This is a genomic window from Lacticaseibacillus zhaodongensis (genome assembly GCF_009687905.1).
In the GTDB taxonomy this organism is placed as follows: Bacteria; Bacillota; Bacilli; order Lactobacillales; family Lactobacillaceae; genus Lacticaseibacillus; species Lacticaseibacillus zhaodongensis.
In genome coordinates, this window is sequence record NZ_BLBG01000005.1 from 115,344 (window position 1) to 173,014 (window position 57,671).

Consider the following 57,671-nt stretch of genomic DNA (forward strand, 5'->3'; position numbering starts at 1 on the left):
GCCAACGTAACCCAAGGTGGTGCAACTGCCGCAATCTTCTTCACGACTAAAGATAAGAAACAGAAGGCTTTGGCTTCATCTGCTAGTCTCTCAGCACTTCTTGGGATTACAGAACCAGCAATTTTCGGTGTTAACCTCAAGTTAAAATTCCCATTCGTCTGTGCAGCGATTGCGTCAGGTATAGGTAGTGCCTTCTTAGGGCTCTTCCACGTACTTTCTGTATCGATGGGCCCTGCAGGAATCATTGGGTTCATCTCAATTGCTGCAAAATCTATGGTTGCGTTCATGATTTGTATCGTAATTGGGTTTATCGCATCGTTCATTCTTACGTTTGCTTATGCCAAGTACAAGCTGCCTGCATCATCAGAAGATGAAGATGTTGAGCCAGATGTAACCCACGCGGATGCAGTCATCACGACTCCAGTCAGTGGTACACCAGAAGCAATTTCTAAAGTGAATGACAAAGTATTTTCAGCTGAAATTATGGGTAAGGGCATTGCGATTGTTCCAGATTCAGGACAAGTAGTCGCGCCGTTTGATGGAACTGTTGCTGTCAGTTACCCAACGCACCATGCGTATGGATTACGTGCTGATGATGGGGCGGAATTATTGATTCATATCGGAATTGATACGGTCGACCTGCAGGGCAAGTACTTCACTGGTAATGTTTCTCAGGGCGATCAGGTTAAGGCAGGGCAATTGCTCGGAACATTTGATGTGGACGCTATCAAGAAGGCCGGGTATGATCCTACCGTAATGGTTGTAGTGACAAATACTAAGCAATATGCTGATGTGGAACCAATTATGGGCGCACATGTCGGTACCGGGGACGGTATCTTGGCATTGACAGACCCAGAAGGCTCGTCCGCAGTAGCAACCACACTATAGGAAGGTTTTACGTATGAATAATCAATGGTGGCGCCAGGCGGTCATTTATCAGGTTTATCCCAAAAGCTTTCAGGACACTAATGGCGACGGTATTGGCGATTTGCAAGGAATCATTGAACATTTGCCGTACATTAAGCGTTTAGGTGCAGATGCTGTTTGGCTCAGCCCGGTCTACTGTTCGCCACAGGTTGATAATGGTTACGATATCGCGGACTATCGGCACGTTGACCCCATGTTTGGTTCAGATGCTGATATGGATGAGTTAATTAAGCAGGCACATCACCTTGGATTGAAAATTATCATGGACCTTGTTGCCAACCACACTTCAGATCAGCACGCTTGGTTCAAGCAAAGTCGGCAATCAAAGGATAATCCGTACTCGGATTACTACATTTGGCGCGATCCAGCACCAGATGGTGGAGTCCCGAATAATTGGGGATCGAGTTTTGGCGGCTCAGCATGGACATTTGATGATACACGTGGTCAGTACTACTTGCATTACTATTCTCCGCAACAGCCGGACTTAAACTGGGAGAATCCCAAGGTTAGACAGGCGGTATACGACATCATGCGCTACTGGGTTGTCAAAGGTGTTGATGGCTGGCGGCTTGATGTAATTACGTCAATCTCAAAAGATCAGCAATTCTGCGACCGGCCCAACCCTAAGCACCTGCCGTATGTATCCTCTGGCCAAAATAATGGACCCCGAATGCATGAGTTTATTGCTGAGATGAATCGGGAGGTATTTACGCCGCTCAATCAATTGAGCATTGGGGAGGCCCCAGATTCTTCCAGTGAAAATGTGCTTGCGTTGGTTGCACCTGATCAGCATGAGCTGAATATGGTCATCCCTTTTGAGCACATGAAGAGTGATGTTGTCCCAGGTGGTAACGGCCATTTTGACCTGCAGCCACTAGACGTTGTTTATCTGAAGGGTGTTTTGAGCCGTTGGCAAGAGACATTAGCCTCGGTAAATGCCGGTAGTGCGTTGTACTTCGAAAACCATGATCGGGCGCGAATTCCTTCTCGTTGGGGCGATGATGGGAAGTATCGGTATCAAAGTGCGACAGCATTTGCGACTGCTCTTCATGGGTTACGGGGGACCCCGTTCGTTTATCAAGGTGAAGAGATTGGTTTAACCAATACCAAACTGAAACTAGAGGATTATGAAGATGTTGAGACTAAAGGCGCATATCATAAGCTGGTTGAAGAACAGAAAGTAATGACTAAGTCTCAATTCGTTGAAGCTGCTAATAAGGTCAGTCGCGACCATGCACGAATGCCAATTCCGTGGAATGGTGGTGAGCAGGGTGGTTTTACTACCGGAAAACCGTGGTTTGCGCTGAACCCATCATTTCCGCAGATTAATGTTCGGAATGATTTGGAATCCAAACAGTCAGTGTTTGAATACTATCAGCGCTTGATCAAGCTACGGCATGAGTTGGGAGTGCTCACCGATGGGGCCTATGAATTGATTGCCCCTGAGGATCCGCATGTCTTTGGATATTGGCGGATCGACACTAATCAACGGTTACTTGTTATTGCAAACTTAAGTGCACATGAGCAATCAATCACGCCGTATTCGCAAGCTGCTGAAGAAACTTGCAAGATAATAATCACTAACTATGCGGATCGTCGGTCGCTCAAAGAACCATTGCGTCCATACGAAGCGATGATTGTTGGGGTTGCCAATCGTTCATCATCTCGCAATAGCTAAGAATCAATAGCAAAAGGTACGTCAGATGGCGTCCCTTTTGTTTATCTACATGGTTTTACACAAAAAATCCGGCCAGCTTCTCAATCAATACGAGAAGTTGGTCGGATCATTTTTTGGCTATTTTGAAATTCAGATTACCGTGCCCATACAAGGCGGTTAACGGTTTCGCTGAGGCAGGTCTGCAGAACGATCTGTTCACCCTGGTTAGGGTTAACAATCTGCTTGTAGACGGACGTCTTGGTACCGTTGATGTAGCCCTGGTCAGTAACGTTTTTGACTTCGGTAACGTGGTAAACACGAACCCGGCCGTTAACGTCGTGGACAGTAACTTTGGAGCCCTTCTTGAGGTTGACGATCTTACCGAATGAAGTGTTGTTGTGGCCAATCATGTGTGTTGATTGGTTATCAGTCGTGAAAAGAGTGGTCTGGCCGCCCCAGGTCTGCGCAACGTTTGCGTGAGGTGCTGATTTGACAGACATGTTGCCTTTAACAACTGGAACGGTCACACCGGCGAGGGAAATCGCGCTGCGAACTACTTTTTTGGAGAAAGCGGAAACGGTCCGAGTATCAGCTGCTAAGCGGTAGCTGGAACGATGAAGAAACCAAAATCCACAACAGCGGTTGATTTAGGGGGAGAGAGCGAACACTGCGGCACATGTTATAGTAGCAAGCGATAACTGCAAGCGAATTCTTTACCAAATGTTTATCGATTATCGATAAACATCCTGCTATACTCAAAGCATCAAAACGAAACGAGGTGCGCGTAATGCGTATACGAACACTGTTCCTGCAATTATGTTTGCTTGTTGCCGTCCTGATTGACCTGGCACTGGCCATCTTTGCTTTCTGGCCCCTGACTGGCAAAATGTACACGATCTACAAGAACCTGGCAACCGCCCTCCTGACCGGGGTGGGGCTGTACATCATCGTGGTGGCCTTTGCGTTTTCCTGTTTCATCGGCTGGCAGCTGTTGCGGACGATTGGGCAGCAGTTGGCCTTTTCGGAACGCGCGGTGCAGCTGCTTCGGCGGCTGAAGTGGGGCGTGGGCGTCATTGTTGCGGCCATGCTGCTGATGCTGCCGCAGGTGTACGTCATTGCCCAGAGTGAGGATGCACCGGGGACCATCTTCTTCTTCGGTATCTTCATGATGGTGCCCGCGGTGATCACCGTCTTCTTGGCAATTTTGCAGCGGCTCTGGCAGGCGGCGCTGGATTACAAGACCGACAGCGATTTGACCGTTTAGGAGGCCGTGATGATACAGGTAAACCTTGATGCGATTCTCAAAGACCGCGGAATGACGCTGACCCAGCTGGCCGACGCGGTGGGGATGACGCTCGCCAACTTGTCCATCCTCAAAACGGGCAAGGCGCGTGCCATCCGCTTCTCAACACTGGCTGAGATCTGTCAGGTGCTGGATTGCCAGCCGGGCGATTTGCTGGTGTACAAGGCGGACGTAGCGCAGTAAAGTGAAGTTACTGTTAGTCCGTTTTGCCTAGAGGAGATTGCATAATGCAAAAGAAGCGTGGGCAGCGTATTCGCGGCCGGCTGCTACGGATGGTTCTGATCATCGCAGTAGCTGCTGCTGTTATTCTGGGTATCCACCAGTTGACCGCGCGGCCGCCAATTCCAAACGAATTATTCGAGCAATCCTACATTGACCACCGCAGTGCGACGGGTCAGGCCCACGGTACGGCAACGCGGCCGTATTTGGGCGTGCGCGTGCAGTTCGAGAAGAACTACATCACCGTGCAGCGTAACGGTATTTATGGCGCGGAACAAACCGCCGGCAAGCCCCTGGCCTTCATTGCCAAGCGGGTGGGCAAAACGAACCCGTTGGCGGCGTGCGTGGCCAAAAGTCCGCGCGTGAATGTGCACGTCCGTTCCACCCGCCGCTTGGGTAAAAACAAGTATGAAATCAAACTGATGTCTGGCGCCACGCTGCATTTTGCCGGAACCAAGCACTTCACGGTGCGCGGAGTGCAGTACGATTTACTGCCATAGATTGTGATATTAGCTCACGGGAAACGTGGGCTTTTTTTATGCAAAGCGCTACAATTAACGGCAATAACTACATCTCTGAGGGGGAATCATTCATGGCATTGATCTACATGCGCTTGGCGCAAATGGAGGACTTGGACGCAATCTGGACGATCATTCAGGAGGCAAAGCAACTATTGGCTTCGGAAAACAGTCCGCAGTGGCAGGACGGCTACCCCACCAAGGCCAAAATGGAGGCGGATATCACGGCCGGCGTGGCCCACGTCCTGATTGTGGATGGTGAAATTGCCGGGACCGCCAGCGTGATCATTGGCAACGAGCCGACCTATGACGTGATTCATGATGGTGAGTGGGCGGAACCATTCGCTGATTACGCGACCATTCACCGCATCGCCATCGCCAGTGGGCACCGCGGCCAACACCTAGCTAAGTTCTTCTTCAGCAACATCATTAGCGAGCTCTACTTGCGCGGGATTCACAACGTGCGCCTGGACACGCACCGCATCAACAAGGCCATGCAGCACCTGGCCACCGAGTTTGGCTTCACCAAGCGCGGCATCATCATGATCGACCACGGTGAAGACCGGGAGCGGTTTGCCTACGAATTAAATATGTGAAACAAAGCCGTCTGTGGATAAGCAGGCGGCTTTTTGCACCCAATCATTAGTTTGTCCACAAGCACTTGTGGACAGTGGGCATAAGTCGCCTAAATAAGTGGCAAAAGTATGTTCGCTGTGGACATATGTGGATAAGTCCCCGTGAAACAGGACAAAATCTGGCTAAATCAGCGGAATTTTGCTGCTGAAATCAAAATTTGACCTTTTAGCTGCATGGTTGCCGTAATTTTGTGATATTACATCTATATGGAAACGCTTGCAATTAGATGGGGGCCGTTACATAATTTAGGCGGACAGGGAAGCAGAGTAAGTCCGTTTTGAGCGCCACCACACCGCAGCATTAGCCAATGCCTGAACCAAAGACCGTGTGGCAACGCCCCCAGGAGGAAAGATTATGAGCTACGCAGCAATGTTTTTGGGTTTGGCTTTAGTTATCATCGCGGTGTTTGAGTTCCGCAAGGCGTACAGTTATACACACATGTTGAACACTAATGGTGGCAGCGGTATGGCGATGTCTGCCAGCATGGAGAGTGTGTGCGGGTATGCGTGCGCGGCAATCATGCTGATCGGCGGCATCGCGGTCATGTCAATCGAGTTCATGAATAACCTGTAATGCACGATGAAGATTGACTAGGCAACGAACGACATGAATATCGGGTAGGCGTCCTCAGGGGGATGCCTATTTTTCTTGGGTCACGTCTCGCTAACTGCAAAATTTTAGTGGGTGTGCTGTAAGCCCGCGGGGAGGGGCGCCGCTGCTCCGCGTCGCAAATACTTTCGCGTGGAACAGCCCGGGGCCGGCTCCCGCCAAACTCCGTGCTTTGCACTCCGTGTGGCTCCCGCCTAATTTTGGGGCCGCCCTCACTTCGTTCAGTTGCGGTCCCAAAATCACCCCCAGTTGATAAGCAGAAGTCCGCTGCTTATCAACTGTTTGGGCTTTACGCGGTATTTGCTACGCTACGCAGCGGCGCCCCTCCCGGCTACATTGGTTTCCATGAGATAGGTAGCTTACAATGGAACGAATCGCACGCGCAACTGTGATCCAGCTTAATAGCTTTCGAAACTTTCCCGGAGCAATTTGAATTCAACAACTATCGCCAGTTACAACGTGCAAATCTATAAACTGTCATAACAGGCTTAGGACATATTTTTACAAACGCGCAATATGTCGCAAAAAGTCAAGCGGGACAAGGTGTCCAGCGATTGCTAAAAATATGGCTTGCTACAATGTTCACAAGTTCACCGAAATTACCGAACTATTCAGTATTTCGACTTAAACTACGATTCATATTTTGATTGTTCCTGTAAAGCCTGTTATATCAGCGGATTGGGCCGCTTTTGCGCATATTTGTAAATATGTCCTAAGCGAGTTTTCAGCTTATTGGTGCAGCCCTGTTTTGTGTCAGACTATTGATCGGCTGTTATAGCCGATGGTAATTCTGTAAGTAAGCTGTGTCGTTGTTAGTCGCCGCAATCTCATCTGTGTTGAGTTATGTGAGTGTCAAATGAGAGCATCTCTGTAGGGCGGCGAACGCCTTTTCCGGGAGCGGAACTGGCGGTAGTGACCATGCTGAAACGATAAAGAAGAACGGTATTCTTGCGGTCTATGCAAGGGTACCGTTCTTCTTTATCGGGGATAGTGGAGAGACCGCCTAGTAAGATTAATGTAGTGCTGAGAGTTTACCGATGGTGTTGCGAAAGCACGGGCGGGCTCGGAACTAAGGCGGAAGACTTGGCGCTTTTTGCCAAGCCTGGAGCCGTGCCCCAGCATGCCTGTCTGTCACTACCGCCAGTGAAGCGGACGGAAAATGCGCTCGTCGCCCGGAAGCAAACGTCAGCAGCTGCGCCCCTCCCGGCGGCCAGAACTATCCAAACGCAAAAAGTACCCTGATTCCACATACTGGAGTCAGGGCGCTTTGCTTTAACGGTCTAGGTTTAGCTACGAATAATGTTCCGCGTTGCTTCGATGATGCGCCCAGCCACTGTCGGGTTGTCCATCGTGTACAGGTGGATGCCATCAACGCCATGCGCCATCAAGTCGACAATCTGCTCGATGGCGTACGCAATCCCTGCATCGCGCAGGGCGTCGGGTTTGTCGGCGAACTTGTCGAGGATGTTCGACAGCTTGGCCGGCAGCTCCACACCGGACATCGCGCGCATGCGCTCCGCCTGCTTGGTGGACATGATCGGCATGATGCCGGCTTCGATCGGCACGTCGATGCCGGCGAAGCGGCAGCGGTCGACGAACTTGTAGAAGGCTTCGTTGTCGAAGAACAGCTGCGAGATGAGCTCGCTGGTGCCGGCGTCGACCTTGGTCTTCAGGTGGCGGATGTCACTGAGGGCGTCCGGGGATTCTGGATGGCCTTCGGGGTAGCAGGCACCCAAAATGTTGAAGTCGCCGTGCTGCTTGATGTAGGCCACCAAGTCACTGGCGTAGTGGAAGTCGTCGCTGTAACGGCCACCTTCGGGAATATCACCGCGCAGGGCCAGAATGTTCTGGATGCCTGCGTCCTTGGCGCGGGCCAAGAAGTCGTCGACGGCGGCGCGGTCAAGGCGGGCGGCTGGCAAGTGGACAACGGATTCGGTGTGGTAGCGGTCCTTGATCATGCTGGCGATTTGGATGGTCGCCTTTGCGGGGTTACTACCACCGCCGCGGTAGGTGACGGAGACAAAATCGGGCTGAACTTCTTGAATCACGTCCATGGTCTCGCAGACGCGCTTTTCGGCACCGTCATTGTCAATGTTGCGGGGCGGGAAAACCTCAAAGGAGAAGACGGGTTTGTCCTGCCGGAAGAAATCACTTGTTTTCATTGGCGAGTTCCTCGCGGACAACCTTCGTTGCGTTGACCAGGTTGATCAGGCTGGCCTTGGCTTCGGGTTCGTCACGGGTCTTGAGGCCACAGTCAGGGTTGATCCAGACGTGGTCGGCCGGAATTTTGCTCAAAATCTTGTGGATGACGTCGATGATTTCCTGTTCGGACGGGATCCGTGGGGAGTGGATGTCGTAAACACCAGGGCCCACGTGGGTCTCGAAGTGGTTCTTCTGGAGTGCATCGAGCAGGGTGAGGTCACCACGGCTGGCTTCGAAGGAGATGACGTCGGCGTCGAGGTCGTCGATGGCCTTCACGATGTCGCCGAATTCGGAGTAGCACATGTGGGTGTGGATCTGGGTCGTAGGCTGGACCTTGCTGGCAACGAGCCGGAATGCAGGAACGGCCCAGTCAAGGTATTTGCTGTACCAGTCGGACTTGCGCAGCGGCAACTTTTCGCGGAGTGCGGCTTCGTCGATCTGGATAATCTTGATGCCGTGCTTTTCGAGGTCGAGGACTTCTTCCTGCAGGGCGAGAGCGAGCTGCTTAGTTGAAAGCTCGCGGCTGATGTCCTCACGCGGGAAGGACCAGTTGAGCATCGTAACGGGGCCGGTGAGCATCCCCTTCATGATGTGGTCCGTCTGCTTCTGGGCGAAGACGGATGTGGCAACGGTGATCGGCTCGCGACGGGAAACATCACCCCAGATGATTGGGGGCTTAACGCCACGGGTGCCGTATGACTGGACCCAAGCGTTCTCGGTGAAGATGTAACCATTCAGGTGTTCACCGAAGTATTCAACCATGTCGTTCCGCTCGAATTCACCGTGGACCAAGACATCAATCCCAATTTCTTCCTGGAACTTGATCCAGCGCTTGGTTTCCTCTTCGTTGAACTGGTCGTACTGTTCGCGGGTGATTTCACCCTTGCGCAACTTGGAGCGGTTCTGGCGGACGGCGCGGGACTGGGGGAAACTACCAATCGTGGTGGTTGGCAGTTCTGGCAGCTTGAACTCTTCCTTTTGGATCTTGAGGCGTTCAGCGCGGGCTGGGGTGCGGGTGTAATCCGCATCCGTCAGTGCGGCGATTTTGGCGTTCAGTTCCTTGTTCTCTTCGTAGCGCGGCTTGCTGAAGAGGGCCACGTTGGCGGTGTAAGCCGGGTTGTTCAGGTCGCTGGCGACGATTGCATCGATGTCGTGCAGTTCGGCGAGCTTTTCCTCGGCAAAAGCCAGGTACTTCTTCTTGCTGTCCGGCAATTTGGTTTCGTTGCGCAGGGTGTAAGGTACGTGCAGCAGGGAGCAGGAAGTGCTGATGACGACCTTGGCGTCCGTGCGCTGCTTGATGGCTTCAAGCGTGCTCAGGACCTTGGCGTAGTGGGCCTTCCAGATGTTCTTGCCGTTGATAACGCCGGCGAAGAGGATTTTGTCAGCGGGGAACTTTACGTCGTCAAGGACTTCGAGGTTCTTGCGGCCCTCAATGAAGTCGAGGCCGATGCCATCGAAGTCGAGGCTGGTAACGAGGTCCAGGGAGTCACGCAGGTCGCCGAAGTAAGTCTGGAGCAGGACCTTGACGCCACCCTTGTTTGGCAAAATGTCATCGTAGAGCTGTTTGAAGAGGTCGCGGTCGGCCGGAGTCTGGTCGTAAACCAGTGCGGGCTCGTCGATCTGGATCCACTTAGCGCCGAGGCCTTCCAGCTTTTCAATGATTTCGCTGTAGGCCTTGATCAGGTCCGCGGTGAAGTCAGCGGGCTTCTTGCCGTCAAGGAAGCGGCCGAGCCGGAGCAGGGTGTAGGGGCCGACGATGACAGGGCGGGTGAGAATGCCCTCACTTTTGGCTTCGCTGAACTCATCGAAAATTTTGCTGCCGTAGAGCTTGATCTGGGTGTCCTGGTCGAATTCTGGGGTCAGGTAGTGGTAGTTCGTGTTGAACCACTTCTTCATTGGCAGGGCCTTAACGTCACCGGCATCGCCCTGGTAACCGCGGGCGATGGCGAAGTATTCGTCCAAGCCATCGAGCCCCAGGTCCTTGTAGCGCTTAGGCACGATGTTCAATAAGAAAGCCGCGTCGAGCGTGTTGTCAAAATATGAAAAATCGTTGCTCGGAATCTGATCGATGCCGGCGTCCTTGACCACATTCCAGTGGCGCAAGCGTAATTCTTTTGCGGTTTGCTGCAGCTCAGCCGCGCTAATGCGCTTCTTAAAGAATTTCTGGGTCGCGAACTTCAACTCGCGGTGTTCACCGATGCGGGGGTAGCCGATAATAGTAGTTGTCATGAGTGGTCTCCTTATAAATTAATGTCTGTGTGTTGAACCTTGAAATAGTCTGAAATCAAAAAAGGTCGTCCTGACGCCCTGCAAATAGCAGGGGTCAAGGACGACCTTTAGTCGCGTTACCACCTTGGTTTGAAACGACCTCACAGCCGCTTCCTCACTGGGTTCAGTGCTGACGCACGAAACCACGGCGCTGTAGTGGGCGCACCCAGAACTACCTCAAGCATTCGGTAGCTCGTGTTAGCTCAACTTGGTCACCCAAGTTGAATCGATTCCGGACCATATTCGGAAGATTTCCGTTGTGAACTTGCAGCGGTGCATTCACTCTCTGGAAACGGCAATCATTCCTACTCATCCTGCCATCACACTTTAATATTGGCCTCAATATACGCCACACATTAACTGCTGTCAAGCCCGGCAGAGGTCACAATTAGTTAGATGCTACTGCACTTTTTGCATATCATTTATTTTGTAAATGATACGCATCAATACTGCAAAAGTGCCGCAAAATATAGAACTAACGGCATTTTACCTCTTAGCACTCAGCTAGCCGGTTTGCTAATCGCACTGGTTTAAGTTAACATAATCATGTAACCACACTCGCGAAAGGGGATTATCAATTGAAAACAATTTCGTTAAAAGTTAGCGATGAAGTCATCGAACTTGATTACGCCACAGGTGCTGATGCCGGCACCAAGCGCCACGTCAGCATCGCCTACATCACCGACCAGTCAGTGGGTGACAACCTCGAAAACATCAAGGTCCAGCTGGCCGGGGTCGATTTTGACACCATCATCTTGGAGAATCCCCTGAGCTACGCGTTCTCAGACACCATCGTGGGCATTAATCACCGCCGTATTGATATCGGCCTGGCGCTGACCAACATGTTCAACGTACCGGTGCTGTCCCGCAACGCCGTCAACAAGCTGGGCCTTGAAGAAGCCTATAAGCAGAAACTGGATTACGATGGCTGGCACCTTGATTACTACGGCCAGTACAGTGGCAAGCGCAACTACGGCCAGGAGGCGCTCCTCACCGTGGGCAATGGTTACCTGGGTTTACGCGGTGCGTACATAGCCAGTCAGGCCGATGCCGACAATTACCCCGGCATGTACGTGGCCGGGGTCTACAACCAGAACACCAGCAACATTAATGGCAAGGATGTCACCAATGAGGACCTCGTCAACCTGCCGAACGCTCAGTACATGAGCTTCGGAGTCGACAAGGGTGAGCCTTTTGCGGTCCACAAGCGCACGGTCGATGACGTCTACCGGAGTCTTGACCTGCACACAGGGATGCTGACGACGAGTATGATCATCACCCTGGCAACGGGGCACAAGTTGCTGCTGCAGGAACAAAAGGTGGCCGACATGCATGACTGGCACCATTTTGCCATCAAAGTCACGCTCACGCCAATCAACTGGTCCGGCTCGCTGCAGATTTACACCGGGATCGACGGCAGCGTGATAAACGCCAACGTTGACCGCTACGCCCAGTTCGACCAGCGCCACTTCGACGTGACCGGCATGAGCAGTGCCGGCACCGACGCCTTCCTCAGCGGCCGCACCAAGCACAGTAATATCGACTTCACCATTGGCACCCGCGTGACGATGGCCGACCGCGACATCGCCGGTGATATGCAGGCCACGACCGAAAACGACAAAATTGAGCAGCGCTTCAGCGTTCCGGTGCAGCAGGGTAAGAGTTACAGCTTCGAAAAGACCGTGGCCGTGTACACCAGCAATGATGTTAAAGCGGAGCAGCTGGCACCGAGCGTGGAAAAGGAATTAAATGCCGCCAGTTTTGCCAGTACATTTGCCCACACCCGTGACTACTACAGCAAGGTTTGGAATGAGTGCGACATCCGGATCACCGGGGATGTCACCAGCCAAAAGCTCAGCCGCGTCAACATCGTGCACCTCTTCACCTCCGCGGCGGCTCTGGCTTCCGGCAAAATTGATGCTTCAATCGGCGCGCGGGGCCTGCATGGCGAAGCCTACCGGGGCCACGTGTTCTGGGACGAGATGTTCGCCCTGCCGTTCTACACGCTGCATTATCCTGAACTGGCCAAGCAGATGCTGTTTTACCGCTACCGGCGCTTGCCGGCAGCGCGGGCGGCGGCCAAGGCGGTCGGCAAGCGCGGGGCCATGTTCCCGTGGCAGTCGGGCCAAAAGGGTGACGAGCAGTCCCAGTCGACCCACTACAACCCCGTCAGCAAGAAGTGGGATCCCGACAACAGCCACCTGCAGCGGCACGTTTCCCTGGCTGTTGATTACGACGTCTGGTTCTACACCCACGTCAGCGGTGACAAGGACTTCATGAACCAGTACGGCTTGGAAATTTTACTCGACACCGCCCAGTTCTGGCTGAGCATGTGCGAGTACGACGCAAAGGACGGCCGCTACCACATTCGCCGCGTCATGGGCCCCGACAAGTTCCACGAGCAGTATCCGAACGCCGCTGAGTATGGGCTCAGCGACAACGCCTACACCAACATGGCGGTCGTCTGGCTCTTCAACCTGGTTGCGGACTTGCGGACCAAGGTTTCCAAGGCCCGCTTCACGGAGCTGAGCAAGCAGCTCGGCATTAGTGCTGCCGACTACCAGGCGATGGCCAAAGTCAGCTCCAAGCTCGCCCTCGGCATCAAGGGCAACATCATCGGTCAGTTTGCCGGCTACTTCAAGCTGGCGCGGCTCGACTTCGATAAGTACCGCAAGCACTACGGTGATATTTCGCGCCTCGACCGCATTTTGAAGGCCGAGGGTAAGACGCCGGACGCATACCAAGTTGCCAAGCAGGCCGATACGCTCATGCCGCTGTACAACTGGAACCGCGATACGGTCGACGGCATTCTGAAGCAGATGGGTTACAAGCTGGATAAAGACTATCCGCGCCAGAACCTGCTGTACTACCTCGACCGCACCACCCATGGCTCCACGCTTTCCCGGATCGTTTACGCGGCGCTAGAGGAGGAAAACGGCGACAGCGACAGCGCTTGGCAGTTGTTCCGGCAGGCACTCTTCTCTGATTACTACGACATTCAGGGCGGCACCACCGCTGAGGGGATTCACCTCGGGGTCATGGGGGCAACGCTCAACGTGCTCACTCGGGTCTACGGCGGGGTGGACGTCCGCGGCGACCACGTGGTCATCACGCCGCGTCTGCCCGAATCCTGGCAGCAGTTGCATTTTGCCCAGACCATCCGCGGCACCAAGCTCACGGTCACGATTACCGCGACCACAATCACTTTGCTGGCGGACCACGACCTGGCGGTTCAGGTTGGCGACCAGCAAGTGCAGCTCAAGGCAGGTAAGCAGCAAGAGGTTCCGTATCCAGAAGTAGTGACGGAAACCGAAGCATCATAACTTAGGTAGCAAAACTATTTAGCAAGGTAAATTAACGAAAGGATTGATTAGATGACTTCATTCAGCGACATCAAGGGCTTCGTATTCGATTTAGACGGTGTGATCACCGACACGGCACGGTTCCACTCACTGGCATGGCGCAAGGTGGCCGATAAGGTCGGCGCCCACTGGACGGCGGGACTGGCAGAGCGGCTTAAGGGTATTAGCCGGATGGAGTCACTTGACATCATCCTGCAGGCGGCTGGCAAGCAGGATGCTTACACGGAAGATGAGAAGGTCGCCCTGGCCACTAGCAAAAATGCGGAGTACCTGCGCTTAGTCGACACTCTGACGCCGGACGACATTTTGCCGGGGATTGCGGACCTTGTGCAGAGTCTGGATGACGGTGGCTACAAGCTGGCGATTGCGTCCGCATCCAAGAATGCGCCACGCGTGCTGCAGAACCTTGGCATCAGTCAGTACTTCCCGAACATTGTTGACCCGAGCACGTTGAAGCACGGCAAGCCGGATCCCGAAATCTTCATCAAGGCGGCTGAGAGCATTGGCCTCAAGCCGGAGCAGTGCGTCGGTGTTGAGGACGCGGCAGCCGGGGTGCAGGGCATCAAGGCTGCGGGCGAGGTCGCGGTCGGCATCGGGGATGCGGACGTGTTGAAGCAGGCGGACATGGTGTTCCCGAGCACGGCGGAGTTGACGCTGAGCAATGTGAAGGCGCACATGGATAAGGATGTATCAGCTGTTAAATAGTGCAAAATCAGGTGCTGGGTTAGTCTGTCGGTAACTGCCAGCTGGTGGGCGCATCTTCCTCCCGTTTCGCTATTGGGGGTGACGGCAGGCATGCTGGGGTCGTTGCAGACTTGGCAAAGTGCGCCAAGTCTTCCGCTTGGCTCCGAGCCCGCCGTGTTTTCTCGGCACTGTCGGTAAACTTGCCAATTGTGGGAGTATCATTCTTGGCGGTCTCTTCGCCATCCCCGATAATTACTAGCCTAGCCAAAGACCGGCTAGACTAGTAATTATCGTTTCAGCATGGTCACCCCCAATAGCTTCACTCCCGGAAGAGGCGCCCACCAGCCTCTAAAGATGTACCATGCTTTTGTGGAATTAACGGCAACACCTGCTTGAAAGTATTTCATTTCCTAAAACGTTCACTCGTTTGTGTCTGCGGGTGAGCGGTTTTTTTGTCGCTAACTGGTTTCACCAAACTGTTTAGTCTGCATACTGTTTCTTTATCATCTTTTTATTTAGTCGCACACGAGTGATTGGCTTGCTGGAAATTCTTGCTGGACAAATGTTCGCGCTTCATGCTACTGCGTGACGTAAATAATTTGATTTGGGTTGACCGAATTTATTTAATTGTGAAGCTATTGACGGCCGGGTTCGTAATGACCATAATTACCAGCAATTAGTTCGACAACAATTGCGTTGATGAGAAGAGATCAGTGGTGGGCATAGAAAGAGACGGGTCATTTGGTGAAAGACCTGATGCACGAAGCTGTGAAAATGAGCTCGGAGCAAGACCAGTGGTGCAAGCTGCTGGTCCGGGGGCAGGCGTTACTCTGCTAGCTGTTTGGTACTATGCCTAAGCAGCGAATGAGATGGACTTTTGTGGTCCAATCAGGGTGGTAACGTGCGGCAGCGCCCCTGCGATTCAATCGGAATCGTGGGGGCGCTTTTTGTGTCTTCGGGGCATCCACAGCTGTTGCGAACAAACTAAGAACCAGTGAAAGAGGGTGATCCGGTCATGCCATTTTGCATGTGCCGAATGTGGGCTTTAGTAATTAAAACCACCGAATTGAAAAATAAGTCTGGATAAATTTTGCAAGTTGTAGAAAGAGGAGTTATTTATGACGAGTAATTTGAAGAAGACCACCATTCTGGCTGCGAGCACCGCGGCCCTAGCACTACTTCTGGCCGCTTGTGGCAGCAAAACCAGTAGTCAGCCGCAGCAGGTTTTGAATCTGCCCGCGTCTGCGCAGTTGGACACGATTGATATTTCTAAGTCCACCGGTTATGGGCAGACTGGTAACGTCTACGAAAGCTTCTACCGCTTGGGTAAGGGCGGCAAGCCGATTGCTGGCCTCGCATCATCCGGGAAGAAGAGTGCGGACGGCAAAACGTGGACCTTTACGCTGCGCAAGGATGCCAAGTGGAGCAACGGTAAGCCCATCACCGCGGCGGATTTTGTCTACTCCTGGCGCCGCAGCGTCACGCCGAAGACGGCCTCACCGTACGCGTACCTGTTCACGGGCGTCAAGAACGCGGAGGCAATCAGCACTGGTAAGGGTGATCCCGACACGCTGGGCATCAAAGCTCTCGACAAGCGTACGGTCCAGATCAAACTCGACCAGCCGATTGGTTACTTCAAAGTTTTGATGGCTTACCCGCTGTTTGGCCCGCAAAGTCAGCAGGTCGCGGACAAGTACGGCAAGAAGTACGGCACGAACGCCAAGTACTCCGTCTACTCCGGTCCGTTCAAGATCAGCAAGTGGAACGGTACGGGTAACAGCTGGACCTTCACCAAGAACCCGTACTACTGGGACAAGAGTAAGGTCAAGCTGGACAAAATCAATTACCAAGTTGTGAATAGCGCCGCAACGAGCCTGGACCTCTACCAGACTGGCAAAATCGACATGAGTCAGCTCGACCCAACGCAGGTTGCGAACTACGCCAAAGACAAGGATTACCGCACCTATGCGTACTCCTACGTCAGCTACTTGGCCTACAACCGCAAGGACAAGAACCCGCAGCTACGGAAGCTATTTAACAACCAGAACTTCCGGCAGGCCATTTCCGCAACTTTGGATCGCAAGTTGCTGGCCAAGAAGGTCGTCGGCGTTAACACGATCATCCCGACCGGCTTCGTGGCTTCCAAACTGGCAACTGACCCGAGAAACGGCAAGGATTTCTCCGCAGACCAAAAGGTGGCGGGTGCTAACACCTACGACAAGAGTCTAGCCACCCGCAAGTGGGAACAGGCGAAGAAGGAAACCGGTGTCACGAGTGCCAAAATTGAGCTGCTCGCTGCGTCCGATAATGCTAGTGACCCAACGACTAAGGATGTTGTGCAGTACGTTAAGGCGCAAGTGAAGAAGCTTCTCCCCGGCGTCACCATCACCATCAAAATCGTTCCGAGCCAGGCCGCAAATGACCTGCGCAACGACGGTGATTTTGACATCACACTGGGCGGCTGGGGCGCTGACTTCAACGACCCGATGTCCTTCCTGCAAATTCTGACCACGAACTCCTCGTACAACTACGGTAAGTTCGAAAGCAGCAAGTACAACTCCCTGGTCACCAAGGCCAGCACCACGGACGCCAACAACCAGACGGCACGGTGGGCGGACATGACGCAGGCCACCCAGCTCGTCAGCAAGGAGCAGGCTGTAACGCCGCTGTACCAGAGTGTGTACTCCTGGAAGCAGAAGTCTAAGGTCCGCGGGCTGGTGCACAACACGGCTGGTACGCAGTGGAGCTACAAGACGGCTTACATCAAGTAGGCTACTTGCTATCAGTGCAAAATCAGTCTGGCGGGAACTGCCGGCTGGTGGGCGCATCTTCCGTCCGTTCCGCTGGCGGTAGTGACAGACAGGCATGCTGGGGTCGTTGCAGACTTGGCAAAAAGCGCCAAGTCTTCCACTTGGCTCCGAGCCCGCCGTGTTGTCGGGTACAGCCACGGTAAGCTTGCAGTAGTGCTTTTATTTCACTAGCGGTCTCTCTGCCATTCCCGATAATTACTAGCCTAGCCAAAACCCGGCTAGACTAGTAATTATCGTTTCAGCATGGTCACTACCCCCAGCTTCACTCCCGGAAGAGGCGCCCACCAGCCTACGGTAGCTGTATTACGTTAACGTGGATGTATTGGTTATTGGTGTCATTAGCTAAGCATGCGGTTATCCAAATATCTAAACGCTAGAAAGCCATATGTGAACAGGCTCGTTCACCCCGTAGTTTCCGGGTGAGCGAGCCTGTTCTGGTTTCTCGTAATAATGTACTGCTTACTTTGTTTCTGTGACCTTGAACCGTAGCAGTGTCTTTAGCTTTTCCGCTGCCGTTTTGCGGAAATCGGAGATGTAGACTTCGCGATGCTGGAAGTCGTCAACCATGGGGATGCGAGTCAGATGATGTTCCTCAGCGAAAGATTCCATTGCTGCAAAAGTTGCGCCTTCAGTATCAAAAGAGCCAACATGCATGGCCTGAACGACCTTCTCGGCGGGGAAGTTTGCAAATTGCACTTGCTGAATTAGCGGATTTTGCTTCTTGGCAAAGGCGGCGTCACGAGCTGCAGTGAATAATTCTGAGGTGACCCGGTCGGGCTGCTTGATCATTATGCGGTAAACCAGTGCATCCTTGTTCAAGGCAGCACCGCGCGAACCATCACTGGTGGTCCAGATGCCTTCGAGCGGGTAAACGGTGTACTCAAAGGGCTCGCCCAGCTCGCCACGCTTCAGAGCCATACGAATTCCGTACGCAACGGGGTAAAGCGCAGAGATATGCTCTGAAAAGTCAGAATCATTCGGATTGCCCACGCCGTCAATTGTGATGTATTTCTGGGCGGGCAGGTCGCAAACTTCTGGCTGCTTGGGGAAGTACAACGACTTCTCTTTTTTACGCCACTCGTATTTGCTCATCAGAACCACTCCTCTGGAATTGTTACCGCCATTCTACTCTAAATGTACGCGGTTATGTACTTTCCCCATATGGACATCAGTCGTTGTACTTTATGATGTCTGAATTGTTAACGATAAGTGTAGGGCGGTGGGTGAATCTACGGGAGCGGTAGCCACGGGGGTGGTCCATGCCATCGCAATCCTGAGCAGCGAGACACGCGGTTTGTGCGTGGCTTGCCGCTCAGAATTGGGGGAACCGTAGGGACAACAATGTGAGCCGGGGCTCTTAGGACTTTAGTCCTTAGAGCCCCCGGACATCGAAGCGCAGCGGAGTGCCGGAGGCGAGCGTTGGCCCGGAGGTTAGCGGCAAGACTTGCCGGTTTTGCAAGGCTTGAACGCGACCCTGTGCATGGACCACCCCCGTGACGGAGCGGGAGTAGATTTACCCGCCGCCCGGGAGCTAAAAGCACACTAAAAGGACCGTTACGCCAATAGTAACGGTCCCAGAAACACGCAGTTTTTAGTCAATCAATCCGTAATGCCGCAGCCCGTGCGTGATTCCGCCGGCCATGTTGCTAGTCGTGACGTATTCCGCCGCTGCTTTTGCCTTGGGGTGCCCGTTGCCCATCGCAACTGCGTGGTCGACGAGCCCGAACATTTCGAGGTCGTTCAGCTGGTCACCGAAGCCGTAAGTCGGCACCTTAGTCAGTCCGGCAGCTTCAAGCAGATGCTTGATGCCGGAACTTTTGCTGACGCCGGCCAGCATTGTGTCCAGCCCGCGTGGATTGTTGCGCACGAAGGACAGCTCACCTGCGAACTGTTTCTGGTAAATTTCTTCCCGGTCCGTGTTAAAGACGAAGAGGAAGTTGACGGGATTGCTTTCGTACCAGCTCGGGTCCAGTTTGGGTGTGAAGCCGAGCAGCTTGAAGTTCTCCCGCGTCATATCGTTGTTTTTGTTAATGGCACAAGTTTTGTTGTTGAAGCAGGTCACGGGGTCGTCGTACTTGGCGGCAAAATCGCGGACGCGCTTGATGAGGGGCACGGGGATGAATTCTGCGTGCACCCGCTTGCCTTCATATTCCTCGTAACTACCGTTGGCGCTCACAATGGAGTCGATGCCGCACTGATCGAGCACGTACTGGACTTCAAATAAGTTGCGGCCAGTGGCAATTACGGGTAAGATATTATTCTGTTTGAGTTTGCGAACGGCCGTGATGGTGTCCGTGCTGAGGGACTTGTCGTCTAACAGTAAGGTGCCATCGAGGTCAAAAAACACAACTGCTTTATACAAATAGTCAGCTCCAATCTCTAATGAACGTTACCTATTATATTGTAACGCGTTGGCTGCCGCTTGCGTGCGATACATTAGAAGGAGCGTTGCGTGGAGCTGACATAGGAATGCAACCGGGGCAAAAGCAACCCGGTTGGTTCCGCTCTGTGCATAGTCGAGCTACACCAACCTGCTCCTACTCCGTTGTCCATTCCACTAAGGGCAGCAAGCTGCACAAGTGGAAATGGCTCCGCTCAAGAAGACTACGGCTCTGTCGAGAAAAACACTCGCCAAAGCCACAGTCACCTTGATGCTCAGGAGCAACCCGGTTGGTTTCGCTCTGTGGGACTAGAGGCGAACATACTTTTGCCCCTAAGATGTAGTATGATATAAATACTGGAAACAAATATTGAGTAAAGAGGGGCCACCATGGTGATAATCACAGCAGGAATGATTGGCGTTGGGAAGACTACATTAACGGGTAAGATTGCCGATCATCTGGGCACGAAGGCGTACTTCGAACCAGTCGGGGACAATCCCGTCCTTCCTTTGTACTACAAGGATCCCAAGGAATACGGATTCTTGCTGCAGATCTACTTCTTGAACAAGCGCTTTGCGATGATCAAGCAGGCACTGTCCGACGATAACAACGTTCTGGACCGCTCCATCTATGAAGACGCGCTGTTCACCAAGGAGAACAATGCTGAAGGCAACATTTCCGACACCGAGCTGGACGTCTACCTGAAGCTCCTCGACAACATGATGGACGAGCTCAAGGAAATGCCTAAGAAGGCGCCGGACCTGCTCGTGTACGCCGAAACTGACTTCGACACCATTTTGTACCGGATCAAGAAGCGCGGCCGTGACTACGAACAGTTTGACGACAACCCAACCCTTGAGAGCTACTACTTCAAGATGTGGAACGCCTACAAGCAGTGGTACGCCGACTACGACGTTTCCCCGAAGATGAAGATCGACCTCCAAAAGTACGACCTGGAGAAGCCCGGCAACATCGATATCGTGCTTGGCCAGATCGATGACCGGCTGAAGGAAATTCGGTAAAACATGCACCAATAAAATTAAATGTAAGCTCTGTCCCGCAATTAATGGTTGCGGGATTTTTTTGGATTCAGCGTTAGCTGTCACTGTAAGCGCTGCAAACACTTTCACTAATTGCTATAATGTTCTTATCGTTACGGCTCTAAATGCCGCAGTGATGCCAATGATCACGATTCTTGGAGGTAAACTTATGAAGAAAAACTACATCCAGCGGGCGCTCATCGCTACGGTCACGGTTGCTGCAACGGTCTTATCCACCGGAGCGGTGTTTGGGCAGAATTTTGCAACTGGTCAGCAAGCTGCCGCCGCGACGACTGCTAAGCCGCGCTACAAAAAGGTGCTCGACCGGACGCGGACCTATACCGCTAAGGATTGGCCGAGCAGTGTGCTTGCCTCCGGGACCAAGACGATTGACGTGCCATACCAGGCTGATTACAAAATGAATTGGAACAACGTGGTCAAATACTTCTATGAGTACCGGAACCAGCTGGCGGCACTTAACCATGCGCCCGCCGTGCATCCGGACGCCGCCACGATGGCTTTTGCGCAGAAACGGGCGTTGGCCCAACAGGGTAACGATCTTAGTCACGCGGGATCAGGTGATTACGGCGAGAACCTTGAATTCATCGAGGAGAGCTCGCAGTCAGACCAGGAAATGGCCTACAACTTGGTTATGGGCTGGTACGACGACACTTACAACGTGATTCCGGCGCACCAATCGGGTCACTGGGGTCACCGCGCCAACCTGGTGTTTAGTAGTGGCCGTAGCGGTCTGGGTTACAATCCGCAGGGCGGTCAGGTCGCGTATGACTTCACGGAGGTCTCCGATTGGGACCGGTATAACGAAATCGACCAGAACACCAAGACGGACAAGACAACGGTCGGTTTGCCGCAGACCACTTTCCGCTACTACCATTGGGAACAGTTGGGCAAGCCGCAGTACGATATTGCCTACAAGGGCGTCGTGGTCATGAAGCACGCGGCGACCTTGCTGCGGCGGAATGCCGACAACAGCTTCAGTAAGCTGAAGCTGCTGGGGAAGGGGCAAGCCTACAAGACTTTCCAGACCGTGTATGTTGACGGCCAGGCCTATTATGGTGTGGGCGGCTCAAGCTATGTCCGCAGCAGCGACGTCACCGTTCGGAAGTACGGGACGGCGCACGTGAACTACAACCGCCATTACGGCATTCAGATTTGGACTGCGCGGCACCAGATCGGTAAGAATCTGTACGGCAGTGCGAAGAAGCTGCCCGGGCAGACTAACTGGAAGGTGTACGGCAAAGCAACTATTGACGGCAACACCTATTACAACCTCGGCGGTGATCAGTACATCGATGCGCACTACGTTACGGTACGTTAAGAACTATCAGCTAGCTGATATTATCTAATTAAAAGAGGTGCTTGGGTGAACCAGCTTACAACTGGCTATCCAAGCACCTTTTGCGTGTGGCAAGCGTTTAGTGCCAGCATAACCCGGTGTTTCGGGGTGCGCTATCCTTAGCGGCCATTGTGATCAGACCGTTGTAGTAGAAAGTAACTCGTTCGTGCCGGGCCTTGTTGCTCGTGGTCAGGCTGGTGTAGCGGACCTGGTAGTCTTTCTTCGCCAAAATGATCTTGTCGATTCGAACCTGGACAGTCTGCGGCCGCAATTTTGCTAGCAGCACCCGTTGGTAGGCGCGTGCTAGTTGTTCTGCGCGTGTTCTGCTAAGCGTGTAGTTCCGCCCCTTAGATTCCAGCACGTGCGGGGCCGGTTCGTTGTTTTTGATTGCCGATTTAGTGAAGTGTACTCGGCTGGGATCAGAAGCACTGCTGAAGTCAGAAATCGTTGCGGACTGGGAACCACAACCGGCAAAGCAAAGACCGCAGCTGACGGCGATTAGTGATTTGGTAAATAAACGAACTGTGATCATTAATTTGGCCTCCCCGAAAAAAAGTTTTACTTGTGAATGGTGATTGCAAATTATGTACTTGGACGCTTCCAATCATTATCATGCAACATGCAGGCGTCATCATGCGACGGACGGTCCCGTGAATTAGGATTTGGCAACGCAAAGTAATGTAACTTTGTACACAAAGCTACGCAAAAATATACATGAACACCCTGTGAAAATAGTCTCTGGTCAGGTGTGTCCAGAAACCGTGTTTGGTCTGATTAAGCATAATTTGTAATCTGATACGGCTTTCATCACCGCAATGACAATCCATAGCATCGCAATAGTGTTTATGTTATGTTGGCCGAATTGCTTGACGTTTATGAATCTGGGCGAGTATGTTTATCCGTGTAAAAATAAATTTCAACGGAGGAGCGATGGGTATGAAGTTACGGGATTTTGGAAAAAAGTGGGCACTGGGAATTGCGACCGTCACAACACTGGTAGGAACGGCGGCGTTTGTTGCGCCAGCTGTAACTACGAGTGCTGCGCAGATTTACATGGATGGGACACCGACAGCGGGGTTTAATTCCGCGGCCCTCCCCAATTTGAATTCCATTCGGCCGTTCAACGGTGTGACCACAGTTGAAGCTGGGACCAAGCTCGCCCCAGTGGATGGACATGGCGCTGCGAACTTGCAGAAACACGTTGGAGTCAAAAACGCCGGCTTCCCCGTTGTGGGGATTGCGGCGGATGGTCGCCAAGAGTACTACCAGCTGGAGGCCGGCGCCGAAACGGCGTATGTTAGCGCCAAGGCGGCGGGCTTGGTCAAAATAGGGACCATCCACGTTAACTACCCAGCTAAGTACGGAATCCAGATCTGGACCGCACAGCACACAGCTGTTAAGACCAGTAATGGTAAGGCCAAGAAGCTGCCAGGGCAAACGAATTGGAATGTTTACGGGATCCTTTACAAGACCAAGAACGGCAAAGCCGACACAGTTTACTATGATCTTGGTGGCGATCAGTACATTGACCGGAGCTACTGCACGTTCCACCCGAACGCAACGTTCAAAGCCGTTTTTAGCGAATAGATTAGCGGTACAGCTGGTTCAAAAAAGTTAAGCAATATTTGCAATGAGTATCTCTGAAAGCGGTGGTGCTCATTTTTTTGCAATCTGGGCGCGCGCTTTTTGCAAAACGTACTAATTCCTACATTCACAATCTGCATAACCAACTGGATAAAGTTCGGCTTTAGCCGCAAATGTGGGCAAACTAGCGATTAAATATTACGTTGAGTGCATTTTAATTATTATTTTTGCCAACAATCGTATCGCGGCCGTACGGAATGTGCTATTCTAATTTTGTTCAAATAAATTGAATAGCAGTGGACGGAAATGTTTCTTGGAATTGGCAATTTTGTGCTGCCTTCGTTCGGGTACAATTTTGCTCAGCTCAACTATAAAATACTTAGGGGTGTGTTCTATGACACAAGCAAGCGATTATATTAACGCAGTAGCGGCCACGGTGAAGCAGCGTGACCCCAACCAACCCGAGTTTCAAGAGGCGGTTGGTAACTTTCTGAAGACCATCACGCCGGTGTTCGAGAAGCACCCTGAGTACATCAAGGCCAACCTTCTCGCCCGCCTGACCGAACCCGAGCGCGCACTGCAGTTCCAGGTGCCGTGGCAGGATGATTCCGGCAAAATGCAGGTCAACCGCGGCTTCCGGGTTCAGTTCAACTCCGCAATCGGACCGTACAAGGGGGGCTTGCGTTTCCACCCATCCGTTAACCTATCCATTATCAAGTTCCTCGGCTTCGAGCAGACCTTCAAGAACAGCTTGACCGGCTTGCCAATTGGTGGGGGCAAGGGTGGTTCCGACTTCAACCCTAAAGGCAAGTCCGATGCCGAAATCATGCGCTTCTGCCAGAGCTTCATGCTGGAACTGAGTAAGTACATCGGCCCCGACATGGACGTGCCAGCCGGGGACATGGGTGTTGGTGGCCGTGAGATCGGCTACCTCTACGGTATGTACAAGCGGCTCAAGGGCAGCCAGAACGGGATTTTGACAGGGAAGGGTCTGACTTATGGCGGTTCCCTGGCCCGGACCGAAGCAACTGGTTACGGCTTGCTGTACTACACTTCCGCAATGCTCAAGGAAAACGGCAAGGAGCTTGCCGGCAAGAAGATCGTTGTGTCTGGCGCCGGGAACGTGGCAATTTACGCCATCCAGAAGGCGCAGGAGCTCGGGGCAACGGTTATCACCGCTTCCGATTCCAACGGTTATGTGGTTGACCCGAACGGGATCGACGTACCGAAGCTGCAGCAGATCAAGGAAGTGCAGCGGGGCCGCATGAAGGACTACGCTGCAATCGTGCCAACCGCCGAGTACCACGAAGGCAGTGTTTGGGATGCAGACCTGCAGTACGACATTGCATTGCCATGCGCGACCCAGAACGAAATCGACGGCAAGCGTGCTGCCGGCATCATCAAGGCCGGGGCATTCGCGGTTGCTGAAGGGGCCAACATGCCAAGCAACCCTGAGGCGATCGCCGCTTACCAGGATGCTGGGGTGCTCTACGGACCTGCTAAGGCCGCTAACGCCGGTGGGGTTGCTGTTTCCGCCCTCGAAATGGGCCAGAACTCCCGCCGCAACTCCGACAGCTTTGCAACGGTTGATGGCGAGCTCAAGGACATCATGGAGACTCTGTTCGCTAACAGCGTTGCGGCTGCTGACGAGTACGGGGTCAGTGGTGACTACCTCGCCGGTGCGAACATCGCTGGCTTCAGCAAGGTTGCCGAAGCAATGATGGCACAGGGCTGGTAAACAATAATTATTAAGCAAACAGGCTCCCAAATTCGCTGTACTGGCGAATTTAGGAGCCTGTTTTTTGCACGCGTAGTCCACAAACAAATGGATTATTGTTGTTTGTATACATCGTTTCGTTTACCAGTTTTCACAATCAGAACTGTAAACTTGCCGTCATCAATATCAGCAATCACGCGATAATTACCAACGCGATAACGCCAGAGCGTACCTAACTCGCCTTCAAGGGCTTTCCCCCAAGCACGCGGATTGTCGTAGCCTTCAATATGCGTATTGAGCCATTGTACAATTCGGCGCTGGACGGGGTTGTCTAATTTGGCAAATTGTTTTGCTGCCCGTTTAGCAAAAAGCCAGTGGTATTGTTTACTCATGGCTGCATTCCCAAACGCTTCATGATCTCGGCACGGCTAACGGTTTCGCCAGCACTTGCTTTGAGATTGGCTTGCGCATCACGGTAATCTTCTTCATCTTCCATACGTTCAATTACAGCTTGGCGCATGTAGGTGGTCACGGAAACGCCGTTGAAAGCCGCTAATTCTTTAACTTTGTTGTATTGATCATTTTTAAATCGAAGTGAGGTTACGGTCGTATCAGCCATTGCAATCATTCCTTTCTTCTATATATACATTATAGCATCAAAGACTGCATCTGAAGTCTAAAAATTGTGGCTACATGAGTCACCTGAGTTTGGTGGTGGAATTTTCCTGTGACGGTTCTGTGTTCTATACTTGGTTCAACAACTAACCGAAGGAGACCAGCACATGCAAACAGCCAGTGACATTTTCCAGGCCATACAAGATGACCCCCAGAACGCCGAATACACGCAGGCGGGCGTTAAGCCGCTGTACAAAATCAACCCCGAGGCGACACTGCTCATCATCAGCCAGGCGCCCAGTCGCAAGGCGCAGGAAACTGAATCCTTCTGGAATGATCCGAGCGGGGACCGTTTGCGCGACTGGATGGGTGTGACTAAGGATGAGTTCTACGGCTCGAATAAACTGGGGATTTTGCCGCTGGACTTCTATTACCCCGGTAAGGGCAAGTCGGGTGACCTGCCGCCACGCAAGGGCTTTGCGGAGAAGTGGCACGAGCCGCTGCTGGCGCTGATGCCGCACGTGCAAATGTCGCTGCTGATTGGCCAGTACGCGCAGAAGTACTACCTAGGCAAAAGCCGGCAGAAGACGCTGACGGAAACGGTGCGGCACTACGAAGATTACCTGCCGGAGTACTTCCCACTCGTCCACCCATCGCCGCTTAATTACGGCTGGTTGAAGCACAATCCGTGGTTTGACGAGACGGTGGTGCCCGATTTGCAGGCGCGGGTGCGGAAATTGTTGTAAGGGATTGACCCCAGCGTGAATTAATCCGTCTTAAGGCTGATTATCGCTTTCATAGACACGGTATAATTAAGCTATTAATAAGCCATCGTTATGCGGTGCGAAAAGGAGAAATAACGCAATGAGAAAACTTAGTTCCGGCGCCATCACCGGCATCGTTATCGCTGTCGTTGTCGTCATTCTTGGTGGAATGGGCATTGGCACCTACAACTCACTGGTCAAGCAGGAGCAAACTGTCGACGCCAAGTGGAGCCAAGTTGAGAACGTCATGCAGCGGCGTTACGACTTGGTCCCGAACCTGGTCAACGCAGTTAAGGGCAGCATGACCCAGGAACAGAAGGTCTTTGGCGAAATCGCCGATGCCCGCAAGCAGTACAACAATGCTAGCGGCACCAAGGCGAAGGCCAACGCGAACGCCAAGCTGGATTCTAGTGTTGGCACCCTGATCAGTGTTATCCGTGAAGACTACCCAAATCTCAAGAGTAACGAGCAGGTTCAGACCCTCATGACTCAGCTTGAGGGTAGTGAAAACCGGATTGCCGTTGAGCGCCAACGCTACAACGATGCGGTCGAGAATTACAACCAGAGTGTCGTGACCTTCCCGAAGAACATTTTTGCCAACGCGATGGGGCTCGGCAAGAAGGATTACTTCAAGGCCGACGCCAAGGCTAGCTCCGCGCCTAAAGTTGACTTGAACACCGATAGCGGAAAGTAGGTGGGCACATGCGCCGTTTGCGTGCGTGGCTTTTAGCCCTTTTTGCGGGAATCGCACTCGCACTGTCTTTTGGCCCGGCAGTCGTCCAGGCCGCGAGCATGCCCGCTCAACCGGATGCCAATTATTATGACGGCATCAACTTGCTCAGCGATAAAACCAAACAGCTGGTGCAAGATAAGAACAACTTCTACCAGTCCACTAAGCAAAAGCCCCAGGTGGTGCTGGCCGCAATCAAGTCCACCGGTGGCGATTCGATCGATTCCTACGCCCCTGATCTCTTTAGCAAGTGGGGCATCGGGCAAAAGGATAAGGACAACGGGGTGCTGATCCTCTACGCCCTGAACGGTGGCAAGCGCAACGTCCGCATCGAAGTCGGCTACGGCGCCGAAAGCTACTTGACCGACGCCATGTCCGGCCGCATTTTGCAGGATAACCTATCCGGGCTGAAGTCGAAAGACAAGGCCAAAACGAATAAGGCCCTGCAAAACGTCTTCAACGCCGTCAGCACCATGGTCGACAAGCACTACAAGTTCAAGGCGGACAAGAACACCATCAGCAACAGCGACTACGAGCGTTACCGCGGCGAAAGCGAAAGTAATAGCTCCAGTGGTGGTTTGGTGCTCAAAATTCTCCTTGTGCTCTTCGTTGCCTTTGTCATCCTCATCGTCGTTTTACGTGGGGGTAACGGTCACGGCGGTGGCGGCAATGGCCTCCTCTGGTTCTTCCTCGGCGACATGCTCGGCGGGGGTGGTGGCTGGAACAACCGCGGCGGCGGTGGCTTTGGCGGCGGTAGCGGCTTCGGTGGTGGCGGTTTCGGCGGAGGCGGCGGCTTCGGCGGCGGATCCTCCGGCGGTGGCGGTGCCAGCGTGTAGAAGAGAGTGCTCCACAATGCGTTTAGCTCCTGAGCATTAGCAGAAAATGGCCCTAAGCACTGGTCTTCGTGCTTAGGGCCATTTTAGGCTAAGCGGAGCCATTTCCACTTGTGCAGCTTGCTGCCCATAGTGGAATGGACAACGGAGTAGTAGCTGCATTGTGGGGCACGTTTATATGCTGGGAGAGTTGGCGGCTTGCCGCTTACTCTCCTACATCCGTAGCGCAGCGGAGGTGGCCGCTTCCTCACCATAATTACGAACGGTCAGGAAGCGGCCGACAGCGATGGACGCCATTAAAATCGAAGACACATAAGGCGGACTGTGAATCACGGCTCGCCTTTTTATGCGCATCATTCTCCAACTGCGGGTCGGAATCGCTTTCCTTGGAGTATAATTAGCAATGCACACTGACTAATGGAGATGGAGCACATGTTTGATTATCAGCACCAAAGCGATTGGCAGATCATTAGTGGTCAGGAGCAGTCACCAGTGGCTCTAGATAGCAAAACGGCGCAGTCTGTTAAATGGCCGGCACCTGATTTTGCGACGCTGCGGGGAACTGACAGCGACCGCAGTACTTACACGATCACGATTGCCGGGACTGGCAACGACGTTCTTGACGGCCGGCCCGCAACTTTCCAGCAGCTCCACTTCCACAGCCAGGGTGAACACGTCATTGATGGTGTCCGCGCGCCGCTAGAAGCCCATTTTGTGCACCAGTATGCGGACGGCGGGCTCGCAGTTGTTGCCGTGCCCTTTGTAGTCGGTGCGGCCAACCCAACTTTTGGTGAGGTGTTGACGGCGGTGGCAACAGGCGAACTGGCGTACCCGATCAAGCTCGCCGCGCTCCTTCCGAAGCAAACTGATTGGCTGCATTACCGCGGCTCGCTGACGACGCCGCCCGTGCAGGAGGGGGTCGCGTGGTACGTGGCCACGCAGCCGCTGACCGTCAGCGTGCAGCAGCTCGCCATGTACCAGGAGTACTTCCCGGCGGACAACCACCGCGCCTTACAGGATTTGAACGGGCGCCCGGTTTTAAAATTAGAGAGTAAATAATCCAAATTGAAGGCAACAAAAATGGCAGGGAGCCCAACACTTCCTGCCATTTTCTTGCATATTTAGTTTTAGCGCCGCCGCATGATTGGAATCGTGATGAGCAGCAGAATCAGGCCCGCCCCGGCGGTGATGAGGTAGTAACCGCTCATGTGGTTCACGACCGTGGCCACGTAATCGAGCACGACATTGCGCAGGTCACCGGCACTGGCCGCCAGCGAGGTGATCTCCGGCATTTTGGCAGCCACTTGCACGCCAGCCGTGCCGAGGACACCGGCAAAGATGCCGATCCAGCCCAAGCTGTGTAGGAAGCGGCCAAACCCGCCGGCGACGAGGAGCAACCAGATGGCGAGGACCGCGGCGATGATGGTCAGCGGCATGACGGCACTGGCAATGGCGCTGCTGGCCTGTTGGTAGGCCTGCTTGGCTTTGGCGGTCTGCGTTGACAGCTGGCTGCTCAGGTAGTTGTGCAGCGTCGGCAAAATTGAGTTGGCGATACTGCTGCCGAGGGTGGCACTGAGGCCGCTCGTGCTGCTAGATAGGGCAGTACGGACGGTGTTGTCCAGCGCCGTGAAGTCGATCTGGGCGGTCGTGTTGTCGTAGATGTCGGTGACCGCGGCGGTAACAACGGCTTTGGTCGTCGCCTCACTGATTGCCCGCGAGACCAAGGTGCTGGCGCCGGGGATGTTGGTCAAACTACTGCCGGCGGTGGACTGCACCTTCTGCTCGATGGTGGTGAGGTTATCGCCGGTCGTCAAGGTTTTGGTGGTGAAGTTCGCGTTCAGCGCGGTCGCTTGCAGGCCGGCGATGCCGATACCGATGATTGCCACCAGCGTCAGCAAAAAGCTCACGAAGCGCCGTTGACCGGGATGGCCAAAGCGGGCTTTGGCAGTGCGCGGGGTGATGGGGTTACGTTTGCGCGGTGTGGTTTTACGTTGCTTGCGGCGCGCGGTTCGAGATTCAGGCATAATGCTTCCTCCTTATGTAAGGTACTGCATGTTCCATATTCTAACGCTGATTTGTGCGTTTTCGGTGATGATTCTAGTTATCATGGTGGCCGTTGCCACCGTCTTTCTGTTCAATGGTAACACTCCGCTGCTGTAGCTCATCGAGGCGGCCACAGATTACAGAAACATTTAGTGATTGGCCCATGGAGCGCTTTATATGCCAAGTACGTTACAGAAACAATTATGGTCTTGCATAACTGTATTTATTCGACTAGAGTAGTCAAGATTTTGTTAGTAATCACTACATATTCTGCAACCAATTTCACGACTAGAAGGGAGATTTTTTCTTGCGTTCACTCACCAGCGGCAAACCAATGCGGCTCATTATTATGTTTACGATTCCACTCCTCATTGGCAATCTGTTTCAACAATTGTACAGTTTCATGGATGCACTCATTGTTGGCCGGACCATTGGGGTGAACGCGCTCGCCGCGGTCGGCGCGACCGGGAGTCTCACCTTCTTGGTCATCGGCTTTGCCCAGGGGACCAGTTCCGGGCTCGCCATCCCCACCGCACAGGCATTCGGTGCGCGTGACTACAAGGGCATTAAGCGTAGTTTTGTCGCCAGCATCTGGATTTCCATCATGTTGACGGTGGTCATCACGGCGCTGGCGTCCGCTTTCACCGTGCCGCTGCTGCACATCATGCAGACGCCGGCCGCCATCGTTAACGATTCCGCCGCGTTCGTCCGCGTCATTTTCCTCGGCTTCGGCGCTTCGATGGCCTTCAACATGCTGTCCAACCAGATTCGGGCGCTGGGCGATTCGCGCACGCCGCTGATTTTCCTCATCATCGCCTGCGTTGTGAACATCGCCCTCGACTTTCTGTTCATTCTCAAATTCCACATGGGGGTTGCCGGGGCCGGGGTTGCGACCGTGACCGCGCAGGTGTTTTCATCATTGTGCTGTGTCTGGTACATCGGCCGCAACATTCCCTACCTGCGCATCAGCCGCAAGGACATGCAGATCGACAAACAGGAAATCATTAAGCAGCTCAAAATTTCCCTGCCGATGGGCTTCCAGATGTCCATTATCGCCATCGGTTCCGTGATTATCCAAGTGATGCTGAACACGCTGGGCACCACCTCGGTTGCGGCATACACCGCCGCGGGTCGGATCGACCAGCTGGCAACCATGCCGGCCTCATCTTTTGGGGTCACCATGGCCACCTACTGTGCGCAAAATTTGGGTGCCCGCAAGTTTGGCCGCATTCGGACCGGAATCAAGCAGACGCTGCTGCTGAACTGCAGTATTTCCGCCATCCTGGGTGCGCTCATCATTATCTTTGGTAAACCACTCGTCAATATGTTTATCGGCCCGAATGATCCTGCCGTCACCAACCTGGCGCAGACTTACTTCCACCTGAACTCCAGCATGTACTGGTTCCTCGCCATCCTGTTCACGGTGCGTTACGCACTGCAGGGTCTGGGCCAGACGATGGTGCCAACGCTTGCCGGGGTTTTCGAACTGATTATGCGGATTATCGCCGGCGTCGCCCTCGTGCCAATGTTTGGGTTCGCGGGTGCGTCCATGGCCAACCCGCTGGCGTGGATCGGTTCCGTCTCCGTGCTGGTCGCATCCTACATCCGTACGATGCGCAACCTACGCAAGCGTGAGCAGGGGCTGATCGGCATTAAGCTGGATAAGCCGCAGGACGAAGCGGTGCAAACTGAAGTACAAACAGAAAAATAAGCATCAAAAAATGGGCATCAGCCGCTGCTGGTGCCCATTTTGTATATGGTGGTTAGCCATGGAAAAATTTGGCCAATCCTTTAATACCTAGAGCTGTTAACATACCAGCCACGACTACTAGCCAGGCAATCATGCCAAAAAACTGTAGGGGCGCGTTGCCAATTGCCATCAATAAGATTGGAATCAGGATTAAGATGCCGATAATTGTCACTGACACCGCATGTTGTTTTATCATTGTTTCTCCTTTAACGAGCTGGGGTTATGTTGCTGGTATTCCCGTGGTGGGAGTTTGTGGTTTATAATTAAAGCAGAATTATTACGTAAGCGCTGTCTGGACGCAGCTTAATTTGTTATCGACCGGCTTGATTAAATTGTATTGCCAGTTGAACTGTTAAGCTAGCAAAGATGCTTTGCATTGACGCAATGAACAGTTGCGTACCGGTGGTTTTGTGCTTTTGCTTTTAAAGCGGGGTGGCAAATGTGGAAGTTGGAGCGGTGATCAAGGACTTACGGGTTCGCGCAGGTGTTTCCCAACAAGGGTTAGCTGATGAGCTTTCGGTAACTCGCCAAACGGTTTCCAGTTGGGAAAATGATAAGTCAGAGCCGAATTTGGATACGTTGTTTGCACTCGGTAAATATTTTGACGTCCCCATTTTTGACCTGATTGCCCAGGCCAGCCAGACTAGGCAAGAGCTGAAGCATGAGCCGCAAAGCACAGCGCTGATCAAAAGGGTCGGCCGCTTCATTCCGTCAAAAGCGGGCCGGCCCTTCCTGATTCTCTTCAGTATTATTATCGGGCTGATTATTGAACTGCCGTTGCGGACGAAGGTGCCGTTATTGTTTTTCTTTTCTCTGGCGAGCATATTTTTCTTAACCTGCCTGTTTCTGTATTTTCTGGCGATGTACATTTTCCGAGCCTGAATTCAGCTTGGGCATCCAAGTCGTGGCGAGTCACTTTTCATTTTGATTAGTAATGCAGAATTGATATTATTTCACCAATTATGTCGGTGCTTTCTTGTGCATGCGCAAGACGGTACGGACATTTTTTTGGCCGGACATACTGAGTAGGTTTGGCTTTTCAGTGGTAATTACTAGTTACCAGTCAACGTTATGCTGTTCACTGGGGGCTACAACTAGGCTGAGTGCCGAAACCGGAAATGATTAGGCGCTAACTAAACAGAGATTAACATCTAGCGAAATTGGTAAATTTTGTGTCGTACCGAACGCCGGCTGATATACTGGAAACAAAATGGCGTGGAGGTTGATTGGATGTTAGAACAGTCTTACCTAGATCTTGCAAAGACGATCATGGACACTGGGCACTACAAGGATGACCGCACCGGAACCGGAACCTACAGTATTTTCGGCTACCAGATGCGCTTTAACTTGGCGGAGGGCTTTCCGATTCTGACCACCAAGAAGGTGCCTTTTGGTCTGATCAAAAGCGAGCTCTTGTGGTTCCTGCACGGGGACACTAACATTCGTTTCCTTTTGCAGCACCACAACCACATTTGGGACGAGTGGGCCTTCCAGCGTTGGACTGAATCAGCTGAATACACTGGTCCGGACATGACTGATTTTGGCCGGCGCAGCTTGGTTGATGCGGACTTTGCCAAGCAGTACCACGAGCAGATGAACCTGTTTGACCAGCGAATCGTGGACGATGCGGATTTTGCCGCCAAATATGGTGACCTCGGGCTGGTTTACGGCAGTCAATGGCGGGCCTGGAAGACCAGCAAGGGTGAAACGATTGACCAACTGGGGGACGTCATCGCCGAAATCAAGCGCAACCCAGATTCCCGGCGGCTGATTGTCAGCGCGTGGAGCCCCGAGGACATTCCCACGATGGCCTTGCCACCGTGCCACACGCTCTATCAGTTCTACGTGAACGAGGGTAAGCTCTCGCTCCAGCTCTATCAGCGCTCTGGCGACGTCTTCCTCGGCGTGCCGTTCAACATCGCCAGCTACGCGCTTCTGCTCAGTATGGTGGCCCGCGAGACCGGTTTGGAGGTAGGCGAGTTCGTCCACACGTTTGGCGACGCGCACATTTACAGTAATCACGTCCAGCAGGTTGAAGAGCAACTAAGCCGCACCCCACGGCCAGCACCAAAGTTGTGGCTCAACCCGGAGAAGAAGCACCTCGAGGACTTCACGATGAAGGACATCAAGCTGATTGGTTACGATCCGCTGCCTGCAATTAAGGCACCAGTGGCAGTCTAAAACAGAGCGGAGGAGAACGGTTTGAAGGTGAGGACTAGGGTGCTCCAGTGTAAAGGCGTGGTTTTAAGCATTTACCCTGGAGCATACTAGCCGCAGCCTTCTGCCTCACGTAGCTCGACTAGAACGCAGACGGAACCAGGAGTTCAGAAGCGGAGGAGCTAATTCATGACAATTGCATTCATCTGGGCACAGGACGCCAATGGGTTAATTGGGCAGGACGGCCACTTGCCATGGCACTTGTCCGATGACCTAAAGTACTTTAAGCAGCGTACCCTCGGCCAAATTGTACTCATGGGCCGCAAAACCTTCGAGGGGATGGGCTCCCGCCCGTTGCCTAGACGCGATAACCTGGTCTTAACTAGGCAGGCTGATTATCAGGTCAGTGGCGACAACATCGCTGTAGTTACCAGTCCAGAAGCGGCATTGGAATATGCCGAGGCTCGGCCTGACCAAACGCTATTCGTAATCGGTGGCGCGGGCGTCTTCATGAGTTTCGCAGATAAAGTCGATACCTTGTACGTAACCCGTATTGCCGGCACTTTCACGGGTGACACTGTAATGCCGGAGTTAGACTTCAGCAAGTTCAAGCGCACGGGGTTAAGAACGGTAGAAAACGATGACCCGCAGTTAACCCACAGCTTTGAGACGTGGGAGCGGCTATAAATACATCCGTTAGTTGAGCTCGTGCTTAAATTGAGCACATCGTAGGGGTTAATAAGTAATTATCAACAACTGAAGTAAGGTGGCGGGCGCCTCTTCTGGAACAAGCAGCCGGGAGTGACCATGCTGAAACGACAAATAAGACCGGTATTCTTGCGTTTTTTGCAAGGATACCGGTCTTATTTGTCGGGGAGAGTGGAGAGACCGCAAAGGAGCGCAGCGACGCGGGCTCGAAGCTCAGACGGAAGACTTGACCTGGTTTTGGTCAAGCCTGTAGTCGGCCCCAGCATGCCTGTCTGTCACTCCCGGCGGCGCCAGTGGAAGAAGATGCGCCCGCCACCCGGCCAGTCACCGCTATCCCGCGCGGTGTTTTTTTATATACTCACGTAAGCCCTAACTAAATTCAGCATTAACCCCCAATAGCAAGCCGCTCCCGCCAGCTTTAGAATCCATCAGCCGATATTTTGGCAGCGATTACCCCTGACCCTAAACCCGATACCCGCGGCATTTCCGCCATTTGCATGGTATTATTAAGTTATAACAGAAAGAGCGGGTGAAGATTGTGGCAGAGATAAGTCAAGGCTTGGTCGTTGTTGAAAGTCAAGGTGTTACCTTTAGCATCACGAACCCCAAGGATTTAGGCGAAATCGAGCACGGTAGCTATCCGGTCGCAGTGGGTGAAGAAATTTACAGCGGCCGGATCATTTCCCCGGAAATGACCGACGCGCTGCAAGAGGCTTTGAGCGCCGTCAAGCAGGTGTTTGCGGATTACGGGGTGACGCGGTCGGCAGTCTACGCCGGGCAGTCCTTCTTTGAGGCGGACAATGCCGACTTCGTGCGTGACCAGCTGTTCAACCGGACGGGAATGTGGGTGCACCAGCTGGCAATTCCCGAAGAAGCTTACTACCGGACAAGCGCGGTCATGCAGAATTTTCCGCATTTCAACAAGCTGATCCAGGATGGGACCGTGCTGGTTGATATCGGCGGCGGGACCGTTGAAATCATCGCCTTCAACAACGGGGCCTTCAGTTTTGCCCGGAACCTGAACCTTGGCCCGCTGCGGGTGTTCGAGGTCATGAAGGACGTGCAGCGGACAGCCGCCAACTACGTGGAAATCCTGCGCGACTACATCGACAGTCGGCTGCTGGACTTCCTGCGCCTGCTGCCGCAAAAACACGATTACACCAACATGATCATCATGGGTACCGGCGCCCGCCTGCTGCAAAATATGTGGCCGGAGAACAAGCATCAGCTGGTGAACCAGGATCGTTTCCACAGCGTCTACCACGAAATCACGCGGGCCAGCGACCAGCAGATCACGACCCGTTACGATATCGACCCGGATGAGGTCAACCAGGTGCTGCCGACGATGATGCTGCTGCACCAGCTAGTGCAAAAGCTGGGGCCCGAGTCGATTTACAGCAGCGACTTAAAGCTCATCGATGGGCTGGAGGTCAACGCCAGCATCATTTCCGGTAGTAAGGCCGTGAAGTTTGACCCGACCGAGGAGACGCTCGCCAGTGCACTGACCTTGTCTAACTGGTACCACGTGGACGAAAAGCACCGCGACTGCACTGTCCGCTTTGCCCTGCAATTATTCGACCGGCTGCACAAGCTGCACGGCCTCGGTAAGCGTGAGCGGCTGCTGCTGGAAACGGCGGCGCTGATCACCGATGTCGGTAGCTACATCGACACCCATGAACACGCGCTGAATAGTGATTACATCATTCAGGCCTCGGACATCATGGGCCTGTCGAGTCGGGAGCAGCGCATTGTTGCGACCATCGCGCATTACCACACGAGCGCGACGCCACAGCTGGACATGTCGGCGATGCGCACCTTCAATGGCAGTGACCGGCTGATCGTCGCCAAACTCTCCGCGCTGCTGCGAGTGGCTGACTCGCTGGATACGTCGCGACGGCAAAAGATCAGTAATATCAGCGTCTCGACGCGTGGCGGTAAGGTCACCATCACCGCGGACAGCCATGAGAACCTGGAGCTGGAGAAGTGGACTCTTGCCAAAAAGGGCAGCTTCTTTGAGGCTGTCTTCGGGATGCCGATTCGTCTGAAGTGGAGGAGTTTAGCATGAGTAAAAAGACTTTTACCAATCCCAAATATTTTACTAACCGGGAACTGTCTTGGATCGCGTTTAACGACCGGGTCCTTGAAGAAGCGCGCGATAAGAGCAACCCGCTGCTGGAACGGGTGAAGTTCCTTGGCATCACCCAGAGTAACCTCGATGAGTTCTTCAATGTCCGCGTGGCGTCCCTACGCAAAATGGTGTCGGTCAATTACGACAAGCCGGACGCGGCTGGACTGACGCCGACCATGCAGTTGAAGGCAATTGGTCATGACGTTCACGAGTTGGTCGATAAGCAGTACCGGACCTTCTCGCGCTCGCTCGTGCCACACCTGGAGAACATCGGGGTGCGCATCCTGACCGCGCAGGAATTGAAGGGCGAGCAGCTTGACTACATCGACGACTATTTCCACCGCGAGCTCTACCCAATTTTGACCCCGATGGCGGTTGACGTCTCGCGGCCGTTCCCATTCCTTGCTGACGGCACGATGAACATGGCCGTGCGCCTGGTCCGGCCGGAAGATGAGGCCAAGGGGAAGGGCCGTTCCTTCGCCACCGTCCAGATTCCGTCCACCGAGCCACGTGTTTTGCGGCTGCCCGGTGACGGACAGGACTTCATCATGCTGGAGGAAATTGTTCGTCACTACATCGGCGAACTATTCGTGGGTGCACAAATCAGTGAGACCGCGATGTTCCGGGTCACCCGGGACATGGGGCTGGACGTTGACGAGGAGGATACCTCCGACCTCATGAAGGAAATCCAGGCGCAGCTGAAGAAGCGGGAACGCGGCCGCGTCATGCGTCTTGAAATCGATGGCAGCATGAGCAAGAGCCTCGAACACTACCTGATGAAGCACATGCACATCGACGAGGCCGATGTGTACGCAATTAACGGACCCATCGACCTTACTTTTGTTAGTCAGCTGGTTAAGGGCATCACCATTCCCGACAAGGAGCAGTACCTCTACAAGAAGCACGAGCCATACCTGCCGCAGATTTTCAAGGATAATTCAATGTTCGACCTGATCCGGCAGAAGGACTACTTCCTGCACCACCCTTACGACAGCTTCACACCGGTGGTTGAGTTCATCCATCAGGCGGCCGTTGACCCGAAGGTGCTGGCGGTCAAAATGACGCTCTACCGGGTGTCCAGCAAGTCGCCGATCATCAAGTATCTAAAGCAAGCCGCGGACAACGGTAAGCAGGTCACCGTGCTGGTTGAACTCAAGGCGCGCTTCGATGAAGAAAACAACGTCCACTGGGCCAAGGAATTGGAGCGCGCCGGCTGCCACGTTATTTACGGACTGGTCGGACTCAAAACGCACTGTAAGCTCACCTTGGTCGTGCGCAGAGAAGAGGACGGCATTCGCCGTTACATGCACATGGCAACCGGGAACTACAACGATGTGACCGCCCGCTTCTACACCGACATGGGCCTGTTCACTGCGGATCAGGAATTCGGTGAGGACGCCAGCAACATTTTCAACATGTTGAGCGGCTTTTCCGAACCACCATATTTCCACAAGTTGGTCATCTCGCCAATGGGGATTCGCGATTACCTGAGCGAACGCATCGACGACGAAATTACGGCGGCCAAGGCTGGACGTAAGGCGCTGATCCAGATGAAGATGAACTCCCTGTCCGACCCGGAAATGATTCGCAAGCTTTACGAAGCTAGTGCGGCCGGGGTTGAGATTCACTTGCTCGTGCGGGGCATCTGCAACCTGAAAGTGGGCATTCCCGGTGTTTCTGAGAACATCGAGGTCCACTCGATCGTTGGCCACCTGCTGGAACACAGCCGGATCTACTACTTCTACAACGACGGGGATGAACAGCTATTCCTGTCCTCCGCCGACCTCATGACCCGCAACCTCTCGCGGCGGGTGGAGATCCTGTTCCCGATTTTGCAGGCGGATATAAAAGAACAAATAATTGGTATTTATGGAATATTGTGGGATGATAACGCCAAGACGCGGATTTTGCAGCCTGACGCTAGCTGGCAGCACATCGACCGGCGTGGCCGGACCCCACTGAACGCTCAAGAATACCTGCTGGAACACGCTAAGGAGCTAGCCGATGATCTGATTGGTGGCAACGACGAACCAGAAGGACACAGGCCCAATGACCCGACCGGGCCGCGGCGCTTCGTTCCGCTGCGGGCACCAGAAGACGTTGATGATGACGAGAGAGAAGACAAATAATGGAACACTTTGCAGTAATTGATTTAGGTAGTAATTCAGCACGGATGAGCAGCTGGCTGATCGATGACAACGGCGATTACACCCCTGAGCTCAAGCTTAAGGAAATGGTGCGCCTGTCCGAAGACATGGGCCGCGAGAAAATTCTCAAGGAACCCGCGATGGAACGCACGATTGCGGCGCTCAAACGGTTCCGAGCCGAGATCGACAAGATGGATAACGGTTCCTACAAGGCTTACGCCACGGCCGCTGTCCGCCAGGCGCGCAACCAGAAGCGCTTCTTGAAGCTGGCGAAGGAGGAGGCCGGGATCGACATCACGGTCATTCCTGGCGCTAAGGAAGCGGAATTTGATTTTGGCGGGGTCATCAATACCTTGCCGGTTCAAAATGCGCTGATCATGGATACCGGTGGTGCCTCGACCGAGCTGATTCTGGTGCAGAACCGCAAAATGCAGCACCTGATCTCGATTCCATTCGGCTCCGTCAACCTGACCGAGCGTTTCGTTGACAGTGACCCGATGGATGCGTCCGACCTCTTCAAGCTGATGACGGCCATCAACCGGACCTTCAATGGTATCTGGTGGTTGCGCAAGGCCCAGAACCTGCCCGTGATTGCCCTCGGTGGTAGTAACCGCACGCTGGCCAAAATCGAGCGGCGCAAGGAAAACTACAAGGACATGGAAGAGATTCACGGTTTCCGGATGTACACGCCGGAGATCAACAAAATCTTCACGGAGATCCTTGGCGCCGACCTCGAGCAACGCAAGGCGATTCCCGGGTTGTCCAAGGAGCGCGCCGACATTATCGTTGCCGGGCTGATTCCGGTGGTCACGATGATGCGCTACAACGATTCTGACCGCCTGATGTTCTCGCAGAACGGGCTGCGCGAAGGTGTGTTGTTCGAGCACCTGAACGGGGTCCAGCGGGTTATCGGCGGGGCGACCGAGGTCAAGGCGACTGACATTGCGGATACCGATGAGGTCGATAGTGCGGATGTCAGTGATGGTGAGCTTGGCATCGGGGAAAACAAGTAAATCGTTTGGTGGTGGTCTGACTCTTATGTGGGTCAGGCCACTTTCGCTTTGTTGAATGCCGGGCAGCGGGCGCATTTTCCTCCCGCTTCGTCGGCGGTAGTGACAGGCATGCTGGGGCCGGGTTCAAGCCTCGGAAAAGCACCGAGTCTTGACCCTGAACTGCGAGTCCGCCGTGTTGTCGTAACCGATCACGGTAAGCTTGCAGTCACTGCTATTATCATCTTAGCGGTCTCTCCGTTCTCCCCGATAATCAGCGAAGACCACGCTGATTATCGTTTCAGCATGGTCACTATCGCCGACTTCGCTCCCGGAAAAGGCGCCCGCCGCCCTACATTTGTGTTCTTAATCTTAATTACGGTCAATCAGCCATTGTGGTGAGGAGAGTGATTACTAACCACCGCGTGCTACTATTTGAAACGTTTTTTTCGATAACTCTTGACCCTGACACTACGTCAGCCCTTATCCTGTTCCTTGGAGGTGATGAGGATGCATTACAGTATTAGTGAGTTTTCCGCTTTGACCGGCGTTAGTGAGCGGACCTTGCGCTATTACCATTCGCTGGGGCTGCTTAAGCCGACCGTTGCCGCTAATGGGTACCGGGAGTTTAGTAGCGCTGATGCTGACCGGATGCAGTTGATTCAGTTTTACACCGCGGCCGGTTTTAGTCTCGCGGCAGTGGGTGAACTGCTGCAGGATGATGAGGCTACACGGTTAGCGAAGTTGCGCGTTCAGCGCACCAAACTCTTGCGGCAGCAAAATGATTTGGCCGTCCTCATCGCCCAAGTGGACAGTACGATTGCCAATCAGGAGGACGAGCAAATGAGTGATAGTGAGAAATTCGCAGCGTTCAAGCGGAACGCGCTCGCGGAGAACGACAAACGCTATGGGGATGAAGTGAGCGCGCAATGGGGTGCTGCCGCTAAAATGGATGCGGACCAGCATTTTGCCGGGCTGGATGAAGCAACGTATCAGCGCAGCCAGCAAGTGGAAGCGGAGCTCGCGCAGGCATTACGAGATGCGGTGACTACCGATGCCGCTGCGACTGGCGCGGCTGGTGAACAGGTCTTCCACTTGCATCAGCAGTGGCTGCAAATTATGTGGCCGCAGTATGAGCTAGCAATGCACCGCAGCTTGATGGATATGTACGCCGCCGATGCGCGTTTTGGTGCGAATTATGACCGGCTCGGTGGAACCGGGGCGAGTGCGTTTTTGATTGCGGCGGTGCGGCATTTTGCGCGGTGATTCGAATAATTGTAGAACGAAAAGAACCGGAACGGGCAGAGGCTGTGTTCCGGCTCTTTTGGGATTGATTGCGATTTACCGCTGTGCGGTCGCCAAGTATGCGGAATTGGTGTTGATTGTTGCTTGGTGGATCGCGAGCAAGGTCTGTTCGGCGGTCTGGTCACTAATGTCTGCTTGCCGCATCCAGCTGGCGATGAATCCGGCAACGGCCGCGGCTAAATAGGCGGCGTTCAGGTAGTTCACTGGGGTGTCGGCGGCTTGGGACAGTTCGCGGTCGCCGGTGAGGACCTGTGTGTAAATGACGTCTTCTAGTTGCTTTTGGAAGGAGCCATCGTCCTTGCTGAATAGGATTGTGAGCGTTGCTTTTTGGGCGGTGACACTGCTGATGATGTTGGCCACGTATTCCTTGATTTTGGTCTGGTCGATTTCGGCTAGGCGCGTGTTGGGGGAGTTGAATGCCCCCAGCAGGTCAGACTTGACCTTGCCAATGATGGCATCGCGGAGTGCCATTTGGTCATGGTAGTGCAAGTAAAATGTGTTGCGACTGCACTGGGCTAGGGTACAGATTTGTTTGACCGTGATCGTTTGACACGCTTGCTGGGCCAGTAGGGTCAGGTAAGCGCGGTGGAGGTTGGCCTCAGTTTTGAGATAACGCAGATCGTTTTTATTCATTGTTTCTCCTCTTATAGGACATTGTACCAGATAAATGCCACTTATCTAACATTGCTGCAATCATTGCCAATTGAACCCCCGCGGCGCGTTTTGTACATTGAAGTTAACAATATCAAAGTGGGGTAAACAAAATGAACCGTGTGGCATCAATTCTCGGCATCAAGTATCCATTTATTCAGGGCGCAATGTCGTGGCTCACGGACGCAAAATTCGTGGCCGCCGTTAGCAATGCTGGTGGCCTCGGCATTCTTGGGCCCAACGCCGGTCAGCACAGTGTGACCACGAGTGCGGACGAGACCGCGGAGCGCATGCGCGACCAAATCAAACAGGTGCAGCAGCTGACCGACAAGCCGTTTGCCGTTACCTTGATTGTCACCGGCAGCTCAACGTCAATCTTTACTAAGAAGATTCTGGACGTTGTGCTTGCTGAGCACGTGCCGGCAGTATTGCTGAACTCGCTTGGTGGTGTGGCCGGTGCCGACTTTGGAGTTGATCCAGAAACCATGGCCGTACTCAAGGGCCACGGAATCAAGACTGTTGTCCGCTCGCTCCAGCCATCAATCGAAGACGCCCAGGCCGTTGAGAAGCAGGGTGCGGACGTTTACGTTGCTACCGGTTTTGATGAAGGTGGTACGCTGCCAGGTGGTGAGATTGGCTCTTTTGCCATCATGCCAATGATTGCGGATGCGGTTAAGATTCCCGTTCTGCTGGCTGGTGGGATTGGGGATGCCCGCACTGTGAACGCCGCTTTTGCACTGGGTGCAGAAGGGGTGTACGTTGGTTCGCGGCTCATTCCAACCGTTGAGAACCCGGCGGCGGAAAATGTTAAGCAGCTGATTGTTGATTCAACCGCTGAGGATTTGACCTTGTTCCGGACGGTTCCGGATTACTACCGGTCCCTGCCAACTAAGCTGCGTGAACAGATGATTGCCAACGACAAGCAGCTGCCGCGGGACGAAGCAGTCAAGGCGAACGGCAAGTTGATGGGCGGCACCAGCGGCATGCGCATTGGGATGCTTGATGGCGACTTGGAACATGGTTACGTTTCAGTCGGAACCGGGATTTCCATGGTGCACGCGATTCAGCCCGTTCAGGAAGTCATCACGGACATGATGCGCGATTACAAAGCTTAACAGTCGTTCAAAATATAGGGGTCCGCACGAGCTGCAATCGTTCGTGCGGGCTCCTTTTGGTGTGGGTTTTTGCGTGCATCTGCACTAATCTGTCCTGCCAATTAGTAAGTGTGCCTGCTGCCCAACGGCTGCCGCTTAGACTATAATTGATTTTGAAAGCACTTAAGAAAGGATGGATATCATGACCGAAATTACAAAAATGAGCGACACTTACACGTTGAGCAACGGCGTCAAGATTCCAATTGTTGGTTTTGGGACCTGGCAGACGCCAGAGGGTGAGGTCGCCAAGCACAGTGTTGAGACCGCCATCAAGGCTGGTTACCGCCACATCGACACCGCCGCCATGTATGGCAACGAGGACGCGGTCGGCGAAGGCATCAAGGCAGGCCTCGCAGCTACCGGCTTGAGTCGCGACGACTTGTTCGTCACCACCAAGCTGAACAACGATGCGCACAGTTTCGACCTTGTGCAAAAGGCAATCGATACTTCACTCAGCAAGCTCGGTTTGGACCACGTGGACTTGTACCTGATCCACTGGCCAAACCCAGCCGGCTTCCGTGATTCATACCCGGACAGCCTGAAGGATACCTGGCGCGGCATGGAGCAGGTTTACAAGGATGGTAAGGCCCGCGCCATTGGGATTTCTAACTTCCGCCAGCAACACCTTGATGTGATCAAGGCGGACGCTAGCGTGCAGCCAATGGTCAACCAGATTTTTCTGAACCCATCCGACTTGCAGCCGGCAGTTACCAAGATGAACTCTGACAACCAGCTGCTCACCGAAGCATACAGCCCACTTGGTACCGGCAAGTTGCTTGGTAATGAGGAAATCAAGAAGATTGCCGCAAAGTACGGTACGGGAACAGCCCAGGTCCTGCTCCGCTGGTCCCTGCAGCACGGGTTCCTGCCGCTGGTTAAGTCTGTTCACGACAACCGCATCCAGGAAAACACCGCGCTCTTCGACTTCAGTCTGAGCACTGAGGACATGCAGGCACTCGATGCTTTGCACGGTGTCTCCGGGTTAGCGACGGACCCAGACACGACGAACTTCTAAAAGAGAGTGGGCCACAATGCGGTCAGCTCCTGAGCATTAGCAAAATAAGGTGTATTCCCGAACTTGGGAATACACCTTATTTAGGCTAAGCGGAAGGAGCTGCATTGTGGGCCACGTTTACAGGCCGACTCCTCACCATAATTATGACCGGTCAGGAGTCGGCCGGCAGCGATGTCGCCAGTCATTTCGAAGACACTCATTGTCAACGCAAAAGTGCCCAGACGGGATAATTTCTCGTCTGGGCACTTTTTTGATTTGTAGATTATAGCTTAAACAGCAGTGTGCGGACCTGGTATGGCTTGACCGCTAGTGTGACGTTGCTAGGGTCGTCTAGGTCTTTGACGGGCGTCTCATCCAGCCGCACCTCACTAGCCGTTTTGGCGGTGAAGTTCGGGGTGACGGTGACGCTCTGGTCGCTACCGGAGAAGTCGTGCAGGCGGATGATGACGCCGCTATCGTCCTCGCTGATTTTGATGGCGTCAACTTCGACGTGCTCACCGTTAGTGACGGTGAACAGCGCGGGCAGCTCCTGATCTTGGTAAACGACATTGAGCTGGGCGTTCAGGCGCAGGGCTGCGGGTTCAACACCGCCAGTGATGCAGTCGCCTTGGTGCGGGAAGAGACTGTAGGTGAACTCGTGCTGGCCCTGATCCGCGTCGGTATCTGGGTAGGTGCCGGCCTTGATGAGCGACAGGGACAGGCTGTGGTCTTCAGCCGCGTAGCCGTACTTGCAGTCGTTCATGAGCGCGACCCCGTAATCCGGCTGCGAGAGGTCGGCCCACTTGTGCCCCACCACCTCAAACTTGGCGGTGTCCCAAGAAGTGTTGCGGTTGATTGGCCGGCGCAGGTTACCGTACTGAATGTCATAGGTGGCATAGTCGGTCTGCACGTTGAGGTCGAATGCCGTCCGCAGCAGCAGTTCGTGTTCGTGCCAGTCGGCCGTGGTGGCAAAATCGATGCGGCGGTCGGAGTTGCTAACAATCATCCGCTGGGAGACGGTGGACTGGTGGTAGCTGTATTCAAAATCAACCGTGGTGGCCACATCGTTGCTGGTGACAGTGATGCTTTGCCCCTTTAATTGCACGGCTTTGTCCGTGTAGTCAGCATCGATGTTCCAGTTATCGAAGGTCGTTGGCCGGTCCTCGTAAATGGTCAGGCGGTTACCGAACTCACCGGGTGCCAAGACTTCACGCTTGTTGTCGCGGTCATAGATGCGGGTGAGAGTGCCGGCTGCGTTCCATTCGATGTCGTAGTGCGGGGTGCTGATGGCGTGCACGTCATCCTTGATGCTTGGCGCTGGTAGCTCCCCGGGTGTGAAGACCAGTTTGGCGCTAGTGAGTGGGGCGAGCGGTACGTTCAGCAACTGGTAGTCTTTGCCGTTACGCAGCGCGGACACCGGCTTGCCGGCGAGAGTGAAGCTGCCGTCTTCCATGTCGCGCAGCGTCACGTCGCCGCTGGTCAGGGTGGCGTTCGGGTTGACCAGCGTCATGCCACCGGCCATTCCCTGCAGGGCGACGATGCCCTTGCGCATGGTCTGGATGTCTTTACGGACATCTTCGTATGCTTCACCGATTGCGGAGCCGGGCAGGACGTCGTGGAACTGCGTTTTGAGCAAAATCTGCCACAGCTTGCGGATCTGCGCGTGAGGGTAAGGGACGCCCTGGTAAACGCGGCGGGCGGTTGCCAAGCGTTCGAGGTCGCGCAGCGCAAATTCGAGCTTGCGGTTGGCGCGCTTCACGAAGGCCTGGGAGGTGTAAGTGCCGCGGTGGAACTCCAGGTAGAGTTCACCGGACCAGACGGGGTACTGCTCACCGCTGTCCTTGACCTCTTGGCGCAGGTTCGTGAAGAAGTCATCTACGCGCTCGTTGCGGATGTGGGGCAGCCCGGGCAGCTCGTTGATGACGTGGATGTTCTCGACCATCTCACGGGTGCTGCCACCACCGCCATCACCGAAACCGTATGGCATCAGGAGACGCTTGTTGAGCTGCTTGTCCTGGTACTCACGGTAACTTTGCAGCACGACGCGGGGCGTGATCTCGGCGTTGTAAGTGTACTTGAACATGTCGGCCTGGCTGTAGTCGTACATGCTCTCGGTGCTGGTGAGAAAGTAGGTCAGGACCTCACTACCGTCGAGCCCGCGCCACTTGAAGGTGTCGTGCGGCGCGCGGTTGGTGTCGTTCCAGGAAATTTTGGAGGTCACAAAATCGCTGATGCCAAAGCCGCGCATGATCTGCGGTAGGGCGTCGGAGTAGCCGAAGACGTCGGGAAGCCAGAGGACGGTTTGCTTGGCGTCAAACTTGTCCTTGAAATAGCCGGAGCCGTACAGGAACTGGCGGGTCAGTGCCTCACCGCTCGGCAAGTTGGTGTCGGGCTCGACCCAAGTAGCGCCGTCAGCCTCCCAGCGGCCGTCCTGGGCATACTCTTGCATCTGCTTGAAGAGCTCGGGGGCACGCTCTTCGACCCACTTGTGGACCTGGGGCGTGGAGTAGAAGAACTTGAAGTCAGGGAACTCGCGCAGCAGCTGCAGTGCGGTGGCAAAAGAGCGGGTCGCCTTCTCGGCCGTGTGCCGGTAGCGCCACAGCCAGGCGACATCAATGTGGGTCTGGCCGATTGCGGCGACATCGAAACCGAGCTTCTCACCTTGGTGCTCCTTGGTGAAGGCGTGGATGTCCGCCAGCGCTTCGCTAGCGTGCTGCGTGATTGCCACCGCGTCTTCGGTCGCCCAGAAGAAGCGCCGGAAAATGTTCTTGACTAGGCGCACGTAATCGTACTTCAGCGGATTGTCATCGGCCAGTTCGGGGATGAGGTCGCAGATGTTCCAGAGGTAGGTGTAAGCTTCGCGAATCGCCGCGTGCTCTGGGCCGACCATGGCCGTCTTGATGGCAAAATGCTGGATCTTCTTCGGGCCGCCGCCTTCAAGACCAGACCACATGCAGATACTGATGACGTTGTGGCCGCCGAATTCGGCCGGGTCGAGGAACAACTGCTCGTGGTTGGAGTCAACGGCCTGATAAATGGCGCCGTTGATGTAGACGAGGCCCTCAAAGCCGTCGTTGTTACCGTCGCCGGTGCGGCCGAGGTTCAACGTGACCACGCTGCGTTCCTGTTGCTGCGGGTCAACATCCAGGTCAAACTGCAGCCAGTAGTACGCGTCGCGGCCGGACCAGGTCGTCCCGATTTTGGCCGGTTCCCACTTGGCATCAGTCGGCACACTGCGGCGGTCACTACGCTCGTCGTGCCACATGCGCAAATCAGTCAGATTCTGATGGTCAGCGGTGTAGGCCGCCTTGAGCAGGGCCAACTGTTGGCGGGCTTTGCGGACGTTGAAAGCGGTCGATGAAGCATTTCCTGAATATGGCATATTTTTTCTCCTTAAGCATTATTTAACCAGAGTATAGCTGGGTCCTAATTGAGGCGCAATGTTGACATCTATGGTTAATCGTGAACGAGTTTTACTATTTGCAAGTAGCTGGGCAAAACAAAACCCCGGCGAGATTACCGAGGTTTTGGCCGCCATCGCCCCGGCCGAATTCGGACCAATCTGAATAGGAGCCAGTTGGTGCGAATTCGGCCGCTCCGCGTTGCTTCGCATGTGGGAGAGTAAGCGGTAAACCGCAAACTCTCCCAACATCTGAACGTGCTTCCAAAGCCAGCTCCTTGCGCTTAACACGAAATTCACCCCCAACACAAAGTGCGTGTTGAGGGTGAATTTCACGTTAATGCTCAGGAGCTAACCGGCTTTTCCAGCACTCCTACTTGCTAGTCTTATTTGTAGCCCCAACGAAGTTAATCATTGAAGCTGGGCTGATCTTCATGCCCTTGATTGAGGTGCGGGTCAGGTGGGAAGCCCCGTTCTGGTAGAGCGGGATAACGCCGACATTTTCAGTCATGACGCGGCCGGCCTTGACCAGGTCGTCCCAGCGCTTCTGTGGGTCAGCAACGTCTTTGCCGGAAGCGGCGTGGATGTATGCGTCGAACTGTGGGTTGGACCACTTGGCGTCATTACTTTCGTTATCACTCCGGAACATGTCGAGGAAGGTGATGGCGTCAGGGTAGTCAGCCGCCCAAGCGGTGATCAGCATTTGGAAGTTGTGGGCGTGCGCCAGCGCAACCCGGGTCTTAAATGGTACGGAGTGGGTCTTGACGGTGACGGAAACGTCCCCGGAACTGACTTTCTGGAGTGCGGACTGCAAGTATTCCTGCGTGGCCTTAGCTGCTTCAGTGTCGTCACCGGTGAGGGTGAAGGTGAAGTGCTTTTCGCCCAGTTCATCCATACCTTGCTTGAACAGGGTCTTGGCCTTGCTCAGGTTGTAGTCGGAGTAGCTATCTGACTTTTTGCCGAGGGCGTCAGCGTAATCCTGACCAGTCTTTTCGTTGTAGAACATCTTTGCGGCAACAACTGAGTGAACCGGCTGTGAGCCGTTACCAAGGACCTTGCGGATGAATTCCTTGCGGTTGACGGCGAGGGACAGCGCCTGGCGGATTTTGACGTTCTTGAATTCAGGTACCTGCGCGTTGTTGGGCTCCAGGTAGTAGGTCGCGGATTGCGGCACGATGTGGTAAGCGGGGTCGTTCTGGTTCTGGGAAGCGGAGTTCCCGGTGAGCACGACGTCATCCAGCTTGTTGTCCTGGTAGAGGTTCAGCGCGGTGGTGTTTTCCTTAACAACCTGCGTCTTCAGGGTCTGGACGTGAACATTCTTGGCATTCCAGTACTTCGGGTTCTTGGTTTCGGTCCAAGAGTTGTTAGCACCGTTCCACTTGCCCAGCGTGTATGGTCCGTTGAAGGTGAGGGTGTTCGAGTTCGTCCCGTACTTCTTGCCGTACTTGTCGACCTGGCTCTTTTCCACGGGGTCGAAGCACTGGAGGGTAATCAGGGAGTTGAAGTACGGAATCGGCTTCTCCAAGGTGACCTTCAAGCCGTACTTGCTAGTTGCCTTGATGCCGAGGGTGCTCGGCTTTGCTTTTCCAGCCATGATGGCGTCGGCGTTCTTGATACCACTATAAACGTAGGCGTATTCGGACTTGGTTGCGGGGTCAACGGCCCGTTTCCAGCCGTATTCAAAATCCTTGGCGGTCAATTGCTTGCCATCTGACCACTTCTGGTTGTTACGGATGTGGAAAGTGTAGGTCAGCTGGTCCTTGCTGACGGTCGCCATCTTGGTGGCCATGTCTGGCTGCAGTTTCTTACCGGAGTAACGGTACAATCCGGCGTATGTATCTTGCATCACTTGACCGGAAATGACGTCAGTTGCCAGCGCTGGATCCATGGTTTGGATGACATCGCCCTGCATCATGCGAATCGTTTGCTTCTTGGGCCCGCTAGCACTCTTGTTGCCGCAAGCAGCCAGTAACAAGATGGAGCTGAGAACGGTCACTCCCAGTAGTGTTTTTCTTCCACTCATTATGTGTACCTCCTATTATTTGCCCGGTCTGGGCCACTGCCGCCAGACTATCTTGACATCCCAGAATGGCATAAGGATAGCACCCTTTATGAGCAGTTTCCATAGCGTTTATTTAAAATAATTTAACGATAGCTTAATATTGTGACACAATACATACACAAGTGTCCGAAACTGCTGAACAAAAATGCAAATGTGACAATATTCGGCAACACATTTAATAACAGCTAAAAATTGCGTTTTAACGCTAATTTTGCGGATCATGCAAGCGATTACTTTACGATTAAATTAGGCTTATTGAGACAATAGCCAAATCGTGACTGGATATGTTTAGTTTAAGAAAATGCCGACTTTTGCGCAGTTGACGTGCGTTTTTGCTAGAATGAGGGGGTGCCGAGCGGTGATAAGCTGTTCGTTCGGTAAAAAGTCGGTACGCGGCATTCGCGTACGTGAATGGAGACGCACAGATATGAAAAGATTATTAACAGCCATTATGGCAATCGCATTCGGTGCATTCGGCCTTGGCATTCAGCACGTTAACGCGGATACCGGCGAAGCTTGGGATAAGCCGGTGGTCACCCTTGGCTCCTCATTAACTGAGAGCCAGAAGCGGGGGACGACCAATACGTTAACCGCGAGCCTGAACGGCGGTACTTTTGACACCCTCACCGTTGATGGGGACACGCTGGTCAAGTACCTAAACCCAAGCGGCAGCAACTTCACCAGCAGTTCAGGTGTCTGGTCCAGTGCGATGGTGCAAAAGACCGACAACGGCGGCATCAACGTCCAGATTCTGAATTACGCTGGTGTGAACAATATCACCACCATCACCGCTGACCAGTACCGCAATGCCGCCCTCACCGCCGGGGTCACTAACGCGAACATTTACATCACCTCCGCAGTCAAAATTGACGGTTCCGGCGCGCTCGCCGGGGTTTACGCTGCTTTTGCCCAGCACGGCCAGAACTTGAGCAGCAGCCAAGTTGCCGCCGCGCAGGATGAAGTTAACACACTCAGTGGCATCACCCAGGCGAACAAGAACCAGGACGGCTACTCCGACAAGCAGCTGAACAACGCGGTTGCGGGGATGAAGTCGCAGATGGCGAGCCAGTCCAACAACGGCCAGCAGACCTTGTCCCAGAATCAAATCGGGAACATCGTCGACAGCCAGCTCAAGAACAACAATCTGGGCACCATCATCAACAACAATCAGCGGACCCAGATCGTCAACCTGCTGGTCAAGATTCAGAATTCCGGTGCGCTCAAGGGTACCGACTTCAAGGGTCAAGCCAGCAAGCTTTCTGATTCGATTCAGAACTCCGCGAAGGGGCTCTTCAACAAGGTGAAGGCCAACCTGAACACGCAGGAGGGCCAGAACCTGTTCCAGCGGGTCATGACCGCAATCAGCAACTTCTTCAGCGCCCTTGCTGACTGGGTAAAATCATTATTCTAAATGGTAATTAATCAATTAGGCAGTCGCACTGGCGGCTGTCTTTTTTTTGTGCGCATGCCAAAATGTGGCGTAGCAGAGTTATTAATTAATTATTAGCCACTAATCACCGCTTCTGATTGACAAGGTCCCACCGCAGAATCAGAATGCTAAAGGACGTAGAAATGTTTGGAGGAATTATCATGAAGAGCATTAAGATCATTCGGCTTGCTGGGCTTGCGGCAACGCTGGCGCTCGCCACTGCCGGCTTGCACGGGCAGGCGGTTCAAGCTGCAACTACTAGCGCTGCGCAGAGCTCCCAACAGGCTAGTGCTACCAGTGCTAGCACGACAAGCGCAGCTGATACTACTACCGCAAGTACAGCTAGCACAACTACCGCTGCCAGTGACAGCAGTAGCAGCAAGGCTGCAACTACAGCAACAGCGACTGCCAAGACGCAGCATGCAGCCAGCACCGCGACCGCTAAGACCAGCACGCCGGCACTGAGCGGCCTGACCGTGAAGACTGGCAGTATCAAGTTACCGTCTGCACGCAACCTGCAGACCGGTCCCGGTAAGAGCTACAGCGTCATTAAGCCACTTGCAGCAGGCAGCACCTGGAAGTATTTTGCTGTGCGTGATTACCAGGGTTACTTCTGGTACAACCTGGGTGGTAACCAGTGGGTCAGTGTTTCCAAAACTGCGCCTGCCGCAGCACCAAGCAGCAACGTTGTCAGCAAGAAGGGGACCATCAAGCTGCCGATCAACGCCGCACTGCAGAACGGTGCCGGCAACGGCTACCGGGTCGTTAAGCAGCTCAAGGCTGGTTCCAGCTGGAAGTATTTTGCAATTCGTAGCAACTACGAAGGCAAGAACTGGTACAACGTTGGTGGTAACCAGTGGGTCGGCATTCGTCCCGGCCAAAAGCCTGCCGCAACAACGCTCAGTGGCGTCGTTAAGCGCAGTGGGACTTTGCGCCTGAACGCCAAGCGCAACCTGCAAGCTGGTCCTGGCAAGGGTTATCGCGTCATCAAGAGCTTGGCTTACGGCTCCAAGTGGAAGTACTTCGCCGTGCGCTACTACCAGGGCTTGACCTGGTACAACCTTGGCGGCAACAACTGGGTCAGCATCAACCCAGCCACCGTTGACTGGCACGGCCCATCTGAGGTTGATCACGCCTACCCGAACCTGAACGCTTACCGCAACGTCTGGGTCAAGGTGTCCCTTTCCAAGCAGCGCGTCTACCTGATGAGCGGCAACACCGTTTTGTACACGATGCTCTGCTCGACCGGTCGTCCCGGTGACGCAACGCCAACCGGCACCTACGCCATCCAGCGTGAACGCGGCCCCGTCTTTGGCGGTAGCCTCGGTGGTGCCCGCTACTACGTTTCATGGAAGGACCACGGCGTTTACCTGTTCCACTCCGTTCCGATCAATGGTCGGGGTCAGTACCTCGCCCAAGAGGGTGCACTCCTCGGGAAGCGGCCGCACTCTCACGGCTGCATTCGCCTAACGGTTTCCGATGCCTACTGGATGTACACGCACATCAAGTACGGCACCAAGGTCGTTGTGCAGCACTAACTCGCATGCAAAATTGAGCGTCAATACTTTCGTTGACGGCATAGTAAAAGCCTCGGGATGCGTCCCGAGGTTTTTTGCTGTTTCCGACTATTGCATTTCAACTCCACTCACGATTAGAAATGTTTTGTTTAGCGGTGATGTCGTCTTGCCTAAAATCAGCATTGAACCAGTCACCTTCGAAGGAATTGCGGTGGATTGGTGTAAACACAGCGATTGCATGACCATTATAAATAAATTAAATAAAGGTTTGATTTTGAACAGGGGGGGTATAACATGGCCATTAAGTAAGGAGCGGACATTATCCGCGGGAGATAGTCAAAATGATAAATGCTAACCAAATCAGCTTTCACTACACAAGTTTTGAGAAAACACCGGGACTAGCCGGAACTTTAAAAGATATGTTTCATCGTGACAAAGAGGACATTCAAGTACTGACGGATTTTGATTTTGCGGTGCAGGATGGTGAAATGGTCGGCCTCATGGGGCCCAATGGTGCTGGCAAAACGACCTTGATCAAATTGTTGACCGGCATTCTGACACCGAATCAAGGCGATGTCTTGGTTGACGGAGCGAAGCCATCGATTCATTCAAAAAGTTTTCTGTCCGAAATTGGCGTGCTGTTTGGTCAAAAATCCCAATTAGCTTGGGACCTGCCACCAGCAGATACATACAACATGCTTGCACAGATATACAAATTAAGTCCGCAAGAATACAAAACTAGACGAGCCGCACTGGTTGAGATGTTAAATGTCTCTGAATTTATCAACCGACCGGTCAGGAAACTGTCGCTTGGCCAGCGCATGCGCTGTGAACTAATAGCGGCACTGATCCACAGCCCCAAGTATTTGTTTCTGGATGAACCCACATTGGGGCTGGATTTGCCGACCCAAAAATCAATTTATCGCTTCCTGAAAAAAGAAAACGAAACAAATGGGACGACAATTCTGGTGACATCGCACAATCTGCAAGATATCGAAGAAATTGCTGAACGCGTGATGGTCATGATTAAGGGGCGGATCGTTTACAATGGTGCGCCGGACAAGCTGCCAATGAACTCGAACTCCTTCCAAGAATTTACAATCGTTGCGCGGGATCAAGCTGACAACGAGTACACAGTTAAAGCGACGACAGATAATGTTGACGAAAAGGTTGCGGCCATTGGTTATCAGAACGTTGTTTCAATTACGCGCGACGGAACCGATTTTGAAAGCTTCATTTTGAATCTATACGAGAATGGTGGTGTTCAGAAATGAAGTATTTGCTGATCGGCGTAAATAGTTTTAGCAGCCGGCTTGCCTACCGCAGTAATGAAATCACTAAGCTAGCAACAAATATTGCGAGAATGCTGGTCTCGATATGGATGTGGCGGTTTCTGTATAACAATCAGTCATCCATCGGTGGCTACTCGATTGAAAACATGACCAAGTATTTGATCATTACGAATCTCGCGGCGATCATCTTCAGCACGTCACCGATATTCCGCTTATCTAGTCAGATCCGGACGGGTGCGCTCAACAACTTGTTGTATCGGCCGATTTCTATTTTTGGCGAGGGCCTCGCAACGTTTCTCGGTGGGCAAATCATCTACATAATCGTGTTGCTTGTGTTTTTAGTTGCGCAATTAATATCGAAGAGCCCGTTCCAGATGCTCCTGCTAGTTGTTTACATGCTAGCGTGCGTAATGATGTTTTTTACATTTATGATGCTTTTGGGGTCGCTCAGTTTCTGGCTGATTAATGTCTGGCCATTGCGTTCGGCCGTCAATGCTGCCTACCTGCTCTTAGGCGGACTGTATTTTCCCTTAAGCTTTTTGGGGAGCAAATACACGTTTTTGCTCAGCTTAAATCCGTTCTCCCTGGTTAGCGACGTCCCGGCAAGACTATTGCTGGGCCAATCAGGGGAATCGATAACGACGTATTTAGCAGTCGTTGTGGGGTGGATCATTGTGTTTATTTTGCTTTATCGAGTCGTGATTCGAAAAGGCATTGCGAGATTTGAAGGAGTTGGTGTTTGATGCGATTATTTAAAGCGGTGTGGCGAGTAAGTGTCGAAGAGTTTTTCATCTACCGTGCGACCAGCTTCTTCACGTTCTTTTTGGCGGCGATCTTCTTCGTGGTCGAATTGTTAGCCGGGCACATTTTCTTTGCGGCATCCGGGAGCGTAAATGGCTGGGATGGGCAATCATATCAGCTGTTAATTGCCACTGTCTCGAGCGTCGTGTATCTATACAATATCTTTTTCATCGTTGGTCATGAGAATTTAAGTGAGGATATTCTTGAAGGTAACCTGGATTACACATTGATTCGGCCAGTATCATCGTACTGGTTCACTTCCATGGCCCAGATTGATGTCCCCAGCATCTTTAATTTTGTAATTTCCTTGGTTGTCGTTGGCGTTAGTTTAAAACAATTAAGCTTCACAGCAGTGGGCGTTGTGTTGTACGTGTTTGCAGCTTTGTTAGCTTTTGGATTGTTCTTTATTCTGAATAAGGCGGTCGTGACCGTCACTTTCTGGGTGGATGGTTTCACCGCTTTGGGAGGGATAATGGAAGATTCCATCGACCTTCTAAGCAGGCCTGCCGGCATATTTCCACGAATTCTGCGATTCATTTTCATGTTTATCGTGCCGGTATTGTTGGTAACGAATTTACCCGTTCTCTCCTTGAAGTTGACTGTAAGCAGTTATTGGCATTTTGCTTACATTGTGCTTTTTGAAGTCGTGTTGTATCTGTTATCCAGATGGCTTTGGAATAAAGGAATTCGGCGCTATTTCTCCGCAAATTGAGCAAAGCACTGCCACACCAAGAAATGTAATCCTGATTTGTACACCAGATTTCGAGAACGGACTCAGCCGTGCTAGTGATTATGGAGATGTGTGCTGCCAACGTTGTATTTGAAGCCAATTATGATGAAACGGTCAGCATTAATACTGTTTGACTTAGTACATCTTAGTAGGGCGGCGGGCGCCTTTTCCGGTAACGGAGCCGGCGGTAGTGACCATGCTGAAACGAATATTGAAGGTAGTAGTCTTGTGGTTTTTACAAGACTACTACCTTCAATATTCGGGGTGAGTGGAGAGACCGCAAGGGAGATATGGCCACCAAATGTAAGTTTACCGTGTGAGATGACTGAACACGGCGGGCTCGGAGCTCAGCGGAAGACTTGGCGTATTTTGCCAAGTCTGCAACGGCCCCAGCATGCCTGTCTGTCACTACCGCCGGCGCAGTGGACGGAAAATGCGCCCGCCGTCCGGCATTTTAGAAGCATACAGAAATAGGCCTGCTCCCAACACGGGAACAGGCCTATATTTAGTCCGCTTTACTTTTCGTCATCCAGCCGCAATTGCAGCGGGTCGTTCGGCAACAACTTCCTGTACGCCCACTGGCAAGTCGCGACCGCCCCCATCGCGCCGATGATAATAATCGTCGGCATGATGAAGAAGCGGTACCGCAGCTGTATTTCGATCAGCAGGTGCACGGCCGCATAACCGAACCACATGATGACAAACATTGGCGCCATGTAGCTGATCTGCAGCCGCTTGCCCCAGCGCGTGAAGATTGCCAGCAAGCCGGCCGCGAAGGCGAGGAAGATGGTGAACCACTGCATGCCCTGGAAGGCCTGCGTTGTGGCCAACTTTTGCCCACGGTTATTCGGGTTGATGGCCGCGCTGTCGTTGTTAACGGCCCAGTTGTAGGCGTCGTCAAGGTGGGACCACATGTAACGTGCCTTGTTCCAGAACAGGTGCAGAATTTTGCCCTTGTCCTTCGTTTCCTGCTGGATCATCCACTTGCCGTGAACGTTGCGGTCGTGGCCGAGGGCGTAAGTGCCGAGCTCACGGATCTTCATGTTTGAGTACATACCATTGCTGTCGTAATCGAGCCCGGTGACGAACTTCCACGTGGGGTTGCGGTTAACCAGCTTGTAAGGCGCGGTACCCGTTGCGACGATGGCGGTGTTGGCCGCGCCCATCGTGCCGAAGTATAGTCCGAAGAGAACGGCGACGAACGCGAGTGGCTTGAGCACGTCACGCCAGTGCCCGCGCTGCGCCCAGAGCATGTAGCAGACGTAGAACACGCCAATTGCCAGCATGATGAGGGAGCCAAGTGGCCGCAAAATGTTGCCGCACGCCAGCAGGAAGCCCGCGCCGGCGGAACCCCAGAGCCAGCGCCATGAGCCGGCCAGATTCTTTTGGCTGCGGAGCAACAGCCAGAAGCCGCAGAGGTAAAACAGGGTGGCAACGGTTTGGTTGGTCAGAACGCTGCTCATTACGATTGCGGGCACATAAAGTGCGTACACGTAAGCGGCGAGCAGGCCGGTCCGGAAGTTCATGAGTTCCTTACCCAGAAAGTAGATGACCAGAACGGTGAGGGTGCTGAACGCCGCGTTGACCATCTGCAAAGTGAGCTCGCTGGTACCGAAGATCCGCATCAGCCAGGACTGCCAGATTACGAAGCCATTTTGATAGGGCCAGGTGGCGAAGTAGCCGGGGTGGTGGAATGGGTTCACGCCGTGCGCGAAATCGATCGACGCCTCATAAAAAGTGTAGAAATCCGCGACCGGGAAGCTGCGGGTGTGCAGGATCCACGTTGCACGCAGGGCGAAGGCAACGATGAGGATGACGCTCAGAATACCAATGCGCCAACCACGACGGCGTGGAGTCAGCGTTAACAGGATCGCAATCACGACAAATAATAAAATTGCAGCGATGGCGGCCCAGGTCATGACGGTATTGTGGACCGCCTTGATGGTATCGACCAGGATGATTACCGTGGTTACCAGGCCGAGTAATAATAGAAAGCCATTGAGAATTTTGCGGAAAATATGCATTTGATTTATACCCAACCCTTGTTGTGTTATTAATTACTGCTGCCAATTATGCGCGCGATGGCAACTCGATGCTGGCTTTGGCCAAGGTGTGGCCAGTTAAGGCGTGGCGCAGGTCGTTCAGGTAGTAGTCATTTTGCAGTGGCAACTCACTGTCGACCGCGTAAACGGTCAGGG

The 57,671-nt window shown here is 53.4% G+C and carries 48 protein-coding genes and 1 pseudogene (2 of these 49 cut by a window edge); 33 read left to right on the plus strand and 16 right to left on the minus strand.

Annotated elements, in window-relative coordinates; translation table 11 throughout:
* A protein-coding gene (locus tag GN107_RS05500) for a sucrose-specific PTS transporter subunit IIBC (RefSeq protein WP_155286829.1) crosses the window boundary here: on the plus strand, window positions 1–888 show its 3' portion. 1,053 nt of this gene lie to the left of the window's left edge; 888 of the gene's 1,941 nt are visible here — the last part of the coding sequence; its start codon lies beyond the left edge, outside the window; the stop codon is at window positions 886–888.
* A 13-nt stretch (window positions 889–901) separates the two neighbouring features.
* Window positions 902–2,605, plus strand: a complete 1,704-nt coding sequence (locus GN107_RS05505; protein WP_155286828.1) for an alpha-glucosidase — start codon at window positions 902–904, stop codon at window positions 2,603–2,605.
* 134 nt (window positions 2,606–2,739) lie between these two features.
* Here the strand turns inward: GN107_RS05505 and GN107_RS05510 are convergent, their stop codons facing one another.
* A complete protein-coding gene (locus GN107_RS05510) occupies window positions 2,740–3,111 on the minus strand; it encodes a sortase domain-containing protein (protein ID WP_269057687.1) in 372 nt (123 codons plus the stop codon).
* Between the two features lie 260 nt (window positions 3,112–3,371).
* Here GN107_RS05510 and GN107_RS05515 point away from each other — a divergent pair, with 260 nt between their 5' ends.
* The 5 genes from GN107_RS05515 (at window position 3,372) to GN107_RS05535 (ending at window position 5,833) form a co-directional block, all read left to right on the plus strand.
* Window positions 3,372–3,848 carry a DUF2975 domain-containing protein gene (locus GN107_RS05515; RefSeq protein WP_155286826.1) on the plus strand — a complete coding sequence of 159 codons (477 nt, stop codon included), beginning with the start codon at window positions 3,372–3,374 and terminating at the stop codon, window positions 3,846–3,848.
* Between the two features lie 6 nt (window positions 3,849–3,854).
* On the plus strand, window positions 3,855–4,070 hold the full coding sequence (locus GN107_RS05520; RefSeq protein ID WP_155286825.1) for a helix-turn-helix domain-containing protein: 216 nt from the start codon (window positions 3,855–3,857) through the stop codon (window positions 4,068–4,070).
* Between the two features lie 44 nt (window positions 4,071–4,114).
* A complete protein-coding gene (locus tag GN107_RS05525; RefSeq protein WP_155286824.1) occupies window positions 4,115–4,606 on the plus strand; it encodes a hypothetical protein in 492 nt (163 codons plus the stop codon).
* A gap of 92 nt (window positions 4,607–4,698) precedes the next feature.
* Window positions 4,699–5,220, plus strand: coding sequence for a GNAT family N-acetyltransferase (locus tag GN107_RS05530; RefSeq protein ID WP_155286823.1), 522 nt, complete (start codon window positions 4,699–4,701; stop codon window positions 5,218–5,220).
* A 394-nt stretch (window positions 5,221–5,614) separates the two neighbouring features.
* Complete coding sequence (locus GN107_RS05535) at window positions 5,615–5,833, plus strand: hypothetical protein (protein WP_155286822.1); 219 nt, start codon at window positions 5,615–5,617, stop codon at window positions 5,831–5,833.
* 1,322 nt (window positions 5,834–7,155) lie between these two features.
* On the opposite strand, the gene metF is transcribed toward GN107_RS05535, so the two are convergent.
* Both metF and metE read right to left on the minus strand, forming a co-directional pair.
* Window positions 7,156–8,031: a methylenetetrahydrofolate reductase [NAD(P)H] gene (metF, locus tag GN107_RS05540; protein ID WP_155286821.1), complete on the minus strand. Its 876-nt coding sequence runs from the start codon at window positions 8,029–8,031 to the stop codon at window positions 7,156–7,158.
* Window positions 8,018–10,300, minus strand: a complete 2,283-nt coding sequence (metE, locus tag GN107_RS05545; RefSeq protein WP_155286820.1) for a 5-methyltetrahydropteroyltriglutamate--homocysteine S-methyltransferase — start codon at window positions 10,298–10,300, stop codon at window positions 8,018–8,020. Before metE ends, metF begins: the two co-directional genes overlap by 14 nt.
* 617 nt (window positions 10,301–10,917) lie before the next feature.
* Here metE and GN107_RS05550 point away from each other — a divergent pair.
* The 3 genes from GN107_RS05550 to GN107_RS05560 all read left to right on the plus strand — a co-directional run bounded on the left by GN107_RS05550 (window position 10,918) and on the right by GN107_RS05560 (window position 17,156).
* Complete coding sequence (locus GN107_RS05550) at window positions 10,918–13,662, plus strand: glycoside hydrolase family 65 protein (protein ID WP_155286819.1); 2,745 nt, start codon at window positions 10,918–10,920, stop codon at window positions 13,660–13,662.
* Window positions 13,663–13,713: 51 nt separating this feature from the next.
* Window positions 13,714–14,406 (plus strand): beta-phosphoglucomutase, encoded by a 693-nt coding sequence (gene pgmB, locus GN107_RS05555; protein ID WP_155286818.1) that lies wholly within the window; start codon window positions 13,714–13,716, stop codon window positions 14,404–14,406.
* A gap of 1,097 nt (window positions 14,407–15,503) precedes the next feature.
* Window positions 15,504–17,156 carry a peptide ABC transporter substrate-binding protein gene (locus GN107_RS05560; protein ID WP_155288054.1) on the plus strand — a complete coding sequence of 551 codons (1,653 nt, stop codon included), beginning with the start codon at window positions 15,504–15,506 and terminating at the stop codon, window positions 17,154–17,156.
* A gap of 498 nt (window positions 17,157–17,654) precedes the next feature.
* Here the strand turns inward: GN107_RS05560 and GN107_RS05565 are convergent, their stop codons facing one another.
* Together GN107_RS05565 and GN107_RS05570 are read right to left on the minus strand one after the other, a co-directional pair.
* A complete protein-coding gene (locus GN107_RS05565; RefSeq protein WP_155286816.1) occupies window positions 17,655–18,287 on the minus strand; it encodes a GyrI-like domain-containing protein in 633 nt (210 codons plus the stop codon).
* A gap of 499 nt (window positions 18,288–18,786) precedes the next feature.
* On the minus strand, window positions 18,787–19,557 hold the full coding sequence (locus GN107_RS05570) for a Cof-type HAD-IIB family hydrolase (protein ID WP_155286815.1): 771 nt from the start codon (window positions 19,555–19,557) through the stop codon (window positions 18,787–18,789).
* A gap of 408 nt (window positions 19,558–19,965) precedes the next feature.
* Between GN107_RS05570 and GN107_RS05575 the strand changes: the two genes are divergently transcribed.
* Window positions 19,966–20,598: a deoxynucleoside kinase gene (locus tag GN107_RS05575; RefSeq protein ID WP_155286814.1), complete on the plus strand. Its 633-nt coding sequence runs from the start codon at window positions 19,966–19,968 to the stop codon at window positions 20,596–20,598.
* A 187-nt stretch (window positions 20,599–20,785) separates the two neighbouring features.
* Window positions 20,786–21,955: an SLAP domain-containing protein gene (locus GN107_RS05580; protein ID WP_155286813.1), complete on the plus strand. Its 1,170-nt coding sequence runs from the start codon at window positions 20,786–20,788 to the stop codon at window positions 21,953–21,955.
* Window positions 21,956–22,052: 97 nt separating this feature from the next.
* Here the strand turns inward: GN107_RS05580 and GN107_RS05585 are convergent, their stop codons facing one another.
* Window positions 22,053–22,505: a hypothetical protein gene (locus GN107_RS05585; RefSeq protein ID WP_155286812.1), complete on the minus strand. Its 453-nt coding sequence runs from the start codon at window positions 22,503–22,505 to the stop codon at window positions 22,053–22,055.
* A gap of 404 nt (window positions 22,506–22,909) precedes the next feature.
* Between GN107_RS05585 and GN107_RS05590 the strand changes: the two genes are divergently transcribed.
* Together GN107_RS05590 and gdhA are read left to right on the plus strand one after the other, a co-directional pair.
* Complete coding sequence (locus tag GN107_RS05590) at window positions 22,910–23,560, plus strand: hypothetical protein (protein WP_155286811.1); 651 nt, start codon at window positions 22,910–22,912, stop codon at window positions 23,558–23,560.
* 391 nt (window positions 23,561–23,951) lie between these two features.
* Window positions 23,952–25,295, plus strand: coding sequence for an NADP-specific glutamate dehydrogenase (gene gdhA, locus GN107_RS05595; RefSeq protein WP_155286810.1), 1,344 nt, complete (start codon window positions 23,952–23,954; stop codon window positions 25,293–25,295).
* A gap of 92 nt (window positions 25,296–25,387) precedes the next feature.
* Here gdhA and GN107_RS05600 read toward each other — a convergent pair whose 3' ends face one another.
* On the minus strand, window positions 25,388–25,666 hold the full coding sequence (locus GN107_RS05600; protein ID WP_155286809.1) for a type II toxin-antitoxin system RelE family toxin: 279 nt from the start codon (window positions 25,664–25,666) through the stop codon (window positions 25,388–25,390).
* Window positions 25,663–25,893 (minus strand): type II toxin-antitoxin system RelB family antitoxin, encoded by a 231-nt coding sequence (relB, locus tag GN107_RS05605; RefSeq protein WP_155286808.1) that lies wholly within the window; start codon window positions 25,891–25,893, stop codon window positions 25,663–25,665. Before relB ends, GN107_RS05600 begins: the two co-directional genes overlap by 4 nt.
* Window positions 25,894–26,056: 163 nt before the next feature.
* On the opposite strand from relB, the gene GN107_RS05610 reads away from it, so the two are divergent.
* The 3 genes from GN107_RS05610 (at window position 26,057) to GN107_RS05620 (ending at window position 28,219) form a co-directional block, all read left to right on the plus strand.
* Complete coding sequence (locus GN107_RS05610) at window positions 26,057–26,635, plus strand: uracil-DNA glycosylase family protein (protein ID WP_155286807.1); 579 nt, start codon at window positions 26,057–26,059, stop codon at window positions 26,633–26,635.
* 118 nt (window positions 26,636–26,753) lie between these two features.
* Window positions 26,754–27,347, plus strand: coding sequence for a LemA family protein (locus GN107_RS05615; protein ID WP_155286806.1), 594 nt, complete (start codon window positions 26,754–26,756; stop codon window positions 27,345–27,347).
* Between the two features lie 8 nt (window positions 27,348–27,355).
* Window positions 27,356–28,219 (plus strand): TPM domain-containing protein, encoded by an 864-nt coding sequence (locus GN107_RS05620; RefSeq protein WP_196246262.1) that lies wholly within the window; start codon window positions 27,356–27,358, stop codon window positions 28,217–28,219.
* 210 nt (window positions 28,220–28,429) lie between these two features.
* Here GN107_RS05620 and GN107_RS05625 read toward each other — a convergent pair whose 3' ends face one another.
* On the minus strand, window positions 28,430–28,573 hold the full coding sequence (locus tag GN107_RS05625) for a hypothetical protein (RefSeq protein ID WP_155286805.1): 144 nt from the start codon (window positions 28,571–28,573) through the stop codon (window positions 28,430–28,432).
* A gap of 75 nt (window positions 28,574–28,648) precedes the next feature.
* Between GN107_RS05625 and GN107_RS05630 the strand changes: the two genes are divergently transcribed.
* The gene (locus tag GN107_RS05630) at window positions 28,649–29,275 is read left to right on the plus strand and encodes a carbonic anhydrase family protein (RefSeq protein WP_196246261.1); all 627 of its coding nucleotides are present in this window, start codon (window positions 28,649–28,651) and stop codon (window positions 29,273–29,275) included.
* Window positions 29,276–29,343: 68 nt separating this feature from the next.
* On the opposite strand, the gene GN107_RS05635 is transcribed toward GN107_RS05630, so the two are convergent.
* Window positions 29,344–30,240: a hypothetical protein gene (locus GN107_RS05635; RefSeq protein WP_155286803.1), complete on the minus strand. Its 897-nt coding sequence runs from the start codon at window positions 30,238–30,240 to the stop codon at window positions 29,344–29,346.
* A gap of 326 nt (window positions 30,241–30,566) precedes the next feature.
* On the opposite strand from GN107_RS05635, the gene GN107_RS05640 reads away from it, so the two are divergent.
* The gene (locus GN107_RS05640) at window positions 30,567–31,970 is read left to right on the plus strand and encodes an MATE family efflux transporter (RefSeq protein WP_155286802.1); all 1,404 of its coding nucleotides are present in this window, start codon (window positions 30,567–30,569) and stop codon (window positions 31,968–31,970) included.
* A 52-nt stretch (window positions 31,971–32,022) separates the two neighbouring features.
* Here the strand turns inward: GN107_RS05640 and GN107_RS05645 are convergent, their stop codons facing one another.
* Window positions 32,023–32,205: a hypothetical protein gene (locus tag GN107_RS05645; RefSeq protein WP_155286801.1), complete on the minus strand. Its 183-nt coding sequence runs from the start codon at window positions 32,203–32,205 to the stop codon at window positions 32,023–32,025.
* A gap of 245 nt (window positions 32,206–32,450) precedes the next feature.
* Between GN107_RS05645 and GN107_RS05650 the strand changes: the two genes are divergently transcribed.
* From GN107_RS05650 to GN107_RS05680, 7 genes and pseudogenes are all read left to right on the plus strand, one after another.
* Window positions 32,451–32,891, plus strand: coding sequence for a helix-turn-helix transcriptional regulator (locus tag GN107_RS05650; RefSeq protein ID WP_196246260.1), 441 nt, complete (start codon window positions 32,451–32,453; stop codon window positions 32,889–32,891).
* A 348-nt stretch (window positions 32,892–33,239) separates the two neighbouring features.
* Entirely contained in the window at window positions 33,240–34,190 is a 951-nt protein-coding gene (locus GN107_RS05655; RefSeq protein WP_155286799.1) for a thymidylate synthase, read from the plus strand.
* Between the two features lie 165 nt (window positions 34,191–34,355).
* A complete protein-coding gene (locus tag GN107_RS05660) occupies window positions 34,356–34,853 on the plus strand; it encodes a dihydrofolate reductase (RefSeq protein WP_155286798.1) in 498 nt (165 codons plus the stop codon).
* A gap of 559 nt (window positions 34,854–35,412) precedes the next feature.
* On the plus strand, window positions 35,413–36,939 hold the full coding sequence (locus GN107_RS05665) for a Ppx/GppA phosphatase family protein (RefSeq protein WP_155286797.1): 1,527 nt from the start codon (window positions 35,413–35,415) through the stop codon (window positions 36,937–36,939).
* On the plus strand, window positions 36,936–39,131 hold the full coding sequence (locus tag GN107_RS05670) for an RNA degradosome polyphosphate kinase (protein ID WP_155286796.1): 2,196 nt from the start codon (window positions 36,936–36,938) through the stop codon (window positions 39,129–39,131). The genes GN107_RS05665 and GN107_RS05670 overlap by 4 nt, the downstream gene beginning before the upstream one ends.
* Window positions 39,128–40,042: pseudogene (locus GN107_RS05675) on the plus strand (Ppx/GppA phosphatase family protein); the annotation flags it as partial. The gene GN107_RS05670 and the pseudogene GN107_RS05675, both read left to right, overlap by 4 nt.
* Before the next feature lie 606 nt (window positions 40,043–40,648).
* Window positions 40,649–41,404: a MerR family transcriptional regulator gene (locus tag GN107_RS05680; RefSeq protein ID WP_196246259.1), complete on the plus strand. Its 756-nt coding sequence runs from the start codon at window positions 40,649–40,651 to the stop codon at window positions 41,402–41,404.
* Window positions 41,405–41,479: 75 nt separating this feature from the next.
* On the opposite strand, the gene GN107_RS05685 is transcribed toward GN107_RS05680, so the two are convergent.
* Window positions 41,480–42,076, minus strand: a complete 597-nt coding sequence (locus GN107_RS05685) for a TetR/AcrR family transcriptional regulator (protein ID WP_155286793.1) — start codon at window positions 42,074–42,076, stop codon at window positions 41,480–41,482.
* A 131-nt stretch (window positions 42,077–42,207) separates the two neighbouring features.
* Between GN107_RS05685 and GN107_RS05690 the strand changes: the two genes are divergently transcribed.
* Together GN107_RS05690 and GN107_RS05695 are read left to right on the plus strand one after the other, a co-directional pair.
* Window positions 42,208–43,209 (plus strand): NAD(P)H-dependent flavin oxidoreductase, encoded by a 1,002-nt coding sequence (locus tag GN107_RS05690; protein ID WP_155286792.1) that lies wholly within the window; start codon window positions 42,208–42,210, stop codon window positions 43,207–43,209.
* Between the two features lie 181 nt (window positions 43,210–43,390).
* The gene (locus GN107_RS05695; protein ID WP_155286791.1) at window positions 43,391–44,263 is read left to right on the plus strand and encodes an aldo/keto reductase; all 873 of its coding nucleotides are present in this window, start codon (window positions 43,391–43,393) and stop codon (window positions 44,261–44,263) included.
* 262 nt (window positions 44,264–44,525) lie between these two features.
* Here the strand turns inward: GN107_RS05695 and GN107_RS05700 are convergent, their stop codons facing one another.
* The gene (locus tag GN107_RS05700; RefSeq protein ID WP_155286790.1) at window positions 44,526–47,624 is read right to left on the minus strand and encodes an alpha-mannosidase; all 3,099 of its coding nucleotides are present in this window, start codon (window positions 47,622–47,624) and stop codon (window positions 44,526–44,528) included.
* A gap of 391 nt (window positions 47,625–48,015) precedes the next feature.
* Window positions 48,016–49,665 carry a peptide ABC transporter substrate-binding protein gene (locus GN107_RS05705; protein ID WP_155286789.1) on the minus strand — a complete coding sequence of 550 codons (1,650 nt, stop codon included), beginning with the start codon at window positions 49,663–49,665 and terminating at the stop codon, window positions 48,016–48,018.
* Window positions 49,666–50,155: 490 nt separating this feature from the next.
* On the opposite strand from GN107_RS05705, the gene GN107_RS05710 reads away from it, so the two are divergent.
* From GN107_RS05710 to GN107_RS05730, 5 genes are all read left to right on the plus strand, one after another.
* Window positions 50,156–51,115, plus strand: coding sequence for a DUF1002 domain-containing protein (locus GN107_RS05710; protein WP_371863477.1), 960 nt, complete (start codon window positions 50,156–50,158; stop codon window positions 51,113–51,115).
* A gap of 179 nt (window positions 51,116–51,294) precedes the next feature.
* Window positions 51,295–52,671, plus strand: coding sequence for a L,D-transpeptidase family protein (locus tag GN107_RS05715; protein WP_155286787.1), 1,377 nt, complete (start codon window positions 51,295–51,297; stop codon window positions 52,669–52,671).
* Window positions 52,672–52,991: 320 nt separating this feature from the next.
* Window positions 52,992–53,924: an ABC transporter ATP-binding protein gene (locus GN107_RS05720; protein WP_155286786.1), complete on the plus strand. Its 933-nt coding sequence runs from the start codon at window positions 52,992–52,994 to the stop codon at window positions 53,922–53,924.
* Window positions 53,921–54,685, plus strand: a complete 765-nt coding sequence (locus GN107_RS05725) for an ABC transporter permease (protein ID WP_155286785.1) — start codon at window positions 53,921–53,923, stop codon at window positions 54,683–54,685. Before GN107_RS05720 ends, GN107_RS05725 begins: the two co-directional genes overlap by 4 nt.
* Window positions 54,685–55,455 (plus strand): ABC-2 family transporter protein, encoded by a 771-nt coding sequence (locus GN107_RS05730; protein ID WP_155286784.1) that lies wholly within the window; start codon window positions 54,685–54,687, stop codon window positions 55,453–55,455. Before GN107_RS05725 ends, GN107_RS05730 begins: the two co-directional genes overlap by 1 nt.
* 533 nt (window positions 55,456–55,988) lie before the next feature.
* Here the strand turns inward: GN107_RS05730 and GN107_RS05735 are convergent.
* Window positions 55,989–57,497 carry an ArnT family glycosyltransferase gene (locus GN107_RS05735; protein WP_155286783.1) on the minus strand — a complete coding sequence of 503 codons (1,509 nt, stop codon included), beginning with the start codon at window positions 57,495–57,497 and terminating at the stop codon, window positions 55,989–55,991.
* Between the two features lie 46 nt (window positions 57,498–57,543).
* Window positions 57,544–57,671: the end of a YbhB/YbcL family Raf kinase inhibitor-like protein gene (locus GN107_RS05740; protein WP_155286782.1), read on the minus strand. Its footprint extends 382 nt past the window's final position; 128 of the gene's 510 nt are visible here — the last part of the coding sequence; its start codon lies beyond the right edge, outside the window; the stop codon is at window positions 57,544–57,546.

Excerpts from the sequence above, each read along its gene's own strand:
- GN107_RS05505 (WP_155286828.1), top strand. The coding sequence starts at position 902 with ATGAATAATCAATGGTGGCGCCAGGCGGTCATTTATCAGGTTTATCCC.
- GN107_RS05515 (WP_155286826.1), top strand. The coding sequence starts at position 3,372 with ATGCGTATACGAACACTGTTCCTGCAATTATGTTTGCTTGTTGCCGTC.
- GN107_RS05525 (WP_155286824.1), top strand. The coding sequence starts at position 4,115 with ATGCAAAAGAAGCGTGGGCAGCGTATTCGCGGCCGGCTGCTACGGATG.
- GN107_RS05530 (WP_155286823.1), top strand. The coding sequence starts at position 4,699 with ATGGCATTGATCTACATGCGCTTGGCGCAAATGGAGGACTTGGACGCA.
- GN107_RS05535 (WP_155286822.1), top strand. The coding sequence starts at position 5,615 with ATGAGCTACGCAGCAATGTTTTTGGGTTTGGCTTTAGTTATCATCGCG.
- metF (WP_155286821.1), bottom strand. The coding sequence starts at position 8,031 with ATGAAAACAAGTGATTTCTTCCGGCAGGACAAACCCGTCTTCTCCTTT.
- metE (WP_155286820.1), bottom strand. The coding sequence starts at position 10,300 with ATGACAACTACTATTATCGGCTACCCCCGCATCGGTGAACACCGCGAG.
- pgmB (WP_155286818.1), top strand. The coding sequence starts at position 13,714 with ATGACTTCATTCAGCGACATCAAGGGCTTCGTATTCGATTTAGACGGT.
- GN107_RS05560 (WP_155288054.1), top strand. The coding sequence starts at position 15,504 with ATGACGAGTAATTTGAAGAAGACCACCATTCTGGCTGCGAGCACCGCG.
- GN107_RS05565 (WP_155286816.1), bottom strand. The coding sequence starts at position 18,287 with ATGAGCAAATACGAGTGGCGTAAAAAAGAGAAGTCGTTGTACTTCCCC.
- GN107_RS05575 (WP_155286814.1), top strand. The coding sequence starts at position 19,966 with ATGGTGATAATCACAGCAGGAATGATTGGCGTTGGGAAGACTACATTA.
- GN107_RS05580 (WP_155286813.1), top strand. The coding sequence starts at position 20,786 with ATGAAGAAAAACTACATCCAGCGGGCGCTCATCGCTACGGTCACGGTT.
- GN107_RS05585 (WP_155286812.1), bottom strand. The coding sequence starts at position 22,505 with ATGATCACAGTTCGTTTATTTACCAAATCACTAATCGCCGTCAGCTGC.
- GN107_RS05590 (WP_155286811.1), top strand. The coding sequence starts at position 22,910 with ATGAAGTTACGGGATTTTGGAAAAAAGTGGGCACTGGGAATTGCGACC.
- gdhA (WP_155286810.1), top strand. The coding sequence starts at position 23,952 with ATGACACAAGCAAGCGATTATATTAACGCAGTAGCGGCCACGGTGAAG.
- GN107_RS05600 (WP_155286809.1), bottom strand. The coding sequence starts at position 25,666 with ATGAGTAAACAATACCACTGGCTTTTTGCTAAACGGGCAGCAAAACAA.
- relB (WP_155286808.1), bottom strand. The coding sequence starts at position 25,893 with ATGGCTGATACGACCGTAACCTCACTTCGATTTAAAAATGATCAATAC.
- GN107_RS05610 (WP_155286807.1), top strand. The coding sequence starts at position 26,057 with ATGCAAACAGCCAGTGACATTTTCCAGGCCATACAAGATGACCCCCAG.
- GN107_RS05615 (WP_155286806.1), top strand. The coding sequence starts at position 26,754 with ATGAGAAAACTTAGTTCCGGCGCCATCACCGGCATCGTTATCGCTGTC.
- GN107_RS05620 (WP_196246262.1), top strand. The coding sequence starts at position 27,356 with ATGCGCCGTTTGCGTGCGTGGCTTTTAGCCCTTTTTGCGGGAATCGCA.
- GN107_RS05625 (WP_155286805.1), bottom strand. The coding sequence starts at position 28,573 with ATGATGCGCATAAAAAGGCGAGCCGTGATTCACAGTCCGCCTTATGTG.
- GN107_RS05630 (WP_196246261.1), top strand. The coding sequence starts at position 28,649 with ATGTTTGATTATCAGCACCAAAGCGATTGGCAGATCATTAGTGGTCAG.
- GN107_RS05635 (WP_155286803.1), bottom strand. The coding sequence starts at position 30,240 with ATGCCTGAATCTCGAACCGCGCGCCGCAAGCAACGTAAAACCACACCG.
- GN107_RS05645 (WP_155286801.1), bottom strand. The coding sequence starts at position 32,205 with ATGATAAAACAACATGCGGTGTCAGTGACAATTATCGGCATCTTAATC.
- GN107_RS05655 (WP_155286799.1), top strand. The coding sequence starts at position 33,240 with ATGTTAGAACAGTCTTACCTAGATCTTGCAAAGACGATCATGGACACT.
- GN107_RS05660 (WP_155286798.1), top strand. The coding sequence starts at position 34,356 with ATGACAATTGCATTCATCTGGGCACAGGACGCCAATGGGTTAATTGGG.
- GN107_RS05670 (WP_155286796.1), top strand. The coding sequence starts at position 36,936 with ATGAGTAAAAAGACTTTTACCAATCCCAAATATTTTACTAACCGGGAA.
- GN107_RS05680 (WP_196246259.1), top strand. The coding sequence starts at position 40,649 with ATGCATTACAGTATTAGTGAGTTTTCCGCTTTGACCGGCGTTAGTGAG.
- GN107_RS05685 (WP_155286793.1), bottom strand. The coding sequence starts at position 42,076 with ATGAATAAAAACGATCTGCGTTATCTCAAAACTGAGGCCAACCTCCAC.
- GN107_RS05690 (WP_155286792.1), top strand. The coding sequence starts at position 42,208 with ATGAACCGTGTGGCATCAATTCTCGGCATCAAGTATCCATTTATTCAG.
- GN107_RS05695 (WP_155286791.1), top strand. The coding sequence starts at position 43,391 with ATGACCGAAATTACAAAAATGAGCGACACTTACACGTTGAGCAACGGC.
- GN107_RS05700 (WP_155286790.1), bottom strand. The coding sequence starts at position 47,624 with ATGCCATATTCAGGAAATGCTTCATCGACCGCTTTCAACGTCCGCAAA.
- GN107_RS05705 (WP_155286789.1), bottom strand. The coding sequence starts at position 49,665 with ATGAGTGGAAGAAAAACACTACTGGGAGTGACCGTTCTCAGCTCCATC.
- GN107_RS05710 (WP_371863477.1), top strand. The coding sequence starts at position 50,156 with ATGGCAATCGCATTCGGTGCATTCGGCCTTGGCATTCAGCACGTTAAC.
- GN107_RS05715 (WP_155286787.1), top strand. The coding sequence starts at position 51,295 with ATGAAGAGCATTAAGATCATTCGGCTTGCTGGGCTTGCGGCAACGCTG.
- GN107_RS05720 (WP_155286786.1), top strand. The coding sequence starts at position 52,992 with ATGATAAATGCTAACCAAATCAGCTTTCACTACACAAGTTTTGAGAAA.
- GN107_RS05725 (WP_155286785.1), top strand. The coding sequence starts at position 53,921 with ATGAAGTATTTGCTGATCGGCGTAAATAGTTTTAGCAGCCGGCTTGCC.
- GN107_RS05730 (WP_155286784.1), top strand. The coding sequence starts at position 54,685 with ATGCGATTATTTAAAGCGGTGTGGCGAGTAAGTGTCGAAGAGTTTTTC.
- GN107_RS05735 (WP_155286783.1), bottom strand. The coding sequence starts at position 57,497 with ATGCATATTTTCCGCAAAATTCTCAATGGCTTTCTATTATTACTCGGC.